The following is a 57,671-nucleotide window of genomic DNA, read 5'->3' on the forward strand; positions in this document are numbered from 1 at the left end:
GAATATCATTCATTCGGTTAAGCTGTTGTCTTATCTTTAAAAGTGACTGATTTATTTTACCGGAGATTCCGTATTTCGAAGAGTTTTTAAAAGCCAAAGTCACAAAATCCAAACCTTGCTGCAGATACACTTTGATCTGTTTGTAATGCTCATCTTTTGATGTTAAGGTGAAATCTGGATCCTGCTTATAATTTTCATTCAGAATATCGAGTTCATTTTGAAGCGCTAAAAATGGGTTGTCGAAATTCCGGTATTCGGGCGCCATATTTACAACTTCAACATCCATCGCATTTCCGATGACGCGCCAGGCTAAAATATTCATGGAAAAAAGAAGTTCCAGTTTAACGTCGGGATGCGTGATGAAAGTATCAATTTTCAGCAAATGAAAAAATTCCGTAAGCTGATCTTCAGGGATATTTTTAAAATAATTAAGATCTCTGATCGGTCTCACAGATGCAGTATCTACTAAAAACCAGATCGTGTTTTCATTTTCAACGGCCGGTAAAATTTTATTCAGTAATCTTTTTTTAAATTCTGCGAAAAAAGCATTTTCCGATAAAATATTGGCTTCTGTTAATGACAGATTGAAGGGTTTACCTGCAAAAATATTGTGAATGTAATATCCAAAATTCTTTGTAATGACCTCGTTTTCGCGTAAAAATTTAAGAATATGCTCAAAATCAGTTTCCCTCACGTTCCGAATCAGTTCGGAAAGTGGTTCCAGCGATTTCGTTTCATTTCTGAAACTGAAATACTGAGAAAGTACTGCGTCGAAATCGACCTTCTTTCGAGTCCTAATTGCCATCATTGCGACAAAGGTAATTTATTTGAGTGTCACATTATTCATTTGACGTAAAATCCAGTTGTGCTTTTTATTCAGATAAGCGGTGGGATTTTTAGGATCATATTTTTGCGGATTTGGTAAGATCGTTGCAATCCACGCGGCCTCACTTTTTGTTAAATTTTTCGAAGTTTTACTGAAATAATATTCAGAAGCTGCTTCCACTCCGAAAACGCCGCGACCCATCTCGATGGAGTTTAAATAGCGTTCTAAAATAACGTCTTTCCCCCAAACTAACTCGATAATAAAAGTGTAAAAGGCCTCCAATCCTTTCCGAATATAACTTCTGCCCTGCCACAGGAAAATATTTTTAGCGGTTTGCTGAGAAATGGTGCTTCCACCGCGTAGTTTTTTGCCCTTTTCATTGCTTTTCATGGCTTTTTGAATTGCTTTGTAATCGAATCCATTATGCTCATAAAAGCTCTGATCTTCAGAGGCGATCACCGCTTTTTTCACATAAGTGCCCATTTCATCGTAGGAAATATAATCTCTCTTTAGTTTTCCATATTCCATTAAACCACCGATCTGAGTAATTGTTACGGGTGGATTAAAGAATTTTCCCCACACAATAAAAAGGATGTTTGCAAGGATAATGATATAGATAAGTTTTTTAATTTTCTTCCACATATTTAAAGACTAAAAGGTATTGACAGCAGTTTGGTGCAAAAATAGAAATATATTTTACTTTAATTCTTTCATGAATGTTAAATTATAGTCAGATAACAATTCGGGGTGAAAAATCTTAATGTAATCTTTCAGCACTAAATCAGCACGCACGACTCCACTCTCAAAGTAATCATTGGATTTGCCCTTCTCTTTTCCGGTGACCGTATATAATTTGCCACTGTTATACACATTCATTTTAGTATAATTAGGATTAATCTGCAGGAGTTCCTTTTTGGTTTGATGGTTCCCGATATTGATCCAGTATTCGGCTTTTCCTGCTTTCGAAAACACTTCTTCGAAACTCATTGGAACCGCTTTTGTTTCCGTATTATCTGCATTAATATAACTTCCGTTCGCGTCGGAAATAAACTGAGCAAGATTTGTTTTTCCACCGGGTAAAAACCACTGATTTCCATACATTTCATTGGCCAGAACGACTGGTTTTTTTTTGGATGTTGCCGCAAGAGTTTTTAGCACATTATAATTCTTTCCAATTTCGGTAAATCGGGCTTCTGCTTTTTTTTCAACATTGAAAAGTTTACCAAAGACCAATAAATATTTCGATTTTTCTAAAGGATTTTGTTCTAAATATTCATCCAGAAAAATAATTTCGATACCATTTTTCTTCAGTAGATCATACGTATTATCGAAGCTCGCAATATAATTGGTGAAGATGACATCGGGTTTTAAAGCGATGATCTTCTCGACATCATATTTCTGCTCGTTACCAATATTCTGAATTTTCCCCTCTTTAATTAAATGATCAATCTTTTCTGAGTAAACATATTCCGGACTGGAGATTCCGGTGATATTTTCTTCCAAACCTAATTCTGTAAGATAACCAACCAGGCTTGCGTTAAGCAATATGACCTTTTTAAAAGGAAGTTTTGAGGTTGGGAAATTATAATTAAATTTTCCTGATTTTAGTTTTAAAAAATCGGTATCGGTTTTAAACTGAACATTTTGAGAGATTTTTTGCCAGTCGTTTGTGACAGGTGTGGTTTCTTTTTTACAGGAAAAAAACAGTAAAAACGTAAATAATGCGAAAAAAGTAGGTTTCATTTTTTGAAAGGAATAAAAAAGTGTTATATTTGCAGACCGAAAAACGGCTTCGTGGCGCAACTGAATAGCGCACCTGATTACGGCTCAGGAGGTTACTGGTTTGAATCCAGTCGAGGTCACTAAAACCCTGTTTTTACAGGGTTTTTTATTTTTCTAAGAGTAAAGAAACCCACTCTTCCCGCTGTAATTTCTTTTTCAAAGTCAGTTTCTGTTCCGTACAAACTTCCAGAATATCATCTACATCAAAAAAGCACAGGCCCGATAACAAAAGTTGTCCGCCAGTATTTAGCACCGAAACATAAGTCGGAATATCCGAAATCAAAATATTTCTGTTGATGTTGGCTAGAATAATATCGAAGTTTTCGGTTCCTAAATTCACAGCAGTTCCCTGAGAAATTTCTAATTCTACATTGTTTCTAGCAGCATTTTCGATAGAATTTTCTACAGACCATTCGTCGATATCAATCGCAACAGTTTTTCCGGCACCTTGCTGTTTTGCAAAAATTGCCAGGACCGAAGTTCCGCAACCCATATCTAAAACTGTTTTATTTGCAAAATCCATGTCGAGCATTTGCTGAATCATCAAATACGTTGTCGCGTGATGTCCGGTACCAAAAGACATTTTCGGCTGAATAATAATTTCGTGTGGTAAATTTTGATTCTCGTGAAATTCTGCACGAATAGAAACCTGATCTTCTATATTGATAGGAGAAAAGTTTTTTTCCCACTCCTCGTTCCAGTTGATATTAGGCATTTCCTGAAAAGTGTAAGAAATTTTAATCTCAGGATTTTGGAGCAGATGAAGGTTTTTTAATTCGTCTTCTTTGAAAAGATCCTGCTGAATATATCCGAGAATTCCATCGTGTTCTTCGGTAAAACTGTCGAAACCAATCTCGATGAGTTCTGCCATCAAAATATCATTCCAGGGCTGAAGAGGCTCTATTTTAAAATTAAATTCCAGATAATTTTGCATGCTTAATTTTTTGCAAAAATAGGGTTTTTGGTCGGAATTAGGTTTAACGACAAAGTCGCAAAAATTTTATTTAATCAATGTCTAAATATATTTTTAAACACATAAGTCACATTAGTTTTCTGGTAATTCTGATTGGTTAAGAGTGCACATTAGTTTAATGCATTTCTTACAGAGATTTTTACGCTGAAACTTTATTTATTATTCTGCTAGTTATATCTTTTAATTTGGACAGAAGAAACCCCAAATATTTTCACTTTTTTACCTACTTTTTTTAATAAACCAGTTTCTGCATTTCTTTTAAAAACAACTGCATCTCCGCTTACAGAATTGGTAGCGATAAGAAATTTCCCGGACTCATTCATTGCAAAAATCCTGGGATGTTTACCTAAAGTGGATTGATAACCCACAGTTTTTAACGTTCCATCGTTTTGAATTTTAAAAATCGCCAGATTATTTTCCTGGCCACGATTTGCAGCATACAAAAATCTGCCATCCGGAGAAAGGTGAATATCTGAACTTTCAAAATTATCTTTAAATTGGTCTGGATGGGTATTTATTCTTTGAATACTTTCCAATGTTCCATTTTGGTAGCGGTAAACACTGATTGCTCCCGCTAATTCTTCCGTACAATAGGCAAATTTACCATTCGGATGGAAAGTTAAATGTCTGGGTCCACTTCCTAAAATTGTTTGCGTAAATGGAAGTTCTGCCAATTCTAAAGGCTGGCTTTTATCATTATCAAATTTGAAGATTCTGATCTTATCTGCTCCCAAATCTGGTGCAAACAGATAATCAAACTCGGGTGAAAATACCGTTGAATGAATATGCGATCTGTCTTGCCTGTTTTTATTAATACTTCCTTCCTCAAAATGAAAGTTTTGAACAGCTGGCTGTATGAAACCATTGGCAGAAAGAGGATAAACTGAAATACTTCCTTCGGTATAATTTCCGTTCACGAGCCATTTGCCGTTTTGGTGAACGGTCAAATAAACTGGATTTTCGCCGCCACTTTTTTGACTGTTAATGAATTTTAAAGTTTTTTCTTCCGGTTTAAACTCGAAACTGCTTACGCTGCCGGCATTTACCGTTTTACTTTCTGTGCAGGCAAAAACATATTTTCCGTTGGGGGAAATCGTAAGAAAAGAAGGATTAAGGATATTTTTTACCGCAGTAATTCTGAAGAGTTTTCCTTTGATGGTATCTAACTCGTAAACATAAATCCCATCCTGCGTTTTATCTCTGTTAAAGGAGCCAAAAAAGACAAAGGTGTTTTGAGAAAATAAATTTAAAAAAGTGAAGAGGAGAATGAATAAGACGATTTGTTTTTTCAAGATAATAGTTTTAAAATTTTTTTCTGATCAATTATTTTCGTTTTGAAAGCTAATCGCGCCCCGGATTGAACGGCATGTTTGAGCTCTTTTTTTTGCGATGGGAAAATGCGGTGGCGAAAAAAAGCGAGTAGTGAAAGCCGGAATTGTGCGCCCTCAAATTTGACCTTCTTAGTTTGACCTTATTTTTTATGAAAATGAGAAGGAAAAGCTTCTTCAGGTTTCTGTCGGAAAATATTGAGCAGAATCCAGGATTTAAGGAATCCGTAACCGTAAGAAAACATTTGAATGTACGTGGCGATGATTGCCATTGCAGCAATGCTGATATTTCGGGTTTGATATAAGGCGTGAAAAAATACGACGAAGGTGTAAAGGCCATAAAAACCGAGTATGAGGCCTTTCTGGAAGAGAAAATATTCTAAAAATCCCAGAATATAACCGAGTAAAAAAAGGGAGGGAAATGCGAAAGAGATTTTGACAAATTTTGGGTGACGCTGATTCAGGATCGGACGTGCACACCCGAACTGATAGACTTGTTTGGAGAACTTGCCAAAATCTACGCGGCGTTTATGATAGACGCCAATATCGTCGAAAAAAGCCGTACTAAAGCCATTCTCCCAGAGTTTCATGGAGAGATCGGGATCTTCGCCGATTCGCATTTCGGAAAATCCACCTACTTTTTCGAATGCTACTTTTTTGACACCCATATTAAAACTTCGCGGTTGAAATTTAGTGACAGCTTTTTTACTGCCGCGAATTCCGCCCGTTGTAAAAACGGAAGTCATGGAATAGGAAATTGCTTTTTGAATAAGGTTGAAGCCTTTGTGGGCTTTATCGGCACCACCAAAAGCATCACAGGGAATTGTCGCAATATTTTTTTTGATGTTCTGAATATAGTCGGTTTCTACAATCACATCGGAATCCACAAAAACGAGCCAGTCGCTTTTTGCTCTTTTCGCGCCGTAATTTCTGGATAATCCGGGACCGGAATTGTCTTTTCGAAAGAGTTCGATCTTTAAACTTTCCTTAAACAATTCTGTGGTCGGACGTAAATTGATCAATGAACCATCATCAACAATAATCACCTCAAAATCTTTATCGGTTTGGTGCGACAAGGAATTGAGGAGTTCAAAAAGTTCATCTTTTCGGTTGTAAATTGCGATTATTACTGAAATTGTGTTCAAAACGCTGCTTTGGTGATTAGTTGATTTGCTAATTCGTTCCTAAAAATTAACTATCTCCTTCTCTTCCTTCTAATTTATGAATTTTCTTCGTGCCTTCATACATTTCAAACTGCATAAAACGGCATTCTAATTTTCCGTTGAAGAGTTTGATCTTTCTGGAAGGTCGCAAACCAATTCTTTTCATAGAATCCAGATCGGAGGAAATTAACCAGGCTAAAGTGTTTGGATAATTTTTCTTGAAGGTGTCGCCTATTTTCGCGTAAAACTCGTCATCGTTAATTACGATCCTTTCATCGTATGGCGGATTGAAAACCATTAACAAAGGAAACAGATCTTTTTTAGATTCAAAGAAATCCTGCTCTCTAACTTCGATGACGTCTTCCATTTCAGCAGCTTCAATATTAATTCTTGAGGCATGAAGCATATTTGAATCGATATCGTAACCCACTATTTTTCCGGTGAATTCTTTTACGCGGGCTAAACGGACTTCTTTGATCGTGTTAAACAATTCATCATCGTAATTCAGCCAGTTTTGAAAACCAAATTTCCTACGGAAAGTTTGTGCCGGCAAATCCATTGCGATCATAGCTGCTTCAATCAATAATGTTCCGGAACCACACATTGGATCCAGAAAGTTTCCTTTGCCATCCCAACCTGCAAGCTGCAACATTCCGGAAGCTAAAACTTCATTAATTGGCGCTTCTCCCTGTTCTTTTCGGTAACCTCTTTTAAATAAAGCATCACCCGAAGAATCAATGGAGATCGTTACCAATTCCCGATCGATATGAAGGTGGAATTTAATGTCAGGATTTGTAGTATCAACATTCGGTCTTTTACGAAATTTGAATTTGAAATAATCTGCAATCGCATCTTTCATTTTCAAAGAAATAAACTGGGAATGGTTAAATCTTTCAGAATAAATCGTGGTATCAATGGCAAAAGTTTGATCTACGGTCATGTATTCATCCCACGGAAAGGCGAAGAGTTTATCGTAAAAACGATTCTCGTCCCAAGCTTTAAAAGCAAGGAGCGGCACCAAAATTTTGAGTGCAGTTCGCGCAGAATAATTTATTTTATAAAGAAAACCAAGATCGCCTTCGCAATTTACCGCACGGTTTTTAACTTCGACATTTGCTCCACCAAGCTTTCTTATTTCTTCTGCTAAAATTTCTTCGAGGCCGAAAAAAGTTTTGATCTGTATTTTTAAATTTTCTGTATCCATAGTCTGGTATTGGCTTTCCGCATTCTGAGTTCAAAAAGCGATTTATAAGTTGTTCAATTATTTCGGCAAATTTAGTTATTTTTGCACAATGGCATGGTTCGAAACTTGGTTTGATACTCCTTATTATCACATTCTTTATAAAGACAGAGATTTTACAGAAGCCGAAAACTTCATCTCACTACTAATCAATAACTTAGAAATACCCAAACATTCAAAAATCATTGATCTTGCTTGCGGGAAAGGAAGACATTCGGTTTATCTGAATCAATTAGGCTACAAAGTTTTGGGCTTGGACCTCTCCAAAGAAAGCATTTTGCACAATAAACCGTTCGAAAATCCTGATCTGCAATTTAAAGTTCACGATATGCGGCAAGAGATTTTTCCGGAAATTTCTGCCGAAAAAGTGGATGCAGTTTTTAATCTATTTACGAGTTTCGGATATTTTGAAGACAAAAACGACGATCGAAAAGTATTTCAGTCAATTTCTAATATTTTAAAGGAAGACGGATATTTTGTACTCGATTTCTTAAATGAAAAATGGGTAAAAAAAACAATGGTCCCGGAATATATTTCTGTAAAAGGTGGAATTGATTTTCTAATTAATAAAAGAATTGAAAATAGAAATGTCATCAAAGATATCCGGTTTACAAGTAAAGGGGAGAATCATCACTACTTCGAGCAAGTAAAATTACACACACTGGAGGAAATCGGAAATTATGGGGAAGAATTTGGTTTTGAAAGAGTTAAGATCTTTGGTAATTACGGTTTAGAAGAGTTTGATCTGGAAACTTCATCACGTTGCATCACCATATTTAAAAAAAAGTAATATAAAAACTGAGAATTTATGATCGTTATCTTATTAATTCTAAGCGTTTTGATTGGGGTATTTCTGGGAAAATTTTTCGGAGAACGCGAGAAATTTGCCAAGAACCTGCTCGTTGTAAGTGCGGGTTTTTTAATCACCATCTGTTTGAACGAAGTTTTTCCGGAGGTGTATTCCGGGGAAGATCACAATATCGGATTGTGGGTCATTGGCGGCGTTTTGCTCCAAATGCTCCTGGAAAATCTAACGAAAGGTTTCGAACACGGCCACTTTCATCACCATACCGAAGATAAAAATATTTTACCACTGGCATTAATGGTGGGCCTTTTCGTTCACGCTTTTTTAGAGGGAATTCCTCTGGCAAATGAAACTATTATCTTAAGCCCTTATCTTACAGGCATCCTTGTTCATAATATTCCGATCTCCTTTATTTTGGGTGCTTTTTTAGTTAAGAATAAAAAATTCTCTCCTTCTGCAGTTTTAATTATTACAATTTTTGCCCTTGCCTCGCCATTCGGTTTGCTTTTAGGTAAATATTTCAATCCTGATCTGAAGGTTTATTTTCTGGCTTTAGTGGGTGGTATTTTCCTCCACATTTCTTCGGTCATTATTTTTGAAAGTAATAAGAACCATAACGTCGACTGGAAGAAAATTGGTTTGGTCACGCTGGGCGTTTTGCTTGCAATGACGGGTCACTTTTTTCATCACCACTAAAATCTTTTACATAAAAAAGCTCCGAATTTCTTCGGAGCTCTATCTTTTATTTCTGTTTTGAAAATTAAAATTTCCAGCCTAGAGTAATAAAGAAATTGTCTTTTTTATTCTTCACATCCGATACAACTGAAGCATCTGAATTGACGATGTACTGGTTTGAAAAATATCCTGTATTGTTCGCTAATGAGCCTTGTAAAAATGGGCTTTTATAGTCCGAAGTTATATTTTGATAAGCGGCATCAATATAAAATGATTTAAAATCATATCCGATTCCTGCGCCAATCGTATTGCTTTTCCCCGAAAATAAGTCACTAAAAGAATTATTTGAAGCTACTCCAGCATCAGAAAGGGAACTAATACTGGTCGAGTTAAAAGGACTGGATGCAAATCCGTAACCTCCTCGCAAACGCAGATCATTTAAACGATATTCTGCTCCGACTTTTACTTCTGAAAGATTGCTTGCATTATCAGAGAAGAATTGATTGATCTCCGTTTCAGCGCCGCCATAAACTTTATATTTCGCTTTTGTCAATCCTAAACTGTAATCAACATTGATTGCAAAGTTTTTACTTGCAACGTAGGCCGCACTTAATGTAGCCTTCATTGGTGAAGAAAGCTTCCGATCTTCGGTATAAGTACCATCTGTCGGATTGTCATACTCGTTGTACAATCTTGAGATATTCCACCAGGTTGGAGTTTCCAGAGCAGCTCCAACTCTAAATTGAGGACTGATTTTACCGATTACCCCAACAGAAGCGGAGAAACCACTTGATGACTCGGAAAATGGAGTGTACTGTTTGTTGTAGACATCGGTAATATTGGTATTATCTGTAAACGCAGCAGAATCATATTGATCCAAAATAGCATTATGAAAATTGAAACCTGCTCCAACATAAATTCTATTGTCGTAATTACCACCAACTCCAACGGAAGTTTTTGAAAGATTTCCGTACCGGTTGTAAGCGTGACCTGCAAAAGCAAGTTCATCAATCAAAACATTTCCCGCATCGGTTATTTCGTAAACCAAATTATTATTTCCAGGCGTTTCGGAATAATCTTCCAAAGATTTATTAGAATAATTCACTCCAACGTTCACAAATTTCCAGGCGGAAGATGGATTCATTTGAAAAACTGCGATTCCACCGGTATTTCCCAGATCAGTATTATTGACTTTATAATCTATAGATGTTCCTGCATAAGAAGTGGTATTCCTATTATTTTCTATAAACAAAGTCCCGGAAACTTCGCTTGCGATACTCACTGCGAGACCAGCAGGATTTGAGTTAAGAACAGAGGCATCGCCTCCCAAAGCTCCCATCGAGCCGGCCATCGCGTTATATTTCGAGGATCCATTTAAGGAGGAGTTGGAATAAACTTCTGAAGTATTTCTAATCGTAGAAACGTCTTGAGCGTTAGCAAAATAGGCAACGGCTATACTTAAAACCGTTAAAGATTTTTTTATCATTTTTTAATATTCTTCTATAAATTTTTAATATTATCTTCTAAAACCTCCGCCACCGGAAGATCTCGTAGATCCTGAGCTTGATGAACCACTGTTGAATCCACCTCCGGAATTTCCAGATCTAAAGCCGCCGTCGTTAGAATTACTTCTGCTTGGTTGCTGATAATTCGGAACGTTTTGTCTTGGAGAATTATTCTGTTGTCTGGGAATATTTTGTCTCGGTTGAGAATTTGTTCTAAATCGTGGTTGTGCGTTATTATTTCCGGGTTGACTATATCTCGGGTTGGATTGGCCATTATTGTTCATTCTTGTATTCTCATTTCGGAATCCAGCGTTCGAACTATTAGTATTTCTTGAATTGATATTAGCGTTCTTATTAATACTTCTGAAAGATCCGTCGTTACCACTTCTTTTATTGGTAAAACCACCGTTATAACTGTTATTCCCATTATATCCATTGCCGGAACCATAGTAAGGATTGTAACCGCCATAATAGGGGTTGTAACCGTAATATGGATTATAACTGTAATACGGGTTATAATATCCATAAGGGCTGTAGTAGCCGTACCATGAGTTATATCCCCAAGGATCATAAATGCCGTATCCGAAAGGTGAGCCCCAACCGAAACTCATTCCAAAACCAAATCCAGAGTACATTCCGTAACCAGAGTACATTCCGTATGGAGAACCCCAGGAATCGTTGTAGTGAGTGTCTGTACCATTATAATTTCCCCAGTCAGAATTTTGATTATCGATCCAGTTCTCATTGCGGTTCTCGGAGTTTAAATATTGATTTTGAGTATCGCTGGCTTGGTAATCATAGTAATCTCCAACTCTATTTCCGCTGTTCATTACCATTCCTTCAGGTAAAGTATCTCTGCTTGGGTCGTAGTAAACTCCATCAGTTTCGCTGTATCCGCCCATTTGAGGAACACATGACATGAGGAGAAATCCACCCGCAACTGCTAAAACCGCTTTGGATTGCAGCAATTTGAGTATTTTTTTATAAGTAATTTTTTCCATGATAGGTGAAAAGTTTAAATTGATTTATATTTGCATTTTATACCAAAATTATACCAATTAATCAGTACAAATTTTGAGTAAAAATACGCTTTTTAGATTAGATTCAAAGAGCACCAATAAGTTAAATCAATAGATAAAAATAATACATCATCATGGCAAAATTGACCTCGAGAGCTGAAGATTACAGCAAATGGTATAATGAACTTGTAGTAAAAGCAGATCTGGCAGAAAATTCTGGAGTTCGTGGCTGTATGATCATCAAACCATATGGGTACGCCATCTGGGAAAAAATGCGGGACGAAATGGATCGAAAATTCAAGGAAACTGGGCACGAAAATGCTTACTTCCCCATCTTTATTCCTAAAAGTCTTTTTGAAGCTGAGGAAAAAAATGCCGAAGGTTTCGCAAAAGAATGTGCAGTTGTTACCCACTATCGCCTAAAAGCAGATCCCAATAATCCCGGAAAATTAATTGTAGATCCCGAGGCGAAACTGGAAGAAGAATTAATCGTACGTCCGACTTCTGAAGCTATTATCTGGAATACTTATAAAAATTGGGTTCAATCCTATCGCGATCTGCCCATTTTAATTAATCAGTGGGCAAACGTTGTTCGTTGGGAAATGAGAACGAGATTGTTTTTGCGTACTGCAGAATTCCTTTGGCAGGAAGGTCATACGGCTCATGCTACGAAAGAGGAAGCCGTTGAAGAAACAGAAAAAATGATCGATGTGTATGCAGATTTCGCTGAAAATTTTATGGCGATTCCTGTGATTCGTGGAACTAAAACAGCCTCAGAAAGATTTGCAGGTGCTGACGAGACCTATTGTATTGAAGCATTAATGCAGGACGGTAAAGCTTTGCAGGCAGGGACTTCTCACTTTTTAGGTCAAAACTTTGGGAAAGCATTCGATGTAAAATTCACGAATAAAGAAGGAAAGATTGAACATGCCTGGGGAACTTCCTGGGGAACATCCACAAGATTGATTGGTGGTTTAATTATGACGCATTCAGATGATCTGGGATTAGTTTTGCCACCAAGTTTAGCACCAATTCAGGTCGTAATTGTTCCCATTTTTAAAGGAGAAGAGCAACTGCAACTGGTAAGTGAAGTTGCGGTGGATATTCAAAACAAACTGAAAGCGAAAGGAATTTCAGTAAAATATGATAATAAAACTGAAAACAAACCAGGTTGGAAATTTGCAGAATACGAATTAAAAGGAGTTCCGATCAGAATTGCAATTGGCGCCAGAGATCTGGAAAACAAAACCGTTGAAATCGCGAGAAGGGATAATTTGACGAAAGAAACCCAACCTTTAGAAAACATCGAAGTTTACATCGAAAACCTTCTCGAAACCATTCAGGAAGACATTTATAAGAAAGCACTTAATTTCCGCGATGAACATATAACGAAAGTTGATTCATACGTAGAATTCAAAAAAGTTTTAGAGGATAAAGGCGGCTTTATATCTGCGCATTGGGACGGTACAGACGAAGAAGAAGAACAGATCAAAAATGAAACGAAAGCCACAATCCGATGCATACCTTTGGATAACACATTAGAAGACGGGATTTCGCTAATTTCCGGAAAACCTTCTAAACAAAGAGTAATTTTTGCAAAATCATATTAGTAAATTTTAAGCGATTTTTGTATTGATTAAACGTTAATTTTTATATAAAATAAAGCAATTACTAAGTTGTTGGATTAATATTTGCATATATAAGGCTACGTTAAACATTAAAATAAACTATTATGTCACTAAACATTATCGACCTGATTAAAGGGCAATTAGGACCTGCGTTGGTTTCTCAATCTGCGTCACAATTAGGAGAAAGCGAATCTGGAATTTCTAAAGCAATAAGTGGATTACTTCCTGCCGTTGTTGGTGGATTAGCGAATAACGCTGATAAACCTGGAGTTTTAGATGCAATTACTGGTGCTGCTTCAACCGGCGTTCTTGGTAATTTATTACAGGGTTCTTCAAACAACTCCACGATCTCAACAGTTTTGTCCTCAATATTTGGAGATAAGATGGCTGGATTGGTTAATGCAGTTTCAAGTTTTGCCGGGGTGAGTAATTCTACATCGAGCTCTTTATTGAGTATGGTTACGGGTGCAGCCTTAGGTTCGATAGGAAAATATGCTGCAGATAATAATCTTGGAGCAGACGGTGTTAAGAGTTTACTTCACGATCAAAAAGGTGTTGTTTCTGCATTATTGCCTGCTGGTCTTTCTTTAGCTTCTCTGGGTTTAGGCTCAATGAGCGCTGATCCCACAAGTGTACCTTTAGAAACCGTTCAAACCACTTCATTTGACGAACCGAAAGTAGAAGTTAACAGAGGTGGAAACACTCATGTAAATCCTGATAAAGTTGATGATAACGACGGTGGTGGATCTATCTGGAAATGGTTATTACCTTTATTATTATTAGCGCTTGCAGCCTGGTTCTTATGGAAACAGTGTAACAAACCGGCAGATGCCACAACGACCATGAATGATTCAACAGCAGTGATGACAGACTCTTCTGCAGTAGTAGTTCCTGCTGATTCGACGACGATGACTCCAACGGCTAAAACTGATGAAGATATCGATTTGAATGGGACAATGCTCAAAGGATATAAAGGTGGAATGGAAGATTCAATGATTACTTTCTTGAAATCTGGATCCTACAAAAGCGCTGATGATGCTGCATTAAAAGATAACTGGTATACTTTTGATCACGTTAATTTTAAAGTTGGTTCTGCGACAGAATTAGAAACTGGTTCGCAAGGGCAAATGGATAATTTATTAGCGATCATGAAAGCTTATCCAGATGCAAAAATCAAAATTGGTGGTTATACAGATAAAACCGGTAACGAAGCATCTAATGTAAAATTGTCTCAGGAAAGAGCAGACTATATTAAAAAATGGTTGACCGACAAAGGTGTTGGTGCTCAAGTTCTTGGTGCTGAAGGTTATGGAAGTAAATTTGCTACCATTGATGCTTCTGCTACTGACGCAGATAGAGCAATGGATAGAAAAATGGCAGTGAGATTTGCAAAATAGTCTACACAAGCTATAATATATAATCCCGGCAATTGTCGGGATTTTTTTTGTGAAAATAGTTCAGATTAGATTTATTTATTTACATTTGTTAGACTAACCTAACATTAATCATGAACAGAGCCTGGAGAAAAGAAAAACATCAAAATTCATTGTCGGAAGTTTTTTCCTCTATAAACATACCGAAAGACGCAGGATTTTGGAGAACTTTACTCGCATTTGCAGGCCCTGGTTTAATGGTAGCTGTTGGGTATATGGATCCCGGAAATTGGGCGACAGATATTGCCGGCGGTGCAAAATTCGGTTATACGTTGCTTTCTGTTATCCTCATCTCTAACATTTTCGCCATTGTTTTACAGCATTTATCCTTAAAATTAGGCGTTGTTGCAGAACGGGATTTGGCGCAAGCATGTAGAGATCACTTTAAGCCAACCACCAATTTCATTCTTTGGGTTTTATGCGAAATTGCGATTGCAGCTTGTGATCTCGCAGAAGTGATCGGCTCCGCCATTGCTTTAAATTTACTTTTCGGAATTCCACTCACCTGGGGGATTGTAATAACAGGGATCGATGTTTTTATTATTTTACTTCTCCAATCGCGGGGTTTTCGCTGGATCGAAGCTTTCGTGGCAGGGTTAATATTTGTGATTTTCGCCTGTTTCGGTTATGAAATTTTAGCCAGCAAACCCGATTTATTTCCAATGCTTAAAGGTTTAATTCCTACGAAGGAAATCGTTTTTAATCCAACCATGCTCTATATCGCAATCGGGATTTTAGGCGCAACAGTGATGCCTCATAACCTTTATCTGCACAGCAGTATTGTACAGACCAGAAATTACAAAAGAGACACAGAAGGTAAAAAGATGGCCATCAAATTTGCAACGATAGATTCCAGCGTGTCTTTATTTTTAGCGTTTTTTGTAAATGCCGCGATCTTAATTGTTGCCGCAGCCACTTTCCATCATACCGGTTATCAGGATGTCGCAGATATTTACGATGCTCACGAATTATTAGCGCCTCTTTTAGGAACAAGTTTAGCAAGTATCTTTTTTGCAGTAGCGCTTTTAGCCTCTGGACAAAATTCAACACTAACAGGCACATTAGCCGGTCAAATTGTGATGGAAGGTTTTTTGAACATCAAATTAAAACCTTGGTTACGTCGATTGATCACACGATTACTCGCGATAATTCCCGCCCTGATTGTTGCCATATTGTATGGGGAAAAAGGTACTACTGATCTCTTGGTTTTAAGTCAGGTCATTCTTTCGATGCAATTAAGTTTTGCAGTAATTCCATTGGTTATGTTTACCAATTCCAAAGCTAAAATGGGAGAATTTGTTAACAAAATGTGGTTAAAAATTATTGTCTGGTTTATTACAGTGATCATTTTAGTTTTAAATTTATATCTTCTTTATACCACATTTTTCCCCGTAGAATAAAACCTTATTTCGTGTTTAATACTTTTATAGTAGCGATCCATCATCGCATTTAAGAAAGCTTGGAATCGATAAATTCAGATCTATTCTGCTATTTAATTTTTGATTGATGAAATTTCTTTCAGAATTGCAGTTCTCTACTAAATTTTTTGCTCGCCATAAAATTTCAGAAATCTACAGATCTTCATCAAATTTTCAGGGTTCATTTCATGGTATTACTGCCGAATTGTCCTAAAAGAGTCTTTGGCAAAATCTTTGCGAATTGATGATTATTAAAAATATAATATTATGTCAGAAAATCAAGATATACAGGATGATATGCTAAATTCGTCAGAAGAAATGAACGAAAACATGCAGAATGAAGCAGTCGATAATGTGACACCAACACCAAGCAACGAAGAACTTTTGGCAGAGGAGAAAGATCGTTACATCCGTCTTTTTGCTGAATTTGAAAATTATAAAAAAAGAACCACCAAAGAAAAAATGGAGTTCTTCCAATATGCAAATCAAGATATGATGATCAGTATGTTGGGTGTTTTAGATGATTTCGAAAGAGCTTTGAAAGAGATCGCTAAAAATGGCAACGAAGCAGATTTACAAGGGGTAGAATTAATTTATCAAAAATTCAAAAATAAATTGACAGAAAAAGGATTGAAACCAATGGAAGTAAATGCCGGCGATGATTTCAACGTAGATTTTCACGAAGCAATTACTCAAATTCCTTCCCCTTCACCGGAGTTGAAAGGAAAAATCGTAGATGTTATAGAGTCAGGATATTTATTGCAGGACAAAGTGATCCGATTTGCAAAAGTGGTTACCGGAAACTAAAAAATTATTAGCAATGAGTAATAAATAATGAGCAATTTTAAGGTCCGTTGCTTATTACTCATTTCTTATTACTCAAAGAATTAAGATGTCAAAAAAAGATTATTACGAAGTTTTAGAAATATCTAAATCTGCCTCAGCAGAGGAAATAAAGAAGGCTTACCGAAAAATGGCCATTAAATTTCACCCGGATAAAAATCCTGGAGATAATGCAGCAGAAGAAAAATTTAAAGAAGCTGCGGAAGCTTACGAAGTTTTGAGCGACGGCAATAAAAAAGCCCGTTATGATCAATACGGTCATGCAGGAATGAGTGGCGCTGCAGGCGGTTATGGTGGCGGCGGTTTCGGCGGTGGCGGAATGAACATGGATGATATTTTCAGCCAGTTTGGAGATATTTTTGGCGGTCATTTTGGCGGCGGCGGTGGCGGCGGTGCACAAAGACAGCAGGTTCGTGGCACCAATCTTCGCGTAAGAATGAAACTGAATCTCGAAGAGATGGTTAATGGTACTCAAAAAACCATTAAGGTTAAGAAAATGAAACTCGCGCCCGGAGCGACTTCAAAAACATGTTCAACATGTCATGGTAGCGGTGTTCAGGTAAAAGTAATGAATACCATGTTCGGACAAATGCAGACACAGGCGCATTGTTCAACTTGCCAGGGAATTGGTAAAGTAGCCGATAAAATTCCCGCAGGTGCAAATGCACAGGGTTTGATTAAAGAAGACGAAGAAGTAACGATTAATATTCCCGAAGGAGCACGAGAAGGAATTCAGCTGAATGTTCGTGGGAAAGGAAATGACGCACCATTTGGTGGAACCCCCGGAGATTTACTTGTGGTTGTTGAAGAAGAAGTTGACGCAACAATTAAGCGTGAGGGCGACAATCTTCATCAGGAATTGTATGTCTCTTTTGCAGAAGCAGCTTTAGGAACTCAAAAAGAAATCCCGACTGTTGGTGGAAAAGTAAAAATCAAAGTGGAAGCAGGAACGCAGTCAGGTAAGATCCTGCGACTTTCCGGTAAAGGTTTGCCAAGCATCGATAATTACGGGAAAGGCGATATGTTTGTACATATTAATGTTTGGACGCCGCAAAATCTTTCTCCAAGTCAAAAAGAGTTTTTCGAAAATCAAATTAAAAATGGCGAAATGATGGCCGAACCTTCCGGAAAGGAAAAAACCTTTTTCGATAAAGTTCGCGACTTATTCAACTAATATTTATAAGAGACTTTTTTAAGGTCTCTTTTTTATTTAATGCATAGTGATTTTTTATATTTCGAAAACTTTTGGCACTAAGTTGTCAACACTTTATTTATGAGAAAATTTATTTTAAATCAGCATTTTTGGGGAACTATCGCTTTAGGGATGATCTTTAGTTCCTGTTCTACAAAATATAAAGCTGTGGAAGAGAACGGAGCCAGAAAATTATACAATGTAAAATATGGCGATCATACGCAGCAAAGAATGGATGTTTTTCTTCCTGCAAATTACACTTCCAAAAGTCCAATTGTCATGATCGTTCACGGTGGCGGCTGGAAATTTGGTCATAAGGAACACATGAAGATGATTCAGAATTTCCTCTTCAAAAATAATATTCCGAGCATCAATATCAATTACAGGCTGCTTACGAAAGAAGTTCGCTATCAACAACAGGTTCAGGATATTTCAAAAGCCGTTCTCAAAAGCAACGAACTCGCCCAAAGTTGGGGTTTAAATCCCAGCAATTACGTTTTACTGGGCGAAAGTGCAGGCGGACATTTGGCGCTTCTCTATGGCTATGATAATCCGCAGGAAATTAAGAAAATCATCTCTATGAGTGGTCCAACCGATTTCTATTCGGAAAAATATCAGGCGAGCAAATATTATAAAAGAAGCAAAGGCGTCTTTCAAAAAGTGGTAGGCGACAAATTCGAAAATAATTTAGAAGCTTTTAAGATTGCAAGTCCGATCACCCACGTATCAAATATTCCTACACTTATTTTTCAGGGCGACCGGGACTTTCTGGTGAATAAAAATCAGGGACTGGCTTTAGATTCTGTATTAACTTCAAAAAAAATTCCTCATAAATTGGTGTTTATGAAGAATTCCGGACATGTTCCGAGATATGTAAAACGCAAGCGCGATTCTATTATTTTTCCGAATATTTTATCTTTTATACAAGAGAAAATTAACTAGTTCTTTCCGGTTTCTTTTTACCGAAGAAAAACTTAAGTACAATTGGTAATGTGGTAATTAAAACAATCACAAGAATAATCATTTCTAAATGCTTTTTCAAGTCGATATCAAATTGCTGAATAAAAAGTTTATCTAAATAATGACCGGCAAAAATCAGGATGAATGACCAAAGAAATGCACCGATCACATTGTCGATGAAAAATCTTTTCTTATCCATCTTCACAATACCTGCAACGATAGGGGTAAAAGTTCTTACGATCGGTAAAAATCTCGCCATAATAACGGCCAGCGCACCATGATCTTCGAAGAAATCGTGCGCCTGAAATAAATATTTTTTCTTGAATAAAAAAGAATCTTCTCTTTTGTAAAGCGCAGGACCAGCTTTCAAACCAAACCAGTATCCAACTTCATTACCAATAATGGCCGCTACTGCAACTGCTGTTGCCAACATGGTCGTATCAAACAAGTCGCTGCCGGAAGAACCGAAAGTTTCTTTCATAATATCTACGGCATAAATCCCCGATACGAAGAGCAAACTGTCACCCGGAAGAAAAAAGCCGACGAATAAACCGGTCTCCGCAAAAATGATGAATAAGATGAGCCAGAAACCGCCCATTTGTATGTAAAATTCTGGATTCAATAAATCCTTCCAACTTTCAAAATGTCCCATATTCGCAAAGATAATAAAAGAGAAGTGTCACAAAGATTAATAAATTGTTAAAGTTTGCCAAACTTACAGAGCAAAGTCATCGTCGGTTACCGCGGTTCCGTCACCCATCAAAAATGCTTTTAAAAACGGAGTTATATCGCCATTCATCACGCCATCAACATCCGAAGTTTCATGTCCGGAACGCACATCTTTTACAAGTTTGTAAGGATGCATTACGTAATTTCTAATTTGACTTCCCCACTCGATCTTCATTTTTCCGGCCTCGATCTCGTTCCGGGCTTTCATTCGTTCCGCGAGTTCCATTTCATACAAACGGGATTTCAGCAATTGCATTGCCTTTTCTTTATTTTGAAGTTGCGACCGGGACTCAGAATTTTCAATGATAATTCCAGATGGTGCGTGACGGAGACGAACTGCCGTTTCTACCTTATTTACATTTTGTCCGCCTGCGCCACTGGAACGCATTGTTTCAAAGGAAATATCTGCAGGATTGATGTTAATTTCAATCGTATCATCAACCAGTGGATACACGTAAACCGACACAAAACTTGTATGTCTTTTCGCATTCGAATCAAAGGGAGAAATTCTCACTAAACGATGAACCCCATTTTCTCCACGCAAATAACCGAAAGCAAATTCGCCATCGATTTCTAAAGTCACGGTTTTTACACCGGCAACTTCACCTTCCTGATAATTTAATTCTCGAAGTTTATATCCTTGTTTTTCTGCCCACATGGTGTACATTCTCATGAGCATGGAAGCCCAGTCGCAGGATTCTGTCCCACCCGCTCCCGCAGTGATTTGTAATACCGCAGAAAGTTCGTCGCCTTCGTTAGACAACATGTTTTTAAATTCCAGATCATCCATTTTTTCTAAGAGAATGGGAAATGAAGTTTCCAGTTCTTTCTCGGAATCCGGATCTTCTTTTGCAAAATCCAGAAGTACCTGAATGTCCTCGAACCTCGCAAAAATCTCTTCATAATCGTTCACCCATTTTTTCCTGGAACGCATTTGTTTCATGAAAATTTCGGCTTCTTTTGGATGATCCCAAAACTCGGGGGACAAAGTTTTTTCTTCGTCATTGCTAATCTCTATTTTCTTTTTTTCGATCTGCAAAAATTTATACAGATCCTGAATACGGGATTGTGCCTCTTTAATTTGGTCGCTGTTAATCATACTCCGCAAAAATACGGAAATTTTTCCTCAACATAAATTGATTATTAAAGTTGATTACATTTATTTTAGTGAATAAAAAAGAGCAGAAACACTAACATAAAAGTTACTTTTGCAGCATGCGGATCCGTTTTTATATTCTCCTTTTCTTTCTTTTCATTTTACAATTTAATGCCCAGACTGCGGGGAAATATTACCCGGTTTCACGAGTCGTCGATGGTGATACGTTTGTGATTATAGCCGAAAACAATATCAAAGTAAAAATTCGTTTCATTGGGATTGATGCGCCGGAAAGTCGAAACGTCGGGAAAAGAAAGCAAGTACAGATTTTCGGTCGCGAAGCAAAAGTCTTTCTGGAAAAATATCTTTCTCAAAAAAAAGTCCGTTTAGAATTTGATGTCCAGAAGCTCGACCGATACGGCAGAACTTTAGCCTACATTTATTTGGAAGACGGCACTTTTGTAAATAATTATCTGGTTCGCAAAGGATTCGCCAGAGTTTCTACTTTTCCACCCAATGTGAAGTTCGTAGCAGTTTTTCAGAAATCTGAAGAGAAAGCCCGAACTAAGAAATCAGGTCTGTGGAAACTGAATTATTGATCATTCCAAAGTTTCTAAATTTTGAAGTAGAGGATTAATAGTTAGCAATCTTCAAACAAAAAATCCGGGAATGTACATTCCCGGATCTTAAATTATTTATTTATTTACAAAAATCTAATTTTCGTAGATCTGTTTGTAATATTCGTCTGCCATTCTATCGCTGTTAAATTTCACTTTAACATCATCCATCGCAGTTTGCTGAATTTTTCTCCATTGATCTGGATTGTCGTAATACGTTGGAAGGATCTCATTTTCCAAAACGTTATAAAGATTTTCGAGATCGAAATTATCCTGATCGTAAACGCTTGTATTATTATAATCCGCTTGTGGCGTTACAAAACCGTTAATTCCGTTCTTCGCAAATTCCGGGATCCAGCCATCATCTGTAGAAAGATTTACGGATCCACACATTGAAGCGGTCATTCCAGAGGTACCGGAAGCTTCTCTCGGCACTCTCGGATTATTTAACCACAGATCAGAACCCTGCTTCAAAGACTTACTTAAAGCCAGCTCATAACCGGTAAGAACCGCCATGTTTTTGTAATATTTACTTTCTTCAACCAAAGTATTGAAAGTGGAGATCGCCGAATAATCCATTGGATAAGGTTTTCCTGCCCAAATAATTTGTACCGGATATTTCGGATTGTTTAATAATCTTTCGAACCGCTGTTTATCATGAAGCAAAAGATCGGCTCTTTTGTATCCTGCAAACCTTCGTGCCCAAACGATCGTGAAGATATTCGGATCGAAAAGATTTCCGGTTTGGTCTGCGACAATTTTAAAGGTTCTTTTTTTCAAATGTTTTTTTCGGAAATCAAAAAGCATATTATCACTTTCATCTTTCGCGTCGTACAGAGGTTTGTCTGCCCAATATTTAAATTCCTGCGCATTCGTGATGGCTTTGATCTCGCAGATTTTTGGATATTTACTCCACATTTTTCGGGAAACCTCGCCGTGAAGCTGAGAAACTCCGTTCGCCACCCGGGCCATTCTTAATGCACAAAGGGAATGATTAAAACGGTTATCTTCAACGCCTTCGATCGTCTTTACTTCTTCAATGGATAAACCGGAGAAATAAGACATATCGTGGCACATGAAAATATCGTGTTTCTCGTTGCCGGCTTCTTCCGGTGTATGCGTTGTGAAAACTAATTTCTCTTTCACTTTTTCCAGATCACCGCCAAACTTTTTCAGCAAGTAAAAAGCTGCAGGTAAACCGTGAGCTTCATTTAGATGATAAACATCGCGTTCTATATTTAACTCATCTAATAATTTCGCGCCGCCTTTCCCAAGCAAAACATATTGCGCGATCTTTGTAGATTCATTCGCATCATATAAACGGTGCGTTATTGTTTTTGAAATGTGATCATTTTCCGGAACGTCGGTGGAAAGAAAAAACATGGGTGCAGTGTGAAAAATCTCCGGATCCAGATAATAAACTTTTACCCAAACCGGTGCAGAATGAATTTCTATTTGAAATTTAATCCCGGTATCTTGTAGAAAACTGTACATTTTTACCGTCCAGGTCGGTTGCAAAGTCTGATCGTGATTTCTGGCTTGGTCGTAATAACCAAATTTCCATAAAATCCCGATTCCTACCAGATCCTGCTTCAAATTATAAGCACTTCTCATATGCGAACCTGCCAAAAAGCCCAGTCCGCCGGAATAAATTTTTAAAGCTTGATCAATGGCAAACTCCATCGAAAAATATGCTACTTTTTTACTGTATTCCTGGTTGATGCTGAAAGGCATCTTGAAGTTTTTAAAATCCATTTATCTCTTATTTTTAATAAGGTGCAAATGTATTCATTTAAAGTTTTAACTGAATTTTTTACATCAATTATTTTCAATGCAGGCAAACCACATTCTAATTGATGTCGGGAAAAGTGCTGCAAAAAAACGCTGAAATTTTTCAGGTCTTAAATAAAACAAGAAGTGTCTTTGAAATAATCTGAAAGCAATTTAATCTTGCCACACTCCGTAAAAGCGATCACAGTGCAGATATTATTCGTATAAAATCCTTTTCCTTTCATATTTCCAAGGGAAACTGTTTCATAAAAAAACCGTCCCTTTCCTAAATTGAAAATTTCTGATTCTTTCCATTCGATACTCTCATATTTTCGAAAAATAGCTCGGAATAAAGCCAATATTCTACTATCGCCCTGAATTTCCTTAGCGGGCGGAATCCAAATTTTACTCTCTTCGTTGAACCATTTTTTCAGGTTTTCTACGTTCATAGAATTTAAATCCTGCATAAATGATGTTACTTTACAATCCATGCGCATATATACGAAAAATTGCTAACTTTAGATTTATTTTCTAACAGAATGAAAGATTTATTTATTAAACGTTTCCTTTTCTATAAGGATTTAGGGGATCGCACTTTTAACCAGATCACCGATGAGCAAGCACTTTGGCAACATAATTCTGAAAGTAATTCGATTGCAGCGATTGTCAAACATATTTCTGGAAACATGATTTCGCGCTGGACTAATTTCCTAACGGAAGATGGAGAAAAAGACTGGCGAAACCGCGATTCAGAATTTCAAAACGACCTAAATTCAAAAGCAGAAATGCTGGAAGTTTGGGAAAAAGGCTGGACCGTTTTATTTGAAGCTTTAAATCAAATTTCTGAGGACAACATCAACAACATTATTTTAATTCGGGGCGAAAAACATTTAGTTCTCGATGCTGTTTTACGACAACTGGCGCATTATCCTTATCACATTGGGCAAATCGTTTATATCGCCAAAATGCTTCAAAATGAGGAATGGAAAACACTTTCTATCGCCCGAAACAAATCTTTTGAGTACACGACAGACCTTTTAAAAAAGCAAAAGCCGGATGAAATTCAGCAAAATTCATCTCCGGTTTGCTATGCGAAAAGCGATGAAGTTCGTGATGATTATAAGATCTAATACTTTCCACAGAATCCATTTCGCTCTATTCTGTTTAAAATTTTGAATTCCTTATCTTTGCAATCTCAAATTTTTTAAAGAATTGAATTCTCTTCAAACAAAAACCGCCGCTTTCCATACGCTTGGCTGCAAATTAAATTTCGCAGAAACTTCTACCATTGCTAGACAACTCACCGATGCAGGTTACGAAAAAGTAAATTTTGATCAGCCCGCAAATGTTTATGTCATTAATACTTGTTCGGTGACAGAAAATGCGGATCGCGAATGTAAACTCCATGTGAAGCGTGCAATGAAAGCCAATCCGGAAGGTTTGGTTGTTATTTTAGGTTGTTATGCGCAGTTGAAGCCGGAAGAAATTTCTACCATTACAGGTGTAGATCTGGTTTTGGGTGCGAAAGAGAAATTCAATATTCTGAGTTACTTAGATGATCTGCAGAAAAGCGAAGATCACGGAATCATTCATTCCTGTGAGATCGATGAAGCTGATTTTTTCATCGGAAGTTATTCGATCGGTGACCGAACCAGAGCATTTCTTAAAGTTCAGGATGGTTGCGATTATAAATGTACCTACTGCACAATTCCTTTGGCGCGTGGAATCTCCCGTTCAGATACCATAGAAAGTGTGGTGCAGAATGCTAAAGAAATTGCTGCAAAAGGTATTAAAGAAATTGTTTTAACCGGTGTAAACATTGGTGATTACGGAAAAGGTGAATTCGGAAATAAAAAACACGAGCATACTTTTCTGGATTTAATTTCTGAACTGGATCAAGTTGAAGGTATCGAAAGAATTAGAATTTCCTCCATAGAACCCAATCTTCTAAAAGACGAAAGCATCGATCTGGTTTCAAAAAGCAAACGATTTGTGCCGCATTTTCATATTCCTTTGCAAAGTGGTAGCGACGATCTTTTGAAGAAAATGAAACGTCGGTATATGACGAATTTGTATCAAAACAGAGTTAAAAAAATTCGCGAAGTAATGCCTGATTCCTGTATTGGAGTTGATGTAATTGTTGGATTTCCGGGCGAAACGGAGGAGAAATTTTTAGAGACTTACAATTTCTTAAATGAACTTCCTATCAGTTATCTGCACGTCTTTACTTATTCTGAAAGAGAAAATACCGAAGCTGCAGAAATGGATGGAGTTATTCCCATTCCGGAAAGAAAACGCCGTAATAAAATGTTAAGAATTCTTTCAGAAAAAAAGAAGATGGCATTCTATCAAACTCAAGTTGGCAAAACGCTTCCCGTACTTTGGGAGCATGAAAATAAAAATGGAATGATGTTCGGCTTCACCGAAAATTATGTGCGCGTTCAGAAACCATTCGACATCAATTCGGTCAACAAGATCGAACATTTAAAACTCAACAAAATTGAAGACGACGGAAGCGTTTCTGTCAGTCAACAATTTGAGGCTTTTCTCGCAAAAGTTTAAGATTTATTTTACCGGCTGAGTTTCTCCAACATTCATACTCTGAAACAATTCCGGGAAAAACATGGTCAGCACAAAATAGAAAATAACTAACAGTGCAATGACTATAATTGAACCGATAACAAGTGGTCCTGGTGTATTTTTTTTTGAAGGTTCCATAGTTTAATTTTTTTAATATTGAGGTTTACCGAGCGATTTTTATGCCACTAAGATACCTTTTAATGGTGATAAACATCTTCATACTTTACACCTGCGTCAATTCTTACGGGTAAAAAATTTTCTTCGGGTACGATCGGACAGTTATAATCGTAGGCATTATATGCACAGAAAGGTTGATAAGACTGATTAAAATCGAGCAAAATTACATTTGATTTTGGAATTCTCAAATCCATGTATTTGCCGCCACCATAAGTTTCTTTGCTATTAGTTTCGTCACGAAAAGGTAGAAACAGATAATCTGCGAACCCTTCTTTCTTGCTCAGATTTAAGCTTTGATAGATCGCTAAAGTATAAGTTTTCCCGTCCAGAACAAAGGTCGCTTTGCCATATTGAATATAAGGTTGCGTTCGTCCGGAAGAAGTTGGTAGATCAAATGGAACCGCATTTTCTGTCCGCTCAAATTTTGCCTCAACTCTATATTTCAAATTAATGGGAAAGAATTGATGATTTTTGAAGTTGGCAAAATTATCATCACGCAACGGCGTTTCTTTCGGATTCTTATATTCTTTATTCAAATTTTTTTGAAATTTTTTGATGGTAGAAATTTGCTTTCTTTCTGTTTGAGAAAATCCTAAAAAAGAGATCAAAAGAAAAAGTAGAGTGAATTTTTTCATAAGTGGAAAATGATAAGGTGTGAAAAAGTTCTATTAAGTCAGTTTTACCCGATAAACGTCAGAACCATTTCTTTTAATATTTTTGACGTGAAAACCTCCTTCTTCCGGGATTATTTCCTGAAGATCAAAAGTTTTACAGTCTTTCGGCAATCCGGTGAAAACGAGCGTAAACCAAAAATCTTTAAAAGGCGGGACTTCTGTCCAGTACGGAAAAATAGAAATATTCTCGTGGTGGATCAATCCACTTCTATGCCCTAAACTGTCATCGATCAGATAAGTCGAATTCCAGATCCTGATTAAACTTCCCTCTGAAAAAGTTGCCGGAAAACAACAATGAACGATGACCTGCTTTTCCTCCTCAATTTTTGTTTGAAGCGATTCAAGGATTTCCTGTACGATTTCAGGTTTGATGATTGTTGCCATTTTATTTATAAGTAATCAGCAATTGGTAATGAGCAATATAAATAGGTCGTTCTAAATTTAATGTACATTATTAATATTCCAGTTCTAATTTTTCTTTCGTGTAGTCTCGCATTTTTTCTGCGAGTTCTACATTCTCGGATAATTTCTGACCATAAGACGGAATCATTTCCAGAAGTTTATCCATCCATTCGTTTTCTAACTTTTCGGGGAAACACTTTTCAATAACCTGCATCATGGCGTAAACCGCGGTAGAAGCTCCCGGCGAGGCACCCAAAATTGCGGCGACTGTTCCATTTGCATTCACAACCACTTCAGTACCGAATTCTAATTTTCCGCCCATTTTATCATCTTTTTTGATGACTTGAACGCGCTGTCCGGCAATCTTTAATTCCCAGTCTTCTTCGTTGGCATCTTTTACAAACTCCCTTAAGTGTTGAATTCTTTGCGCTTTTGTCATCGCAACCTGTCTAACCAAATATTGCGTTAAAGGCAAATTATGCCACCACGCTCCAAACAGAGAACGAATATTTTTAAAGTTGATACTTTCCGGAAGATCAAGATAACTGCCCTCTTTTAAAAATTTGGTAGAGAAACCTGCGAAGGGTCCAAATAACAAAGCTTTTTTACCATCGATAATTCGAAGATCTAAATGCGGAACACTCATTGGTGGCGCATCTACCGTTGCCTGCGTGTAAACTTTTGCATGATGTTGCGCAATTAATTCTGGATTATGCGTAACAAGCCATTCCCCGGAAACCGGAAAACCACCATAACCAGCACTTTCCGGAATATCGGAACTGTCTAAAAGTGGAAGCGCATAACCACCAGCGCCGATAAACACAAAATCTGCAACCACTTCCTGTGTATGTTGATGCAAACGGTCTTTTATTTCGATCGCCCATTTCCCGTCTTTTCGAAGGTCTAAATCTTTGGCTTCGTGGTAAAGGAAAATTTCAACGCCGGAATCTTCCGCTAAAAACCGGCCTAATTTCCTCGTTAGACTTCCAAAATTAACATCGGTTCCCAGATCCATTTTGGTCGCGGCGAGAACTTCATTATCCTTTCTTTTGCTCATGATCAGGGGAATCCATTCCCGCAGTTTGTCGTGATCCATTGTAAATTCCATTCCTTTAAAAAGATTGGATTTTATCATTTTATCATGGCGTTTTCGTAAAAATTCGGCATCATTTTTCCCAAAAACCAAACTCATGTGCGGACAGGAATTAATGAATTCTTTTGGCTCGTCGATATAATTTTTCTTAATCAAAAAAGACCAAAACTGTTTAGAAATCTCGAACTGCTCAGCGATCGCTTCAGCTTTTGTGATTTCTATAGTTCCATCTTCTTTTTCTGGGGTGTAATTGAGTTCGCAAAACGCAGAATGTCCCGTTCCGGCATTGTTCCAGGCAGCTGAACTTTCGCGCGCAAATCTGCCAAGGCGTTCGAAAATGGCGATCTTTAAATGAGGATCAAATTCGTGAAGCAAGGTTGCAAGCGTTGTGCTCATAATTCCGCCGCCAATTAAAACGACATCATATTTCGGCTTTGGAGTTCTTTTGGTCAAAAATTCTGGCATATTGTATTGTTTTGAAGGACTAATTTCGGAAAATTTTAGTTTGCAAAATCATTTTTTTTTGAAAATTATATCCTGATGATGTAGAAATAAAAAAGAGATGATTTTTCATCATAACTTCTTCTTTCCTCATTTTTAAAAACTTAGTTTGTTATTGGCGAAATCTCTGCGCAAGGGCGAAGTGCATTGTTGGTCTCGTCTTGGGACGAGATTAAAAAGCGCGACTGCACGCAGACCAACCTGCATGATCGAGCGGCGGGCGAAACCGACAAAGGAGGTTTTGCCCAAAGCGAAAGAGTGCAGGATGCGCCCAAATAAAATTAATTCAACTTCGTGGTGAGTTTCTGAAATTGCTTTTCGGCATTTTTCTCTTCATATAAAATTCCGTAAATCGTGTCGATGATCGGCGTATCCATCTTTTTATCCTGAGAGGTTTTGTAGATCGAATCGGCGGCGTAGTACCCTTCTGCAATCATATTCATAGACTGAATGGCAGATTTTACGGTGTACCCTTTTCCTATTAAATTCCCCAGATTTCTGTTCCGCGAAAACAAGGAATAAGCGGTAACGAGTAAATCGCCGAGGTAAGCACTTTCGTTCACATCTCTTGGTGTTTCATGAATCTCCTCAAGAAAAACTTCCATTTCGCGGATCGCGTTCGTCACAAAAACTGCCGTAAAGTTATCGCCGTAACCCAAACCGCTTGCGATCCCGGCTCCGATGGCGTAAATATTTTTTAGAATGGCGCTGTATTCATTTCCCATAACGTCGCAGCTGCAATTCACTTTTATAAAATGAGAGGAAAAAAGATCGTGTAAAACTCTCTGATTTTCAGCCACAGAAGCGATCGTTAGGTAGGAAAGGCGTTCCATAGCGACTTCTTCTGCATGACAAGGTCCGGCAATCACCGCCTGGTTTTTGAAATCGATCTTGAATTCGTTGTGCAAATAATTAGCGACTACATCATTCACTTTCGGTACAATTCCTTTGATGGCCGAAACAAAAAGTTTGCCCGAATAATCGCAGGTCATTTTATCTAAACTATCGGATAGATAGATGGAAGGCGTTGCTAAAACGATAATGTCACATTCTGAAACGAGTTCGTTGATATCGGTGGTTAATTTCAGTTTCTTAATATCGAACTGAACGGCGGTAAGATAGGTTGGATTGTGGTGACGAAGCTCTATGGCGCCTTTAACAAACTCATTGCGAACGCACCAGTTTACGACTTTGCAGTTTTCTGTCAACATCTTTACAATGGCGGTTGCAAAACTTCCGCTTCCTAAAACACCAACGGTTGGACGGCTTTTATGATCTTTCTTATCCATTTTTTTCAGTTAAAAGCCAAATATACGAAAGTAGGCAATCGAAAAAAAAAGATTCTTTAACGAAAAACTTTTATTGGTGATTTTTATGATAACGTTAACAACTTTAGCCACAACTTTTAACAAGATAATCCCGTTTAAGTTTCCATAAAGTCATAACGGTCAACTGAATTAGATAATTTTATTTATTTTTGCAGACTGAAAATTTTAAAACAGTATTTCAAAATAAAAGAATGAAGAATTTTTTAAGCAATAAAAAAAATACAAACGTGCTTTTAGGAGCATTACTACTCCTGGTTTTCGGTCAGGCATTATATATCGGAAAACTTTTCATAGAGAAAGATAGTAAGGAATATGAAGTGAACATTGTTCAGATCAATACCCAAAAAGACAGCATTGATTATTCTGAAATGCGCAACGATCTGGTTTTGGTGGATAATACGGTTCGGGAACTGAACTCGTTTCTGGCGTCTAAAAATATTACGGACGGAAAAATTTCGATGCTTGCCAAAGACAGCCTTTCCGACGCGGTTTATCTCGCAAAACAAAGTAATCGTTACAGCCAGTATTTGGTTGATCTTCAAAATAAATTACAGCAGGTTCCACTAGGGATTCCGACGGATGGCTATATTTCTTCAAACTTTGGAAAACGCGTAAATCCAATTCCATTTAGAAATGTTTTGTTGGCATCGATAGGAAATTCGAAACCTGCAGTTAAAGCTGTTCCGCAGTATGTGGAGGAAAAGGACAGTCTAGGAAATGTGATAAAGAAAACTTTGATTAGTCCGACGGACAATAAGATCGCGGAGAAAAATAATCCGCCAGCAGAAGCTGATCAAATTCAGTTTCATAAAGGTTTAGACATTGCCGTGGCTTACGGAACCGATGTTCGTGGCGCGGCGAAAGGAACGGTAATTTTTGCGGGTGTAAAAGGCGGTTATGGGAATTGTGTCATTATTTCTCACGGAAATGGTTTAGCCACGCTTTACGGACATCTTTCTCAAATTTTAGTGAAAGCAAATGATGTCGTGAATGTGAATCAGGTGATCGCAAAATCAGGAAATTCGGGGCGTTCTACGGGACCTCATCTCCATTATGAAGTTCATAAAAACAATACGCCGGTTAATCCGAAATTGTTTATGAATATTTAAAGGAATAGATTTTAAAATACTGACGCTTCTGGATTTTTTCGGGAGCGTTTTTTTTGCATAAAGAATTACGATCTTTTAAATCAATTTGTACTAATTTAAACTTTTTTAAACACAAATTTCACAAATGGAATTTCACAAATAGCACGGTTGTTTAGTGTCATTTGTGAGAACATTTGTGGCATTTGTGTTAGAAAAGTATCGGTTAATTTTCATTCTTGAGATTTAAACTTATGAAATCCTTTTTAAGATTTGGAAAGAATTTCTTTTCCCTTAATTTCATCCATTTGTTTAGAAAAATTTACTCAAATTTGCAGCACGTCCAGAAAATGAAGATTGAATTATGAAATTATGTATCGCTGAAAAGCCAAGTGTTGCCCGAGATATTGCCAAAGTTTTAGGTGCAAACATGCCTAAGCAAGGTTATTTCGAAGGAAATGGTTATTGGGTGACTTGGACGTTCGGACATTTTTGTACGCTGAAAGAACCGCATGATTATGAACCGCATTTGAAATCCTGGGCACTATTTAATCTTCCCATTATTCCCGAACCTTTTGGAATTAAATTAATTTCTAATCCGGGCGTCGAAAAGCAGTTTAAAACAATTGAAAAACTGGTTGCAGACTGCGAGGAAGTTATCAATTGTGGTGATGCAGGACAAGAAGGAGAACTCATTCAACGCTGGGTTTTGCAAAAAGCGAAATGTAAAAAACCGACAAAAAGACTTTGGATCTCTTCCCTAACTGAAGAAGCCATTAAAGAAGGTTTCTCGAATTTAAAACCTGCCGAAGATTATCAGAATCTTTATCTCGCCGGAAATGCACGCGCAATTGGGGACTGGCTTTTAGGAATAAATGCCACGCGTTTATTCACAAAAAAATTTGGTGGAAATAAAACGGTCCTTTCTATCGGGCGCGTTCAAACGCCAACTTTAGCCATGATCGTCCAGCGACAAAAAGAAATCGATGCTTTCGATACCGAAGATTATTGGGAACTGAAAACGAAGTACCGCGATGTTCTCTTCACTGCCGCCATAGACCGTTTAAAAACAAAAGAAAAAGCCGAAAAAGGTCTGGAATATTTAAAGCAAAACCTTTTTGAAATTATCTCTTTCGAAATTAAAGCAGGAAAAGAAAAGAACCCTCGACTTTTCGATTTGACGGCGTTACAGGTTGAAGCGAATAAAAAATATGGTTATTCTGCGGAAAACACTTTGAAATATATCCAAAGTTTATACGAGAAAAAACACACGACTTATCCGCGTGTTGATACGACTTACCTTTCCGAAAGTTTGCATCCAAAAATTGCTGGAATTCTTCAAAGTATGAATTTTTATAGGGAATTGACCGCTCCGCTTTTGGCTCAAGCGATTCCGAAATCGAAAACCGTTTTTGATGATTCGAAGGTCACCGATCACCACGCGATTATTCCGACGGAAATTCCGCCTTCTTCGAATTTGAGCAGAGAAGAAAAATTAATTTATGATCTGATCGCGAAACGGTTTATCGCCGTTTTTTATCCGGAATGTAAAATTTCCAATACTTTGGTGGAAGGTCAGGTTGGAACGATTCCATTCAAAACTTCAGGACGACAAATTCTGGAATTAGGATGGCGTGAAGTTTATGTTAAAGATAAAAAAGAAGAGCCCGAAAAAAGGGATAAAGACGAGGAACAGACGATTCCCGAATTTAAAGCCGGCGAAAAAGGGCCGCACAAACCTATAATTCATCAGGGAAAAACCAGTCCGCCAAAAGCTTATACTGAAGCAACTTTGCTTCGAGCCATGGAAACTGCGGGAAAACAAGTTGATGATGAAGAACTGCGGGAGATGATGAAAAACAATGGTATTGGAAGACCTTCAACGCGTGCAAACATTATCGAAACTCTTTTCAAAAGAAATTATATCGAGCGGAAGAAAAAAAATATCCTGGCGACTTCAACCGGCGTTCAATTGATCGATACGATTCAGGATGAATTACTGAAAAGTCCGGAGTTAACGGGAGAATGGGAATTCAAATTGAGAAAAATTGAGCGTGGAGAATATGATGCCACTCAATTTAAAGAAGAGCTCATCACGATGGTGACGAATTTAACAAGAAACGTGATAAACGAAAAAGCGAAAGTTATTTCCGTCACAGAAGAAATTCAACCTAAAGAAAAAAAGGAATCAACACCAAGAAAAACAGTTGCGATTATTTGGGAAGCTGAACAATGTCCGAAATGTAAAGAAAGCAAACTAATGAAAGGAAAAACTGCGATTGGTTGTTCTAATTTTAAAGGTTGTGGATTTAAAATTCCTTTTCAACTGTTTGAAAAAAAATTGACCGAGAAACAGATTCAGGATTTGATCATCAAAGGAAAATCTTCTAAACTTAAAGGCTTCACCGAACATCAGGACAGTTTAACTGAAGGCGTTTTGCGATTGACTCATGATTTCAGTGTAGAATTGAAAGCTGATTAGAAGTTTCACGCAAAGACGCAAAGTTTTTACGCAAAGACCGCAGATGATTTTTAATTAGATACATCGGACAACAAGATGTACTTCGGAAATTCGATTTTGCAAAAACTTATTTGAACTTTGATTTTCGTTTTAAAATTAGAAAGCTATTGTGACTTTTGTGGGTTAAAAATCCAATTTAATCTAAATTCTTACCTTTGCACCTGAACAAGATTAACCTGAAATTTAGTCTTTAAAATAGATATTTAATAAAAGGATTTAGAAATCCTTCTTAACATTAACCTCATGACAATAGACAAAAATCACGTTGTAGCTTTACAATACACGCTTCACGCAATCGAAGACAATGGTGAAAAAACGTTCATCGAAAAAACAGATGCTGAAAATCCTTTCACTTTTTTATATGGTGTTGGAATGATGTTGCCAAAATTTGAAGAACATCTTCAGGGGATGGTTGCAGGAGATAAAAAATCTTTTACCATCGTTCCGGAAGAAGGATACGGCGACAAAGATGATGACGCAAAAACAGAATTGCCGATCGCAATGTTCGAAGAATCAGGTGTTCCGCCAGTTGGAGCGATTTTACCTTTGCAGGATCCTGAAGGAAATCACCTGAACGCAATCGTTTTAGAAGTAACTCCAGAAGCGGTTATCGCAGATCTTAATCATCCAATGGCAGGAAAAACTTTACATTTCGACCTGGAAGTAGAATCAACCCGGCCAGCAACGGAAGAAGAATTAGATCATGGTCACGCTCATGGCGTTCATGGTCACGAAGAGCATTAAAAAAAAATTTTCTCTTACAAATAGAAGGCTACGATTTATTCGTAGCTTTTTTTAATTGAAGCTGTTAAACTTTTAGTTCTACAGAAAAAGAATGTTAGTAAATTTGACAAAAACAACCATGAAAGAGCATGAAGCCAATTACTGTCCTGACATCCTTGGAGAAGGTTTTGAGCAATTGATCCTATCTTTCCCAGACGATTATGAAGGTAAAGTCATTGCAACCTTAATCCGTAAAAAATCTGCGCAACTATCTTCAAAAGCTATCTTATACATCCACGGTTTCAACGATTATTTCTTTCAGGACCAAATGGCAAAGCGATTTAATGAGGAAGGCTATAATTTCTACGCGCTGGATCTGCGAAAGTACGGCCGATCTTTATTGAGTCACCAAAAACTAAATAATGTTCGATCGCTATTAGAATATGACGAGGAAATAAACGAAGCTTTGCAGATCATGAAGTCTGAAAATAACAAAGAAGTTATTCTAATGGGACATTCTACCGGTGGGTTGATCGTGACCAATTATGGAGGAAATCATTTAAAAAGCGGTTTATTTCAGGGCATCATTTGCAATAGCCCGTTTTATGAATTTAATATGAATGCTTTTGAGAGAAAAATAGGCATTCCGCTAATTTCGTTTTTAAGTATATATTTTCCGAACAAAACCATTTCGCCCGGTCTTTCAGAATTGTATGGTTATAGTCTCCACAAAGATAAATATGGTGAATGGGACTATTTGCTGGCGTGGAAACCGCACGAAATTCCAGATGTGAATTTAAGTTTTATTGGTGCCATACATCATGCCCATAAAAAAACTCAGAACAATCTGTATTTAGATGTACCAGTTCTTGTATTGCACAGCAGTAAATCGATTTATGAAAAAAAATGGTCGCCCAGATTTATGGAGGCAGATTGCGTTTTGAATGTGGATAATATTGAACATTATACGCGTACAATTAAAGGCAACGTCACCTCCTGCGAAATAGAAAATGGCATGCACGATTTAGTTTTATCCAAAAAACCAGTGCGAAATGAGGTTTATAAAAAAATGTTTGAGTGGTTAGATAATTCTTTTTAAAGGTCAACCAAAACAAATTGATGACGGTTTTTTCAGAAGATAATTTAAGGAACAAAAAATATTTATCTGAATATAAAATATCTATACCTTTGATTATTAAAAAACTACATCATGAAAACTAAATTATTATTTGCCGCACTGCTGGTTTATACCTCGGCATTATGGGCTCAAACAAAAGGAGATGCTTCCCCGGAAAACAAAAAATTCTATTTCCCGGCTGCATCATTTACAAACACCAAAGATTTCGAGAAAAACCTTGATAATCTGGTGGTAAAAATAGCACCATTAGAAATTAATGAAAAAACGCAGAAATTTTCCGAATATGCAGATGCTATTTATCTCCTACAGAAAAATTATAAAGGTTTAGCAGCGTATTCAAAAAACGAAAACTTTCCTAAAACAAGCATTCCGCTGAAGAATTATGCAGAAGCGATGATTGCAGATCCAACGCAAGGAACGCAGTTCAAAAAGACATTTACCGATAACTTTACGAAAGACTTCAATAAACTTCACGAATCAAATAAAACCGCAATTGCCAATATCTATTTTGATCAAAAGATGTTAATCGAATATATGAAAATGGCGAATGATTACAAAGAGCAACTTTCTAAAAGTACAAGCGATAGTATTTCTTACAAAGACGCAAAAAAATTGCTCAGCTTTCAAGGCCTGGATCTCGTAAGCAACACGATTTTACCTTTAGGAAAAAATGTGGTGAAAGGTTACGTTCTGGAATATTTTCAACCGTTTATTACGGGAAACATGTTTATGTCTGTTGTGAAACCTACCGATGTAAATGATTTACCCGATATTTCTAAGGATTACAAACTTATTTTTGAACTCACCGATTTCAGCGGTAAAAATGATAAGGAAACTGCCTTCAAAAATGAAAATATGCCGCTGGTTGAAGCGGGCAGAATTCTCAATCTACATATCGCTTCCGGAATTCTCCCTGAAAAATTGAAGATGGTTTTTGTGGTTCACGGTTCTGCGACTGATATTTTACTGAAAGATGATCTGTACAAAGCGAAATATAAGATCGACAATCCTAATCTCAACCTGATCAAACAGATGCAAACCAAAGGGGCGAAGTTTGTCGTTTGCGGACAGATCATGAGTTGGGACGGCTTAAAATTATCCGATCTTATGGAGAATGTAAAAGAAGCTTTCTCTGCAAAAACGGCACTTTCAAATTATCAAACTCAGGGTTATGTTCTTTTCAAATTTGAGGAGAATAACTAATCATTTCTTTTTCGGAAATTGAGAATCGGTTGGTAAGGTCCATATTTGTGCTGTTGTTCTGAGAAGGAATCAGCAAAAGGTCCAAAAGCGTAATCAACCGGTTTTGTTTTTAAATTTGGCCAGTCTTCACTGAAAAATTTTTCGGGTCGGGATTTTGAAATAATATACGCAGCAACATCCCAAGCTTCCTCCTCGCTGAGAACTGGCTTTTCATGACTTGCAATATCGTAAGGCATATTGTCATAAATAAATCCGGAGAGTTTTTGAATTCTATTTAATCCTGCAAAAGTGTTATAAGAATTTTTACCCCAAAGTGGTGGATAAATAAAATAGGATTGGGATTTGTCTTTGGCGATTTCACCTTCGCCATTTATTCCGTGACATTGTACACAGTTTTTTTCGTACGTCGGTTTTCCCTTTTCCGGATCTGCGGCTCTCGTTAAAAGTTGCAGTTTTTTTATCCCAGATTCTTTTGGAATGGTATTTTTCGGAATGTGTTTTCCAACAGAATTAATGTAATCGATCATCGCCTGAAGTTCAAGACCATTTGTTGAGAGCGTATCGCCATTTAAACTTCTTTGAAAACAGTCGTTAATTCTTTTTGAAAGCGATTCTACTTCCCCACTTCTTTGTCTGAATTTTGGATAATTCGCGAAAACCGCTTTATAATTATTTCCGTAATCCCGGGTTCCTGCATCCAAATGACAATTGGTGCAGTTCATCCCATTTGAGGTTTGAGAAAGACTTCCATTAGGACCAAAATATTTTGAAGTATTGAGAATAAGATCTTTTCCGTAAGCGATATTTTTCTGGTAAATCTCATCTTTATTTTTTTCCACAGAAATCACTTCTATTTTCTTGGAACAGGAAATTAGAGTGAAAATCACAAGAAAAAAATAAGTTTTCATCAGTTTCTAACTAATGTAAAATTACATATTTTTCTTTATCGTACTGAAAAATAGACAGGTAGAAATAAATTCCTTCAGTCTAACTTAAACGAATCCAATTGTAAAATCGAGTCATAGTCGAAAGTGGAAAGCAATAAAAAAATTCGCTATTGTGTTTTACTAAGTTTTAAACCTTCTTTGGTAGAGCAAAGCTACAAAATCATCCAGAAAATACTTCCCTCGTTAACTGTGCTTTCTACGCCGATTTCGCCACCCTGTTTTTCAATAAAATTTTTGCTGATGGCCAAACCTAAACCTGTTCCGTTTTGAAAATCTTCAGGCACTTGAAAATAACGGTCGAACACTTTGGAATGGTATTTCGAATCAATTCCTTTCCCAAAATCCTGTACTGAAAATTTGATTTTTTCTGAGATTTTTTCGGTTGAGATAATTATTTTTTGTCCAATCTCAGAATGTTTGATGGCGTTTGTCAGAAAATTATTAAGGACCCAAATCGTCTTATCAAAATCTGCATTAATGGTCGCATTATCATCTGTTCTGAAATCGGTTTCGATTTGGATTTCTTTATTTTCAGCAACGATCAAGTTATTTGAAACCGCTGTTTTTACCAGGTCTGAAACTTTACAGTCTTTAATATTTAAGCGGATATTTCCACTTTCTGCCTGAGATAAATTCAATAATTCCCCGGTTATATTCAGTAATCTGTCCCCATCTTCTTCAATGCTTTTCAAGAGTTCTTTCTGTTGCGTATTCAGATTTCCGAATTTTTCATTTTTGAGCAACTGAGTTCCCATTTTCATGGAGGAAATTGGCGTTTTCAATTCATGAGAAACCGTCGCGATGAAATTAGTTTTCGCAAAATCAAGCTCTTTATGCGCTGTTACATTTCTTAATAAAATCACTTTTCCAGCTTCTTTTTTCTCTGTTTCTCCGGTTGGAATAAAGTTGATGGGAATAATTTCCTGTTCAAAATAACTTTCTTTATTATCGGCAAAAATTTTAATGGGGAAATCGGTCTTATCATCTGAAGCCGCATTACGAAGCAATTCCCGCAGCAAATCATTATTAACCGCAACATCGGAAGCAGATTTTTTAAAAATATCTTCCCGAACCAAACCCGAAACTTTTAAAGCTTCTTCATTTATAAAATTGATGAAATTATTTTCATCCAAACCAATTACAGGGTCATGCATATTCGCGATCAATGTTTCAACGCGTTTTTTATCCAGCAACTGTTTCGATAAGTTGCTGCTTTGGTATTCCTCCAGTTTTTCTGCCATTGAATTGAAGGAATTTGCCAAGTCTTCAAACTCTTCGCTGCCTTCAAAATGAACGCGTTCATGGTAATTTTTATTCGCAATTTGCTTGATACTTTCCGTTAGTTCCCTGATCGGACGTGCAATATTTCCAGGCAAATTAAAAAGCAAGGTAAATGCAATTAAAAAACAAACACTTCCCAAAGAAATCACCCAGGTTGTCGCGGTCTGCGAGGTTGCAATCGCGGTATCACTTTTCTGAACGATAGCGCTCATGTTCAAACGCATAATTTCCACCAGATCATTTCTGATGAGTTTTTCGGTCTCAGAATTCGGTGTTTGCTGAAAAGTTTGAAAATGAGTATTTAAACTTTCGTAGGAATCATTTTCCCCGATTTCTGTGATATTTTTACCTTCAAGGCTCAAATTATTTTTGAAAATCTCAATCTGCGAAGAGTCTGAATCTACTTTATCCAAAGCCAACATCATGTTTTTGGAATATTCCAGAGAGTTGTAATTGGCAATCAGAATTTTTTCTGTGTCCGATTTTTGTTTGTAAATATTGATGGCACTAACGACGGAAAGCAAGACGATCAATAGAAATAAAAGTCCGACACCGAGCGTGAGTTTGGTTTTAATTTTCATTTGAAAATAATTAAGCGAAGTGATTTTTTAAAGACATTTTGGATACAAATTTAAGACAGAATAATGATATCCACTTTTTCATTCATCATCTTGTTGACAAAGTTATGAAACCAATTGAGTCGAAAAACCTGCTGAAAAAAATTATGGTGCGGTTTTCCGATGCAAACGGTGGTAATTTTGTTTTCTTGAACATATTCCAGGATCGTATCTGAAATATATCTCCCGTTTTTCTTCACGACTTGAGCACCCATTTCCTGCGCAAAATTTAAATTATGAATGAGATATCTCTGTTTATCCAACGCAATTTTATCTGCGTTTTCCTTTGGCAACTGAACATACAAAACCGTCCATCTGCTGTTATAATAGCTCGCCAATCTCGCAGTTTTTCGGATCACCGCTTTTGCCGTTTTCTCGTTGCTGCTGATGCAGGCTAAAAATTTTTCGGGACGGGAATTAACCGATTTTGTAACTTCCGTTTCTACTTTTTTCTCTACGTGTGTTGCAACTTCTTTCAAAGCCAATTCCCGCAATTGCAATATATGATCGCTTTTGAAAAAGTTATTCAGTGAAGTTTGAATTTTATCTGCGGGATAAATTTTTCCTTCCTTCAAGCGTGAAATTAATTCATCTGCAGTTAAATCAATGTTGACGACCTCATCTGCAAGCGCCAGAATTTTATCGGGAACTCTTTCTGTGACTTCAATTCCAATAATATTTTTTACGCTTTCATTCAAACCTTCTATATGTTGAATATTAACGGCGCTGATAACATTGATTCCGGCTTCCAAAATTTCCAGCACATCCTGCCATCTTTTTTTGTTGGCACTTCCTTCAACATTCGTGTGTGCCAATTCATCAACCAGCACAATTTCCGGATGGTCGTTGATGATCGCCTGAACATCCATTTCCTCCAAATATTTTCCTTTGTAGAAAATAGATTTCCGTGGAATGACGGGAATTCCTTCTACCAAAGCAATTGTTTCTGCCCGAAGATGCGGCTCAATGTAGCCAATTTTAATATCAATTCCATGTTTCAGCAAAGAGTGCGCTTCCTGTAACATTCTGTAGGTTTTTCCCACACCGGCGCTCATTCCGATATAAATCTTGAATTTTCCGCGTTTGGATTTTTGAATGAGGTCGAGGAAATGTTCTGCTGAAGACATTTTTTTACATTTAAGTTTTTAATACTTGAAGGAAGATTTTTTAACCACAAAGTCACAAAAGTGGACTGTTTTAAAAGTTGAAGTCAAAGTTCACAAAATTGAAAATCTGTCGATTTTCGTTGGTGCGGTTTGTTCTATACTTTCTATTTTCTAACAAATTAAATCTTTGTGACTATGTGGTTAAAAATTTCAGTTTCAAAACCAGGCTGAAAGACTTGTGGTGACAAAGAAATTCGTACTTTCGGGCATATTATCTTTCATAAAGATAGCATCTTTCGAAGAAAAACCTCTCGCTTCAGTTCGCCATAAAATATTTTTATGAATTTCATGATCCACGTTCAGTGAATATCCAAAAGTTTGAAAACCATTTGGCGTTGTAGTTCCGATGATTACGCCTTTTTCGTCGTTGTAATATTCTACCCTACCCCCAATTTTTGTTCGGTCAGTGATCGAATATCTTAATAATAAATTGGGAGAATACCATAAATTATATTTCTCACTTCCTTTTGCATTCTGTTCGGCACCTGCATCAAAACCAGCAATTCCGGACCATTTTTCTCCGAGATTAAAATTCGCATATAAATCATGAAAATAGCGCATCTTTTTCTCCGCCGTTGGTTTATCATTTCCGATAAACGAACTGCTGTTTAAACTGAAATTATCGGAGAATTTATATGTGATCTGATGTCCAAAAGCTAAAGTTTGATTTCCTTCCGGACGCGCAATTCTTTGCCATCCGTTTAAAACCAATCCACTCAGAAAAAATTTGCCATTATCGGAAGTATAAGAAATCTTCGCACCCGTTTCGAAATAAGGCGAATTTTCCGCTGCAATACTTCTTGTTAAGGTCAAATTATCTTTTCCGATCGCACTTTCCCATCCAATATGAGAAGGCATAATTCCGGCATCGATCCAAATATTTTTCTTTTTAGAAATCTTGAATCCAATATTTGCTTCATTGACATGTTTCAATAAATCCTGTTCTGCCGACATGTTATCCTGCGGGTAAGTTCCTGCCATCAAAGCTAAATTGGCGCGCATATTTTCTGTAGAATAATTCGCTTTTACTAATCCCAAATTCAAATTAAACTCATTGTGCAGGTTGTAGGTATAAAGAAAAGGTTGGCGAATGTGATTATCGGGCTGATTGAAATCGTAGGAGTAAAAAATTTCGGCGTATCCGGAAAAAGTAACTTTTTGAACTGCAGTTTCTGTTTGTTCCTGTGCATTAAAAATTCCAAAAGCCAATATTGAAGCTGATATAATTAATTTTTTCATTGTTGAAAAAGGGTATGAAATTGTATTGTTTTTTTAAAAGAGTTTCATTTTGAAACTTAAGATTTTGTCTAAAAATCTTTAACCACAAAAGATAGAAAAGGCCGATTTTGTTTGCTGTCAAAAGTTTGCATATCGATGGGAATCTTAACAATTATAAAATGTTGCTTGCTTCTGCAGATCACTTTCCATCTGGACTTTTTCTACTTTTGCGGTTTGAAGATCTTATTTCTAGAAAGTGATTATTTAAGCTGATCCAGCGAGGCGTTTAACTTCAGCACATTTACTTTTTGAGGTGCGAAGAAAACGATGTTCTCATCTGCCGAATTTTGAGTGATCAATTCTTCCACTTTGTCGGTCGATAAATTTCTGGCTTTGGCTACTCTATCGATTTGAAATTCTGCAGCCTGAACGGAAATATTCGGATCCAGACCACTTCCGCTTGCGGTTATTAAATCAACCGGAATTTTAACTTCCGTCATGGTTGGGTTTTGAATTAACAAGGTGTCGATTCTTTTTTGAACGTCTGCTAAATACTCCGGATTGTTCGGGCCTTTGTTGCTTCCACCACTTCCTGCAGCATTATAATCCACGGCAGAAGGTCGGCCATGAAAATATTGGGGAAGCGTAAATTGCTGTCCAATATTCGCATACTGTCTTTTGCCATTCACATTAATTTGTTCTGCTAAACCTTTATCCGGCGTGATTTTTCCAATTCCAAAAACGAACAAGGTGTAAACTCCGATGACTGCGACCATTCCTAAAGTAAGTACTAAAGCGGGTCTGATATATTTTTTCATTTTTTAAGATTAAAATTTTATTTACTGACTGTTTTTTTATTTTTAAAAACTTATTATGCTGAGGGCGATTCTTGCAGCCCGACTTGAATGAAGCTCTTTTTGTGACGAGGAACGAGGAGCAAAAAAGCGGGAGTGGAAGGCGGAATTGTCTGCCCAAATAAAACCCGCCATTTTACTATAACTACATAAATAAAGTCACCAAAAGATCGATCAATTTGATTCCGATAAATGGAACGATAATTCCGCCAAGTCCATAAATTAAAAGGTTTCTTCGCAACAATGCACTTGCACCGATTGGTTTATATTCAACCCCTTTTAAAGCCAATGGAATGAGGAATGGAATAATGATCGCATTGAAGATCACTGCTGATAAAATCGCGCTTTGTGGACTGTGCAAATTCATAATATTTAGAAATTGCAGAGCCGGAATAAACGTGATGAACAGGGCTGGAATAATAGCAAAATATTTGGCGACATCATTTGCAATAGAAAATGTGGTCAATGTTCCGCGCGTCATTAAAAGCTGTTTACCAATTTCTACGATCTCGATCAGTTTGGTTGGATCATTATCTAAATCTACCATATTACCGGCTTCTTTCGCTGCCTGAGTTCCGCTATTCATCGCGACACCAACATCTGCTTGAGCCAAAGCCGGTGCGTCATTTGTTCCATCACCCATCATGGCGACCAATTTTCCGCTTTCCTGTTCGCGTTTGATGTAATTCATTTTATCTTCCGGTTTGGCTTCGGCGATGAAATCATCAACACCCGCTTTTTCGGCAATAAACTTGGCGGTTAAAGGATTATCTCCTGTTACCATTACGGTTTTCACGCCCATTTTACGCAACCTTTGGAAACGTTCGTTCATTCCGGTTTTTATGATATCCTGTAATTCGATAACGCCCATCACCAAACCATTTTTCAAAACAACCAACGGAGTTCCGCCATTATTGGAGATCATTTCCACCGATTCCTTTGTTTCGTTTGGAAAAGTATTTCCAGCTTTTTCCGTCATTTGTTTGATGGAATCGAACGCCCCTTTTCTAATTTGCGTTCCGTTAAAATCCACTCCGGAGCTTCTTGTTTCAGCAGAGAATTCTATAAAAGTTGGATTTTCGATGATTAGATTTTCTTCAGGTAAATTAGCGAGTTCCAAAATCGATTTTCCTTCCGGTGTTTCATCTGCCATTGAACTTAAAGCCGCAGCTTTAATAAATTCTTCCATTGATATTCCGGTAGCTGGATAAAATTCTGTGGCTTTTCTGTTTCCTATCGTAATTGTTCCTGTTTTATCTAAAAGCAAAACATCAATATCACCTGCAGTTTCTACGGCTTTTCCGGATTTTGTAATTACGTTTGCGCGCAACGCTCGATCCATTCCTGCAATTCCGATGGCTGAAAGTAAACCTCCAATTGTGGTTGGAATTAAACAAACGAAAAGGGAAATAAAAGCCGCTATTGTAATTGGTGTTTGAGAATAATCTGCGAACGGTTTCAAGGTCACGGTTACGATGATGAAGACCAAAGTAAATCCAGCCAATAAGATCGTCAACGCAATTTCGTTGGGCGTTTTCTGGCGACTTGCGCCTTCAACCAAAGCAATCATTTTATCCAGAAAACTTTCGCCAGGTTTCGTGTTTACTTTTACTTTAATCCGATCCGAAAGAACTTTTGTTCCACCTGTTACTGAAGATTTATCGCCACCTGCTTCACGAATAACCGGTGCACTTTCTCCTGTGATGGCGCTTTCATCAATGGTCGCTAAACCTTCAATAATTTCTCCATCCATTGGGATTTGATCTCCTGCAACGCATAGAAAAACATCTCCGAGTTGCATTTGTGCTGACATTTTTTGAACGGTTTTTACCTCGAAGCCACGTTTATTATCTACAATCAATTTCGCCGGCGTTTCTTCCCGTGTTTTTCTCAACGTATCTGCCTGAGCTTTTCCACGGGCTTCTGCTATAGCTTCGGCAAAATTTGCAAATAAAACGGTGAGGAAAAGGGTAATAAAAATGGTGAAATTATAACCGAAACTTCCCTGACTTTTTTCTCCCATTAAAGTCCAGATGGAAACTACGAACATCACAACTGTTCCAACTTCCACCAAAAACATAATTGGGTTTTTGATCATCACCCGTGGATCCAGTTTTATTAAAGACTGTTTCAGCGCTTCATTGACTAAATCTTTTTGAAAAAGACTTTGTGTATTTTTTGTATTCATTTTCTAATTATCAAAAATTATTTGGTGATCGAAGTCAAATATTCTGCGATCGGTCCTAATGTTAAAGCCGGGAAGAAAGCCAGTGCAGCAATCAATAAAATCACGCCCAAAGTCATTAAACCAAAAGTCGGCGTATCTGTTTTTAAAGTTCCGGCACTTTCCGGAATGTATTTTTTCTGAGCCAACAATCCTGCAATTGCAACAGGTCCTATGATCGGTAAAAATCTGGAGAGAATTAAAACAATTCCTGTCGCGATATTCCACCATTGCGTGTTATCGCCCAAACCTTCGAAACCGGAACCGTTATTTGCTGAAGCGGAAGTGAATTCATACAACATTTCGCTAAACCCGTGAAAGGAGCGATTATTTAAAGTTGCCGTTCCAAATTGCGGTTGATAAGCCGTTAAAGCTGTTCCTGCGAGAATTAAAAGCGGATGTAAAAGTGCGATCATCATGGCGATCTTCATTTCTTTCGCTTCGATCTTCTTTCCTAAAAATTCCGGCGTTCTTCCTACCATTAAACCACTTATAAACACGGCGAGAATAATGAAGACCAGGTAATTTAAAATTCCGACTCCAACTCCACCGTAAAAACAGTTGATCATCATCGCCAAAAGCATATTCATTCCGGAAAGTGGCATATAACTGTCGTGCATGGAATTCACAGAACCTGTGGAAATTACGGTCGTTGCAACACTCCAGTAAGCCGAAGCGGAACTTCCAAAACGTATTTCTTTGCCTTCCATATTTCCCAGAGAAATATTGGCTCCCATTTCCTGTAATGCGGGATTTCCGGCATTTTCAAAGGCGACATTCATGGCCATTAAGGATAAAAATCCGATGGACATAACGGCAAAAATAGTCCAGCTTAATTTTCTTCTTTTAATAAAATATCCAAAAGCAAAAACGAGGGCGAAAGGAATCAACATTTGCGAAACCATTTCCGTAAAATTGGAAACATAACTTGAATTTTCTAAGGGGTGCGCCGAATTGGTTCCGAAAAACCCGCCTCCGTTTGTCCCTAAATGTTTAATGGGTACAAAAGCTGCCACCGGACCGGTAGAAACATCGATGGTTTTACCTTCCATTGTGGTAATTTTATCTTTCCCGTTAAAAGTCATCGGACTTCCGCTGATCAATAAAATCGTTCCTATAATAAGACAAATCGGAATTAAAATTCTGGTAATCGATTTTGTAAAGAAGACGAAAAAGTTTCCTAAATTCTCCGTCGTTTTTTCTTTGAATGCAACGAAAACATGCGCAACTGCGGCCATTCCGGTTGCTGCAGAAACAAATTGTAAAAACAATAAATACAACTGTCCGAAATAACTTAATCCACTTTCTCCCGAATAATGCTGTAAATTACAGTTGACGATAAAGGAAATCGTGGTGTTAAAAGCTAAGTCGACCGTCATTCCTGGATTGTTATCCGGATTTAGAGGCAACCAGTTTTGATTCATTAAAATAAACATCCCCATTAAAAACCAAACAAAATTGATCGAGATTAAAGCCATCATATTTTGTTTCCAATTCCAACCCGTTAATGGATTGATGCCGGAAATGCGAAAGAATAATTTTTCAATTGGATCAAAGATAAAATCCAAAAATGTTTTTTCGTGTCCATAAACTTTAGCAATGTATTTCCCGAGTGGGATTGCCAAAAGCAAGGTGACTACGAATAGGAGAACAAGTCCCAGTAATTCTATATTCATTTTAGTTTAAAATTTTTCGGGTTTGATGAGCACGTAGCAGATGTAGCCAAATGCTGCGAGTGAAAGGATGAATAAGGTCCACATAGGTTTAAATTTTGTCAAAAAAGTTAATAGATTTGGCGAGGAGGAAGAAGATTCCAATTCCGAGCGCCAGTAAAATGAGGGTCAACATTGTTATAAATATTTAAGGATTAAAGATTCTGTAAGTGATTCCGATAAAAATAATGAGACCAAAGAAAGCGGCGAGTAAATACCAGGATCTTAGTTTTCTGTAATATTTTAATCTCCAATTGATCATTGCTTTATATTTTTATATGCCAGAAGATTTACAAATGGCAGTCCGCATCTTATAAAAAGCGCTACATTGACTTACTGCAAAGGGTTTTTACTTATTTTGAAAATGTAGGAACAGCAAAAAAGCCTATCATTTTGATAGGCTTGGTTCTCAAATTGAGAAGTTATTGGTATTGAAAGAGGTTGGAAATACTACAAATATTTTACGCAAAGACGCGAAGGTTTATACTTTCACTCTGTAACACTGTGAATAATTAAGGGCGCAAAGGCGTTTCACTTAGCGAGGGCGAAAAGGTTTTAATTAATACTTTTCAGCTTTAAAAAAGGATTTGGAATATTATAAACCAATTTTGTCATGCTCAGGAAAGAAGCATCTCTTAAAATACGGGACGAGATTCTTCACTGCACTTTGTTTTGTTCAGAATGACAGCTGATAATTTCAGAAAAAAAAGTTTAATTCAGAAAAATTTATTTCATCTGATATTCCTCGAGTTTGCGGTATAAAGTGGCAATTCCGATGTCGAGAAGTCGGGCTGCTTCCGCTTTATTTCCTTTCGTATAATTCAGAACTTTTAAGATATGATCTTTTTCGACAGAAGACATTGCAAACAAATTTCCACTTTCTGAAGTGGGCAAATTTTCGGCAGAAAGTTGATTGTTTTCCATTAAAATTAAACTTCTTTCCAGCGTATTTTTTAATTCACGGATATTTCCTTTCCAGGGATTATTTTCTAATTTTTTGTAGAAATCTTCTGAAACGATTATATTTTTGAGGTTCATCTTCTTTGAAAATTGAGCGATGTAAAAATTCGTCAGTTCCCGAATATCATCTTTTCTTTCTCTTAAAGGCGGAAGGTGAATTTCAAAAACATTTAAACGAAAATAAAGATCTTCCCGAAAATTTCCAATTCGGCTTTCTTCTTTTAAATCACGGTTCGTGGCTGCAATCAAACGGAAATTTGAATTAGAAATTTTGGTATCGCCCATTTTGATGAATTCGCCGCTTTCTAAAACACGCAACATTTTTGACTGCAGTTCCAAAGGCATTTCACCGATCTCATCTAAAAACAAGGTTCCGTTCTGGGCTTCCTCAATCAAACCTTTTTTATCAGAAGCTGCGCCTGTAAAAGCGCCTTTTTTATGTCCGAACAGTTCACTTTCTAAAACATCTTTTCCAAAAGCTGAACAGTTGATCGCCATGAAATTACCTTTTTTCCGGGAACTTTCGTGATGAATCGCGTTGGCAAAAACTTCTTTTCCTGTTCCGGTTTCGCCTGTTAAAAGTACGGCAGTATCCGTATTTGAAACTTTTTCTGCAAGCATTTTCGAATAGAGAAAACTTTGAGATTTCCCGATGATATTTAAAAAATCAGTTTTGAAGTTTGCTTTTTCCTGTGAAATATTTTTGACATTATCTTTTACTTTTTCCAAAGCTTTAGCAACGAGCGGTATAATTTTTTCGTTGTCGTCGCCTTTCACAATATAATCGTAAGCGCCGTTTCGCATGGCTTGAACGCCATCCGGAATATTTCCGTACGCCGTCATTAAAATAATTTCAATGTGTGGATACTTGGTTTTAATTTCCCGAACCATATCAACGCCGAAAGCATCCGGAAGTCGAACATCACATAAAACCAAGTCGATTTGGTGAGCACTCAACATATTCATTCCGGAACGTGCGGTTGAAGCTTGAAAAACTTCGTAGCCTTCATTGGAAATGATCATTCCCAGAAGTTTCAGAAGTTTCAGTTCGTCGTCGATGATCAGAATTTTTGCGCTCAAGATGAATGTACTTTTAATGTTGGTGTAAAAGTAGGAAAAGATTTGTGACCTTATTAATAGTTCCAAATCGGAAATTCAAAACTAAAAACCTCCAATCTAAATTCAATCAAACTTTATCGTCGATCAATAGCCAGAAAAATACAAAACAAATTCGAAATTATTTCAAAAAAAATAAAAACCATATCCAACAAATTCGCGTATTTTTAAGCATGCGCAAAATCATTTATCTCAGCTTCGGCTTTTTATCTTTCATCGGTTGCCAATCCGTAAAACACAAGAATGTTGTTTATGGTCAATCTGCAGAAAAAAAAGATCTCACCCTTAATATTTTCGTTCCGAATCATTCAGAAAATAAAAAACTTCCTGTTCTTTTCTTTGTTCACGGCGGAAACTGGAATAGTGGCAGCAAAGAAACTTACGGATTTATAGGCAGAAATTTTGCAAAGAAAGACGTGGTTACGGTTATTCCCGAATATACTTTGGGTCCAAATGCGAATATTGATGAAATGACGACTGAAATTTCTAATGCTGTAAAATGGGTTCAGAAAAATATTGAAACTTACCACGGCGATGCAAGTCAGCTTTTTGTGACGGGACATTCTGCGGGCGGACAACTGGTCGCTTCTGCGATTTTAAATCCAAAATTTGGAATTGCTGAACATTCGATTTCCGGAATTATTTTAAATGATGCAGCCGGAATTGATATGAAAGATTATCTGGAAAAATATCCACCAACTGCCGAAGATGATTATTTGAAAACCTGGAGCAGTGATCCGAAAAAATGGTACGAAGCTTCGCCCATTTATTTTCTGAATAAAAATTCGCCACCTTTTCTCATTTATGTGGGAACGAAAACTTATCCTTCCATTAAAGTTGCCAATGAGCATTTTTTGAAAAAACTGAATGAGTTTCAACCCGCCGTAAAACCGATCATCATTAATAAAAGTCATATTCCGATGGTGCTGCAATATTTCTGGCCCTGGAGCGATCGTTTTACAGAAATCACTAATTTCATTCAACAAGAAAGGAAACCGTAAATTTGACTTTCATTCCAATCTAAATAACAACAAATGAAAGATACCGCCCTTAGCATTACCCAAGGTTTGCATGATTCTGTGAACCATTATTGGAACGCCTTTGTGCTGTCTTTGCCGCGCATTTTTTTGGCCATTCTTATTCTGGTTATCGCATATTTTATTGCTGCTACGATTTCGAGATTTATCAAAAGAAAATTTATTAATGCAGATCATGATCCCTTATTTGTGAATTTTCTGAGCAAAACTTCCAAGGTTGTTTTAATTATTGTCGGAATCATATTTGCGATGCAAGCTGCCGGCTTAAGTGGTATCGCACAAGGTTTACTGGCGGGTGCAGGACTTTCCGCTTTCATATTTGGATTCGCCTTTAAAGATATTGCTGAAAATTTTCTTGGAGGTTTAATTTTAGCCTTTAACAGACCTTTCAGTTTAGATGACACGATTATGATCCGGGATTTTACGGGTCATGTAAAAGCTCTAAATTTCCGCACAACTCACATTAAAACTTTTGATGAAAAAGATGTTTTCTTGCCTAATTCGATTGTGGTGAAGGAACCTGTTATCAATTTTACGCGCGACGGCAAAATTCGTCTGGATTTTATGGTCGGAATTGCTTACGAAGATGATATTACAAAGGCGATCGCCACGATTTATAAAACGATCGAACCTATTGCGACTTATCAGGAAAATATAAAACCCTTTACTGTTGTTGAAGAACTGGCGACGAGTACGGTGAATCTGCGCATTTATTTTTGGGCCGAAACCCTGGATTATAAGAAAAATGTTCTCGAAATTAAAAGTGAAATCATTACGAAAGTAAAAGAAGTTTTAATGGCTGAAGGATTCTCTCTGCCATCCGATATTCAGGAAATTAAATGGTACGATCCGAAAAAACCGTTTCCAATTGATATTTTAAACACGAAAGACGATTACCCTTTTATTCAAAAAAAATAAAAAAATGAGCTTAAACAAATGGATCCGCGTTTACTATAAGAAAATGGTCCAAAGCATTGCTTTCTATCCTGCACTTATTGCAGTGGGCTTTTTAGGATTGTCGTGGGGAATGTTGATGTTTGATTTTTCGGAGTACGGTAAGCAAATTAAATCCGGTTTGAGCTGGTTGAGTTTGAAGGATGCGAGCACGGCCCGAACCATTATTTCTACCGTCGCGGGAGCTATTATTTCGCTGACGGTTTTTAGTTTTTCTATGGTGATGATCGTACTGAATCAGGCTGCTTCCCAAATGAGCAACCGTGTGCTGAACAGTATGATCGAAAATCGATTTCAGCAGGTGATTCTGGGAATTTATATCGGAACTATTGTTTACGCCTTGTTTTTATTGAGTACGATCAGAGATATTTCCAGCGGAGTTTACGTTCCGGCATTCAGTATTTATTTGCTGATCTTATTAACGGTTATTGATATTTTTCTTTTTATTTATTTTCTGGATTATGTCACCCAAACCGTAAAATACGAAACGGTGATCGATCGCGTGCGTTTGCAAACCTTTAAAACAATGGAAGCCGATTTTAAAGAAGTTCAGGATCATGAACCCGATTGGTTCGGTTTGCCTTTTACCACAATCTATGCGCAGAAATCTGACTATTTTCAAGGGTTCAACCACAAAAGACTGTTGAGGCTTACGGAAGAAAATCAGGTTCGAATCCGTTTTATTTATGCTCCAAGTCAGTTTATTTTAAAAGGAATGCCCTGTATAACTATATATTCAGAAGGAAAAATTGACGAAGATCTACTGAAACAGATCTCAGACTGTGCAGACTTTTATACCGGTCAACCGATTGATTTAAATGCGGATTATGGTTTCCGACAATTATCGGAAGTGGCAATTAAAGCCTTAAGTCCCGGTATTAATGATCCTGGTACGGCCGTTTTAGCTTTGCACGCGCTGGCTGCTCTTTTTTGCCATCGATTATATCTGCATTTACCTCAGCTGATCAGTAATTCTGAAGAGCGGGAAACAATTTATCTGCCTTCCTCTGATTTTCGGGAATTGTTTGAACGTTGCTTCAATCCTATCTGGAATTATGGAAAAGACGATGAGGCGATCCAGCAAAACTTTTTGGATATTTTGAATCAACTTAAAATTCAGGATGACCGAAAACAGTTTATCAGTTTGTTTGAGGAGTGGATCTTAAAAATAAACAGACATCAAACTTTCTTAAAAGTAAATTAAAGCATTACCCTCTTAGATTTTGAAAGTTTAGTTTACCGAATTTACATCATCAACAGTATCAAAAAAAATGTTCCAAAGCGAAAACTCACTTTGGAACATTTTAATTAATGAATAGAACCGAAGTCTATTTTATTTTTGAAGTTTAGCCAATAACATTTCAGCTACTTTTTCGGAGGAAGCTGGGTTTTGACCTGTGATCAAAAAACCATCTTCGATCGCGTATTCTTCGAAATCTCCTTTTTTGCTGTAGATTCCGCCATTTTCTTTCAACATATCTTCAACTAGGAAAGGAACTACATCTGTTAATTTTACCAATTCTTCTTCGGTATTAGTGAATCCGGTTACTTTTTTACCTTTCACTAATGGTTCGCCATCGGTGTTTTTCACATGTTTCAAAGCAGCAGGAGCATGACAAACGAAAGAAACAGGTTTGTTGGAATTGTAGAAACTTTCGATCAATTTTGCGGAAGTTTCGCTTTCTGCTAAATCCCATAACGGTCCGTGACCGCCTGGATAAAAGACCGCGTCGTAATCCTCAGATGAAACTTCAGAAAGTTGGTGCGTTTTGCTTAATTTTTCCTGTAAAACTGCATCAGCTTTGAATCTTTTCGTTGATTCCGTTTGATTTTCAGGCTTGTCACTTGTAGGATCAACCGGTGGTTGTCCGCCTTTAGGAGAAGCCAAAGTTACTTCAACTCCTTTATCAACTAAGTAGTAATAAGGACTTGCAAATTCTTCGATCCAGAATCCGGTTTTTTCGCCGGTATTCCCTAATTGATCGTGTGATGTTAAGACAAATAATATTTTCATAATATATTTTTTTAAATGTTTGATTTTAATTTTTAATAACTCATTTCGATGATTTTCTGAGCGTCAGAAGGTTTTAGAGATTTATGTTCTCCCAATCCTTCCCAACCTCTCTCGGTGAAACGTTTTGCAACGGTACTTCCGGTTTCTGAATAGTCTTTGGTGTAGTCGGATAATTTAATATCAATTTTTAAAGATTTGAAAAACTCATCGGTTTTGTCAATTCCAGCGTGCGCTTTTTCTTCTAAAGTTCCTTCTGTAATGTTCCAAACTCTCTCAGCATATTGCGCTAATTTTTCTTTCTTCGTTTCGAAATTATATCGGTAATGATTTCCGGCTAAAATGGCCAAAGTTCTCGCGTGATCAATTCCATAAAGTGCGGTCAATTCGTGTCCCATGGAGTGAACTGCCCAATCGCCGGGAACTCCTTGCTGGATTAATCCGTTCAAAGCCATGGTACAACTCCACATAAAATTGGAGGCTGCTTCATAATCTGTCGGATCTTTCATAATTGCTGGAGCCGTTTCCACCAAAGTCTGCATAATACTTTCTGCGAAACGATCCTGTAATTTAGCACCGACTGGATACGTCATATATTGTTCCATCACGTGGGTGAAAGCATCTGCAATTCCGTTTGCCAATTGACGTTGTGGAATCGATTTGATCACTTCCGGATCAAGGACAGAAAATTGTGGGAACATTCCCGGTCCACCAAAAGCTAGTTTTTCTTTCGTTTCTGCTCTTGTAATCACCGAACCAGAATTCATTTCTGAACCTGTTGCAGGAAGCGTTAGAACTGTTGCGAAAGGCATTGCTTCTGTCACGGGTTTTTTGTTCGTCAATAAATCCCACGGAGTTTCCCCTTCGTAAAAAGCTGCGGCGGATAAAAACTTCGTTCCATCAATTACAGAACCGCCACCAACTGCTAAAAGATAAGTGATGTTTTCATCTTTAATAACTTTCAATGCTTCCAATAAAACGCTGTATTCCGGGTTTGCAGGAATTCCACCGAATTCTACAACTTCATAACCTGAAAGTGCTTTTTTTACCTGATCATAAACTCCATTTTTCATAATACTTCCGCCACCGTAAAGCATGAGTATTTTTGAATTTGCCGGAATTTCTGTTGAAAGATTTTCGATCTGACCTTTACCAAACAAGATTTTTGTTGGATTTCTGTATTTAAAATTGTTCATATTATTTATTTTATTGTTTATATTTTTACGATCATTTTCCCTTTATTTTTGCCTTCAAAAAGGTCGATAAAAGCTTGTGGAATATTTTCAAAACCTTCCACGATGGTTTCGGAATAAGTCAGTTTTCCTTCGGATAACCATTGCGATAAATATTTCATTCCTTCCGGAAACTTCTCTGCATAATTTCCTACGATGAAACCTTGCATTAAGGCACTTTTACGAATTAAAAAATGTTCAACTCTTGGACCTTGCGGAACAGAAGTATCGTTGTAGGCGGAAATGGCGCCACAAACAATAATTCGTCCCAGTCTGTTAATATTCGCATGAACACCATCGGAAATTTCTCCACCAACATTGTCATAATAGACGTCGACACCATTCGGACAAACTTCTGCAATCGCCTTGGTCATTTCTTCGGTCGTGTTATAATTGATGCCTTCATCGAAACCAAATTTTGATTTCAGCATTTCTACTTTTTCATCCGTTCCGGCGATTCCGATAACGCGACATCCTAATATTTTTCCGATCTGACCAACGATACTTCCGACTGCTCCGGCTGCTCCGGAAACAACAAGAGTTTCTCCTTTTTGCGGTTTTCCAATTTCTGTCAGACCGAAATAAGCAGTTAATCCGGTCATTCCCAAAACGCCTAAATAATTTGAAAGTGGCGCAATTTTATCATCTATTTTTAAAAGATTTTCTCCTTTTGAAGTTTGAAATTCCTTCCAAGCCAACATTCCAGAAATAAAATAACCTTTTTTGAATTTTTCATTTTGCGATTCTGTCACTTCTGCTACAACGCCGGAACTCATTACTTTTTGAAGTTCAAAAGGCGGAACGTAAGATTTTGCGTCACTCATTCTTCCTCTTAAATAAGGATCTACAGAAACGAATTTTGTTTTTAAAAGAACTTCACCTTCTTTCACGACAGGCATTTCTTCCTCCACTAATTTAAAATCTGACAATTGAGGTTTCCCAACTGGACGACTGTTTAATATGATTGTTTTATTCATTGTGTTGAATTTTTTAATTTGAAAAGAATTGATATTTGAAAAAAAATTACATTTTAATCGCATCCCAAGATGCTTTAAAAGTCTCCGCTTTTGACTCTTCACTTAAAGTATAAATTTCCCTTTCCTGCATTCCCAATAAAAAAGAAAACGGATAAACGGTAAAAGCGTATAAAATATAATCGGAAAGTGGTTTTATAATTCCTTCTTCTTTTCCTCGTTCCCAAAGATTTAATAAAGGCTGTAAATTTTTTAAACCTTCTATCCGAATCTCTTCCTCAATCATTGGACTGTTGTCACACTGCGATAAAAAGTTGGCTTCTTTGATTTGATTCAATTTATAATTCGCGATATTAAACCAGATGAGTTCGAACCCTTTTTTCACCGATAAATCCTCAGTGTAACCTTGGAAAGCGCAATTACTAAAATCACCTTTCACTTCCAGATATAGTTTGTTAACGAGATCCTGTTTATTTTCAAAATAGAGATAGATTGTAGCTGGAGCAACACCTGCGAGTTGCGCAATTTTCGACATCGGTGCATTATGAAAACCGTGATTATTCACCAAAGTCAAGGTAGCGTTCAAAAGTGCACTTCTTTTGTCTGTTATTTTTTCTTTCTTCATCATATTAAATTCTTGCAAGCGAAGTAAATTTGTAGGATTTCCAGGAGAGCCAGATCAAGATGAATTGAAAGACCAGTCTAATATAAGCAACAGTATGACTTCCAATAACGGGCTGATCTTTTAAAGCGTCAGAAATATGAAGGGGCAGAAAAATCACCATCAGAACGAAAATTCCGAACAAGCCGTACTTCGTATATTTTTGATTTAAGAATAAAGTAACGATACCTAAAAGCAACTCCACGATTCCAGACACATAAACGATTGCAAGGGGAAATGTTAAGCTGGAAGGAACGATTGGAAGATAAAATTCAGGATTCCAAAAATGAAAAAAGCCTGAAACCATCATTAAAACTGCCAAAAGGATACTTACGATCACCCAAAATATTACTCTCATCTTATTTACTTCTTTTGATGGTACAAAGATACTACAAAAAAAGAATGAACGTTCATTTGTTTTGTCTATCGAGGTATTTTGAAATCTTTTTGTTGAGAAATTCATGTTAGTGAAATTTAAATTAAAGACTTTTAATTTTTTGAAACAATCCTTTCAATTCCTCTTAAACTTCTTATTTTAGCGCATCTAAAAATGCCGTATGAATTCCATTGATTATATTAAAAAATCCCTTCAATTATATGACAACAGTATCAAATCGACGCTGAAATTATTGTCTGAAGATTGCACCATTCCCTTTATTTCACGGTATCGAAAAGATATGACGGGAAATCTGGATGAAGTTCAAATTGAAGGAATTTTCAAACTCAACAAACAGTTCGAGGAGATCATCAAACGGAAAGAAAGCATTTTAAAATCCATTGAAGAACAGAATTCTTTGAGTTCAGATTTGAAGCAGAGAATTGACGAAAGTTTTGATCTTCAGGAATTGGAAGATCTGTATTTGCCTTTCAAGAAAAAGCGAAAAACAAAAGCCGACGCGGCAAAAGAAAAAGGGTTAGAACCTTTTGCAAGAATGATTATGAGCCAGAACGCCAATAATCTTGATTCATTAACTTCTAAATATTTGAATGACCAAGTTTCCACAGAAGAGGAAGCGTTGCAAGGTGCGAGAGATATTATGGCGGAATGGATCAATGAAAATATGTACGTTCGGAAAAATCTGCGTCGCTTGTTTCAGCGAAAAGCCATTATCACTTCTAAAGTTGTAAAAGCTAAAAAAGAGGAAGAAGCTGCCCAGAAATTTTCGCAATATTTTGAGTGGGAAGAAAGTTTGAACAGAATTCCCTCGCACCGACTATTGGCGATGTTGCGCGCAGAAACGGAAGGATTTGTAAAAACCAATATTGGAATTGACAAAGAAGAAGCGCTGGAATTTATAGAAAATGCCATTATAAAATCGAATAATGAATGTGCAGATCAGATTGCTTTGGCCATCAAAGATTCTTACAAAAGATTGTTGGAACCAGCAATTTCCAATGAAGCTTTGCAGGAAGCGAAAGAAAAAGCCGACCAAAAAGCCATCGAAATATTTTCTGATAATTTGCGCCAACTTCTGCTCGATTCGCCTTTGGGAGAAAAACGGATTCTGGCCATCGATCCCGGATTTAAAAGCGGTTGTAAGGTCGTTTGTCTGGATGAAAAAGGAGATTTATTGCACAACGAAACGATTTATCCACATGCGCCGCAAAATGAAACGGGAATGGCGATGAAGAAAATTAGGTCGCTTGTAAATTCCTTTAATATTGAAGCGATATCAATTGGGAACGGAACGGCGAGTCGGGAAACTGAATTCTTTATTAAGAAAATTGCGTTTGACAAGCCGCCACAAGTTTTTGTGGTTTCAGAAGCTGGAGCTTCTGTTTATTCCGCAAGTAAAATTGCAAGAGATGAATTCCCAAATTATGATGTGACGGTTCGTGGCGCGATTTCCATTGGTAGAAGACTTTCTGATCCGTTGGCTGAACTCGTAAAAATTGATGCAAAATCAATCGGTGTCGGACAATATCAACACGATGTAGATCAAACCCAATTGAAAAATGAACTCGATTCTACGGTGATGAAATGTGTAAATTCGGTCGGAATTAATTTGAATACTGCGAGTAAATCTTTGTTAAGTTATGTTTCCGGAATTGGAGAAAAGATGGCAGAAAACATTGTGAATTATCGTGCAGAAAATGGCGCTTTCGAAGACCGGAAACAATTAAAGAAGGTTCCAAGATTAGGCGAAAAAGCTTATCAACAAGCCGCAGCTTTTATAAGAATTACGAATGGTAAAAACCCTTTGGATAATTCTGCCGTTCATCCGGAAGCGTATTCGATAGTAGAGAAAATGGCGAAAGATTTAGGAATTAAAACGAACG

At 37.1% G+C, this 57,671-nt stretch carries 52 protein-coding genes and 1 tRNA gene (2 of these 53 cut by a window edge); 21 read left to right on the top strand and 32 right to left on the bottom strand.

The features are described from left to right. The 3 genes in view from ACZ9HT_RS05855 to ACZ9HT_RS05865 are tightly spaced (at most 54 nt apart) and all read right to left on the bottom strand, a layout consistent with a single transcriptional unit that may run on beyond the window. Positions 1-808, bottom strand: the start of a protein-coding gene (locus ACZ9HT_RS05855; RefSeq protein ID WP_476039526.1) for a recombinase. Its footprint begins 1,232 nt before the window's first position; 808 of the gene's 2,040 nt are visible here — the first part of the coding sequence; it begins with the start codon at positions 806-808; its stop codon lies beyond the left edge, outside the window. Between the two features lie 15 nt (positions 809-823). Then, complete coding sequence (gene mtgA, locus ACZ9HT_RS05860; RefSeq protein WP_476039527.1) at positions 824-1,468, bottom strand: monofunctional biosynthetic peptidoglycan transglycosylase; 645 nt, start codon at positions 1,466-1,468, stop codon at positions 824-826. Between the two features lie 54 nt (positions 1,469-1,522). Beyond that, positions 1,523-2,569 (bottom strand): ABC transporter substrate-binding protein, encoded by a 1,047-nt coding sequence (locus ACZ9HT_RS05865; RefSeq protein ID WP_476039528.1) that lies wholly within the window; start codon positions 2,567-2,569, stop codon positions 1,523-1,525. 45 nt (positions 2,570-2,614) lie between these two features. Here ACZ9HT_RS05865 and ACZ9HT_RS05870 point away from each other — a divergent pair. Then, a tRNA-Arg gene (locus tag ACZ9HT_RS05870) sits at positions 2,615-2,688 on the top strand. Positions 2,689-2,714: 26 nt separating this feature from the next. On the opposite strand, the gene prmA is transcribed toward ACZ9HT_RS05870, so the two are convergent. The 4 genes from prmA to ACZ9HT_RS05890 all read right to left on the bottom strand — a co-directional run bounded on the left by prmA (position 2,715) and on the right by ACZ9HT_RS05890 (position 7,276). Next, on the bottom strand, positions 2,715-3,542 hold the full coding sequence (prmA, locus tag ACZ9HT_RS05875; protein ID WP_476039529.1) for a 50S ribosomal protein L11 methyltransferase: 828 nt from the start codon (positions 3,540-3,542) through the stop codon (positions 2,715-2,717). A gap of 206 nt (positions 3,543-3,748) precedes the next feature. Then, positions 3,749-4,873 (bottom strand): lactonase family protein, encoded by a 1,125-nt coding sequence (locus ACZ9HT_RS05880; protein WP_476039530.1) that lies wholly within the window; start codon positions 4,871-4,873, stop codon positions 3,749-3,751. Between the two features lie 179 nt (positions 4,874-5,052). After that, positions 5,053-6,054 carry a glycosyltransferase family 2 protein gene (locus ACZ9HT_RS05885; protein ID WP_476039531.1) on the bottom strand — a complete coding sequence of 334 codons (1,002 nt, stop codon included), beginning with the start codon at positions 6,052-6,054 and terminating at the stop codon, positions 5,053-5,055. Between the two features lie 46 nt (positions 6,055-6,100). Further along, entirely contained in the window at positions 6,101-7,276 is a 1,176-nt protein-coding gene (locus ACZ9HT_RS05890) for a THUMP domain-containing class I SAM-dependent RNA methyltransferase (protein ID WP_476039532.1), read from the bottom strand. A gap of 88 nt (positions 7,277-7,364) precedes the next feature. Between ACZ9HT_RS05890 and ACZ9HT_RS05895 the strand changes: the two genes are divergently transcribed. Both ACZ9HT_RS05895 and ACZ9HT_RS05900 read left to right on the top strand, forming a co-directional pair. Next, positions 7,365-8,102, top strand: coding sequence for a class I SAM-dependent methyltransferase (locus tag ACZ9HT_RS05895; RefSeq protein WP_476039533.1), 738 nt, complete (start codon positions 7,365-7,367; stop codon positions 8,100-8,102). Between the two features lie 18 nt (positions 8,103-8,120). Continuing rightward, positions 8,121-8,813, top strand: coding sequence for a ZIP family metal transporter (locus ACZ9HT_RS05900; protein WP_476039534.1), 693 nt, complete (start codon positions 8,121-8,123; stop codon positions 8,811-8,813). 64 nt (positions 8,814-8,877) lie between these two features. Here the strand turns inward: ACZ9HT_RS05900 and ACZ9HT_RS05905 are convergent, their stop codons facing one another. Together ACZ9HT_RS05905 and ACZ9HT_RS05910 are read right to left on the bottom strand one after the other, a co-directional pair. Beyond that, complete coding sequence (locus tag ACZ9HT_RS05905) at positions 8,878-10,278, bottom strand: OmpP1/FadL family transporter (protein ID WP_476039535.1); 1,401 nt, start codon at positions 10,276-10,278, stop codon at positions 8,878-8,880. Positions 10,279-10,308: 30 nt separating this feature from the next. Continuing rightward, positions 10,309-11,298, bottom strand: a complete 990-nt coding sequence (locus tag ACZ9HT_RS05910) for a prolyl-tRNA synthetase (RefSeq protein ID WP_476039536.1) — start codon at positions 11,296-11,298, stop codon at positions 10,309-10,311. A 152-nt stretch (positions 11,299-11,450) separates the two neighbouring features. On the opposite strand from ACZ9HT_RS05910, the gene proS reads away from it, so the two are divergent. The 6 genes from proS to ACZ9HT_RS05940 all read left to right on the top strand — a co-directional run bounded on the left by proS (position 11,451) and on the right by ACZ9HT_RS05940 (position 18,772). Continuing rightward, a complete protein-coding gene (gene proS / locus ACZ9HT_RS05915) occupies positions 11,451-12,926 on the top strand; it encodes a proline--tRNA ligase (protein ID WP_476039537.1) in 1,476 nt (491 codons plus the stop codon). 122 nt (positions 12,927-13,048) lie between these two features. Continuing rightward, positions 13,049-14,341: an OmpA family protein gene (locus ACZ9HT_RS05920; protein ID WP_476039538.1), complete on the top strand. Its 1,293-nt coding sequence runs from the start codon at positions 13,049-13,051 to the stop codon at positions 14,339-14,341. A 110-nt stretch (positions 14,342-14,451) separates the two neighbouring features. After that, entirely contained in the window at positions 14,452-15,777 is a 1,326-nt protein-coding gene (locus tag ACZ9HT_RS05925; protein ID WP_476039539.1) for an Nramp family divalent metal transporter, read from the top strand. Positions 15,778-16,062: 285 nt separating this feature from the next. Beyond that, positions 16,063-16,602, top strand: coding sequence for a nucleotide exchange factor GrpE (locus tag ACZ9HT_RS05930; protein WP_476039540.1), 540 nt, complete (start codon positions 16,063-16,065; stop codon positions 16,600-16,602). A gap of 85 nt (positions 16,603-16,687) precedes the next feature. Next, the gene (dnaJ, locus tag ACZ9HT_RS05935; RefSeq protein WP_476039541.1) at positions 16,688-17,812 is read left to right on the top strand and encodes a molecular chaperone DnaJ; all 1,125 of its coding nucleotides are present in this window, start codon (positions 16,688-16,690) and stop codon (positions 17,810-17,812) included. A 99-nt stretch (positions 17,813-17,911) separates the two neighbouring features. Then, complete coding sequence (locus ACZ9HT_RS05940) at positions 17,912-18,772, top strand: alpha/beta fold hydrolase (protein ID WP_476039542.1); 861 nt, start codon at positions 17,912-17,914, stop codon at positions 18,770-18,772. Here ACZ9HT_RS05940 and ACZ9HT_RS05945 read toward each other — a convergent pair. Both ACZ9HT_RS05945 and prfB read right to left on the bottom strand, forming a co-directional pair. Beyond that, on the bottom strand, positions 18,765-19,442 hold the full coding sequence (locus ACZ9HT_RS05945; RefSeq protein ID WP_476039543.1) for a DedA family protein: 678 nt from the start codon (positions 19,440-19,442) through the stop codon (positions 18,765-18,767). The genes ACZ9HT_RS05940 and ACZ9HT_RS05945 overlap by 8 nt on opposite strands. A 63-nt stretch (positions 19,443-19,505) precedes the next feature. Further along, positions 19,506-20,618, bottom strand: a complete 1,113-nt coding sequence (gene prfB / locus ACZ9HT_RS05950; protein WP_476039544.1) for a peptide chain release factor 2 — start codon at positions 20,616-20,618, stop codon at positions 19,506-19,508. Between the two features lie 116 nt (positions 20,619-20,734). On the opposite strand from prfB, the gene ACZ9HT_RS05955 reads away from it, so the two are divergent. Next, positions 20,735-21,214: a thermonuclease family protein gene (locus ACZ9HT_RS05955; RefSeq protein WP_476039545.1), complete on the top strand. Its 480-nt coding sequence runs from the start codon at positions 20,735-20,737 to the stop codon at positions 21,212-21,214. Between the two features lie 114 nt (positions 21,215-21,328). On the opposite strand, the gene glgP is transcribed toward ACZ9HT_RS05955, so the two are convergent. Beyond that, entirely contained in the window at positions 21,329-22,987 is a 1,659-nt protein-coding gene (gene glgP, locus ACZ9HT_RS05960) for an alpha-glucan family phosphorylase (RefSeq protein ID WP_476039546.1), read from the bottom strand. A 146-nt stretch (positions 22,988-23,133) separates the two neighbouring features. Then, positions 23,134-23,493 carry a hypothetical protein gene (locus ACZ9HT_RS05965; RefSeq protein ID WP_476039547.1) on the bottom strand — a complete coding sequence of 120 codons (360 nt, stop codon included), beginning with the start codon at positions 23,491-23,493 and terminating at the stop codon, positions 23,134-23,136. Between the two features lie 48 nt (positions 23,494-23,541). Here ACZ9HT_RS05965 and ACZ9HT_RS05970 point away from each other — a divergent pair, with 48 nt between their 5' ends. Both ACZ9HT_RS05970 and mtaB read left to right on the top strand, forming a co-directional pair. Beyond that, positions 23,542-24,132, top strand: a complete 591-nt coding sequence (locus tag ACZ9HT_RS05970) for a DUF1572 family protein (RefSeq protein ID WP_476039548.1) — start codon at positions 23,542-23,544, stop codon at positions 24,130-24,132. 82 nt (positions 24,133-24,214) lie between these two features. Then, positions 24,215-25,564: a tRNA (N(6)-L-threonylcarbamoyladenosine(37)-C(2))-methylthiotransferase MtaB gene (gene mtaB / locus ACZ9HT_RS05975; protein WP_476039549.1), complete on the top strand. Its 1,350-nt coding sequence runs from the start codon at positions 24,215-24,217 to the stop codon at positions 25,562-25,564. A gap of 3 nt (positions 25,565-25,567) precedes the next feature. Here mtaB and ACZ9HT_RS05980 read toward each other — a convergent pair whose 3' ends face one another. The 5 genes from ACZ9HT_RS05980 to ACZ9HT_RS06000 all read right to left on the bottom strand — a co-directional run bounded on the left by ACZ9HT_RS05980 (position 25,568) and on the right by ACZ9HT_RS06000 (position 29,718). Beyond that, a complete protein-coding gene (locus ACZ9HT_RS05980; protein ID WP_476039550.1) occupies positions 25,568-25,720 on the bottom strand; it encodes a hypothetical protein in 153 nt (50 codons plus the stop codon). A 59-nt stretch (positions 25,721-25,779) separates the two neighbouring features. After that, the gene (locus ACZ9HT_RS05985; protein ID WP_476039551.1) at positions 25,780-26,394 is read right to left on the bottom strand and encodes a DUF1684 domain-containing protein; all 615 of its coding nucleotides are present in this window, start codon (positions 26,392-26,394) and stop codon (positions 25,780-25,782) included. A 33-nt stretch (positions 26,395-26,427) separates the two neighbouring features. Beyond that, a complete protein-coding gene (locus ACZ9HT_RS05990; protein ID WP_476039552.1) occupies positions 26,428-26,817 on the bottom strand; it encodes a hypothetical protein in 390 nt (129 codons plus the stop codon). Between the two features lie 70 nt (positions 26,818-26,887). Continuing rightward, positions 26,888-28,393, bottom strand: a complete 1,506-nt coding sequence (mqo, locus tag ACZ9HT_RS05995) for a malate dehydrogenase (quinone) (RefSeq protein WP_476039553.1) — start codon at positions 28,391-28,393, stop codon at positions 26,888-26,890. A 317-nt stretch (positions 28,394-28,710) separates the two neighbouring features. Then, complete coding sequence (locus tag ACZ9HT_RS06000; protein WP_476039554.1) at positions 28,711-29,718, bottom strand: NAD(P)H-dependent glycerol-3-phosphate dehydrogenase; 1,008 nt, start codon at positions 29,716-29,718, stop codon at positions 28,711-28,713. Positions 29,719-29,948: 230 nt separating this feature from the next. Between ACZ9HT_RS06000 and ACZ9HT_RS06005 the strand changes: the two genes are divergently transcribed. The 5 genes from ACZ9HT_RS06005 (at position 29,949) to ACZ9HT_RS06025 (ending at position 36,427) form a co-directional block, all read left to right on the top strand. Continuing rightward, the gene (locus ACZ9HT_RS06005; protein ID WP_476039555.1) at positions 29,949-30,866 is read left to right on the top strand and encodes a M23 family metallopeptidase; all 918 of its coding nucleotides are present in this window, start codon (positions 29,949-29,951) and stop codon (positions 30,864-30,866) included. Positions 30,867-31,206: 340 nt separating this feature from the next. Next, positions 31,207-33,324 carry a type IA DNA topoisomerase gene (locus tag ACZ9HT_RS06010; protein WP_476039556.1) on the top strand — a complete coding sequence of 706 codons (2,118 nt, stop codon included), beginning with the start codon at positions 31,207-31,209 and terminating at the stop codon, positions 33,322-33,324. A 282-nt stretch (positions 33,325-33,606) separates the two neighbouring features. Beyond that, positions 33,607-34,107 (top strand): FKBP-type peptidyl-prolyl cis-trans isomerase, encoded by a 501-nt coding sequence (locus tag ACZ9HT_RS06015; RefSeq protein ID WP_476039557.1) that lies wholly within the window; start codon positions 33,607-33,609, stop codon positions 34,105-34,107. Between the two features lie 91 nt (positions 34,108-34,198). Further along, positions 34,199-35,185 carry an alpha/beta hydrolase gene (locus tag ACZ9HT_RS06020; RefSeq protein WP_476039558.1) on the top strand — a complete coding sequence of 329 codons (987 nt, stop codon included), beginning with the start codon at positions 34,199-34,201 and terminating at the stop codon, positions 35,183-35,185. A 111-nt stretch (positions 35,186-35,296) separates the two neighbouring features. Beyond that, the gene (locus ACZ9HT_RS06025; RefSeq protein ID WP_476039559.1) at positions 35,297-36,427 is read left to right on the top strand and encodes a DsrE family protein; all 1,131 of its coding nucleotides are present in this window, start codon (positions 35,297-35,299) and stop codon (positions 36,425-36,427) included. On the opposite strand, the gene ACZ9HT_RS06030 is transcribed toward ACZ9HT_RS06025, so the two are convergent. The 9 genes from ACZ9HT_RS06030 to ACZ9HT_RS06070 all read right to left on the bottom strand — a co-directional run bounded on the left by ACZ9HT_RS06030 (position 36,424) and on the right by ACZ9HT_RS06070 (position 48,486). Continuing rightward, positions 36,424-37,335: a c-type cytochrome gene (locus ACZ9HT_RS06030; RefSeq protein ID WP_476039560.1), complete on the bottom strand. Its 912-nt coding sequence runs from the start codon at positions 37,333-37,335 to the stop codon at positions 36,424-36,426. The two genes, ACZ9HT_RS06025 and ACZ9HT_RS06030, sit on opposite strands and share 4 nt — an antisense overlap. A 191-nt stretch (positions 37,336-37,526) precedes the next feature. Continuing rightward, positions 37,527-39,236, bottom strand: a complete 1,710-nt coding sequence (locus tag ACZ9HT_RS06035) for an ATP-binding protein (protein WP_476039561.1) — start codon at positions 39,234-39,236, stop codon at positions 37,527-37,529. Between the two features lie 50 nt (positions 39,237-39,286). Then, positions 39,287-40,399: a sensor protein KdpD gene (locus ACZ9HT_RS06040; RefSeq protein WP_476039562.1), complete on the bottom strand. Its 1,113-nt coding sequence runs from the start codon at positions 40,397-40,399 to the stop codon at positions 39,287-39,289. 195 nt (positions 40,400-40,594) lie between these two features. Beyond that, positions 40,595-41,677, bottom strand: a complete 1,083-nt coding sequence (locus ACZ9HT_RS06045) for a porin (protein WP_476039563.1) — start codon at positions 41,675-41,677, stop codon at positions 40,595-40,597. Between the two features lie 239 nt (positions 41,678-41,916). Continuing rightward, positions 41,917-42,474 (bottom strand): K(+)-transporting ATPase subunit C, encoded by a 558-nt coding sequence (gene kdpC / locus ACZ9HT_RS06050; protein WP_476039564.1) that lies wholly within the window; start codon positions 42,472-42,474, stop codon positions 41,917-41,919. A gap of 181 nt (positions 42,475-42,655) precedes the next feature. Beyond that, positions 42,656-44,698, bottom strand: a complete 2,043-nt coding sequence (gene kdpB, locus ACZ9HT_RS06055) for a potassium-transporting ATPase subunit KdpB (protein ID WP_476039565.1) — start codon at positions 44,696-44,698, stop codon at positions 42,656-42,658. Between the two features lie 17 nt (positions 44,699-44,715). Next, a complete protein-coding gene (gene kdpA, locus ACZ9HT_RS06060) occupies positions 44,716-46,410 on the bottom strand; it encodes a potassium-transporting ATPase subunit KdpA (RefSeq protein WP_476039566.1) in 1,695 nt (564 codons plus the stop codon). Between the two features lie 6 nt (positions 46,411-46,416). Next, a complete protein-coding gene (locus tag ACZ9HT_RS06065; RefSeq protein ID WP_126340520.1) occupies positions 46,417-46,494 on the bottom strand; it encodes a potassium-transporting ATPase subunit F in 78 nt (25 codons plus the stop codon). Positions 46,495-47,172: 678 nt separating this feature from the next. Then, positions 47,173-48,486: a sigma-54-dependent transcriptional regulator gene (locus tag ACZ9HT_RS06070; protein WP_476039567.1), complete on the bottom strand. Its 1,314-nt coding sequence runs from the start codon at positions 48,484-48,486 to the stop codon at positions 47,173-47,175. A gap of 209 nt (positions 48,487-48,695) precedes the next feature. On the opposite strand from ACZ9HT_RS06070, the gene ACZ9HT_RS06075 reads away from it, so the two are divergent. Genes ACZ9HT_RS06075 through ACZ9HT_RS06085 form a run of 3 tightly spaced genes read left to right on the top strand, consistent with a single transcriptional unit; the run spans position 48,696 to position 51,717 of the window. Beyond that, positions 48,696-49,523, top strand: coding sequence for an alpha/beta hydrolase (locus ACZ9HT_RS06075; protein ID WP_476039568.1), 828 nt, complete (start codon positions 48,696-48,698; stop codon positions 49,521-49,523). 33 nt (positions 49,524-49,556) lie between these two features. Further along, on the top strand, positions 49,557-50,477 hold the full coding sequence (locus tag ACZ9HT_RS06080; RefSeq protein WP_476039569.1) for a mechanosensitive ion channel family protein: 921 nt from the start codon (positions 49,557-49,559) through the stop codon (positions 50,475-50,477). 4 nt (positions 50,478-50,481) lie between these two features. Continuing rightward, positions 50,482-51,717, top strand: coding sequence for a DUF2254 domain-containing protein (locus ACZ9HT_RS06085; RefSeq protein WP_476039570.1), 1,236 nt, complete (start codon positions 50,482-50,484; stop codon positions 51,715-51,717). 129 nt (positions 51,718-51,846) lie between these two features. Here ACZ9HT_RS06085 and ACZ9HT_RS06090 read toward each other — a convergent pair whose 3' ends face one another. The 5 genes from ACZ9HT_RS06090 to ACZ9HT_RS06110 are packed head-to-tail and all read right to left on the bottom strand — an operon-like array spanning position 51,847 to position 55,749. Then, complete coding sequence (locus ACZ9HT_RS06090; protein WP_476039571.1) at positions 51,847-52,527, bottom strand: type 1 glutamine amidotransferase domain-containing protein; 681 nt, start codon at positions 52,525-52,527, stop codon at positions 51,847-51,849. Between the two features lie 32 nt (positions 52,528-52,559). Then, positions 52,560-53,720 (bottom strand): iron-containing alcohol dehydrogenase, encoded by a 1,161-nt coding sequence (locus tag ACZ9HT_RS06095; RefSeq protein WP_476039572.1) that lies wholly within the window; start codon positions 53,718-53,720, stop codon positions 52,560-52,562. A gap of 17 nt (positions 53,721-53,737) precedes the next feature. Then, complete coding sequence (locus ACZ9HT_RS06100; RefSeq protein WP_476039573.1) at positions 53,738-54,733, bottom strand: NADP-dependent oxidoreductase; 996 nt, start codon at positions 54,731-54,733, stop codon at positions 53,738-53,740. A gap of 46 nt (positions 54,734-54,779) precedes the next feature. After that, positions 54,780-55,358, bottom strand: coding sequence for a TetR/AcrR family transcriptional regulator (locus tag ACZ9HT_RS06105; RefSeq protein ID WP_476039574.1), 579 nt, complete (start codon positions 55,356-55,358; stop codon positions 54,780-54,782). Position 55,359: 1 nt separating this feature from the next. Then, positions 55,360-55,749, bottom strand: coding sequence for a DoxX family protein (locus ACZ9HT_RS06110; RefSeq protein ID WP_476039575.1), 390 nt, complete (start codon positions 55,747-55,749; stop codon positions 55,360-55,362). 199 nt (positions 55,750-55,948) lie between these two features. Here ACZ9HT_RS06110 and ACZ9HT_RS06115 point away from each other — a divergent pair, with 199 nt between their 5' ends. Next, positions 55,949-57,671: the 5' portion of a Tex family protein gene (locus ACZ9HT_RS06115; protein ID WP_476039576.1), read on the top strand. The gene runs 401 nt beyond the window's last position; only the first 1,723 of its 2,124 coding nucleotides appear in the window; the start codon lies at positions 55,949-55,951; its stop codon lies beyond the right edge, outside the window.

This window comes from Chryseobacterium sp. UYP7, from assembly GCF_056279225.1.

What these genes read in the sequence shown, in the direction of transcription:
- dnaJ (WP_476039541.1), top strand. Translation starts at nt 16,688, where the DNA reads ATGTCAAAAAAAGATTATTACGAAGTTTTAGAAATATCTAAATCTGCC.
- kdpA (WP_476039566.1), bottom strand. Translation starts at nt 46,410, where the DNA reads ATGAATATAGAATTACTGGGACTTGTTCTCCTATTCGTAGTCACCTTG.
- kdpB (WP_476039565.1), bottom strand. Translation starts at nt 44,698, where the DNA reads ATGAATACAAAAAATACACAAAGTCTTTTTCAAAAAGATTTAGTCAAT.
- ACZ9HT_RS06040 (WP_476039562.1), bottom strand. Translation starts at nt 40,399, where the DNA reads ATGTCTTCAGCAGAACATTTCCTCGACCTCATTCAAAAATCCAAACGC.
- proS (WP_476039537.1), top strand. Translation starts at nt 11,451, where the DNA reads ATGGCAAAATTGACCTCGAGAGCTGAAGATTACAGCAAATGGTATAAT.
- ACZ9HT_RS05940 (WP_476039542.1), top strand. Translation starts at nt 17,912, where the DNA reads ATGAGAAAATTTATTTTAAATCAGCATTTTTGGGGAACTATCGCTTTA.
- prmA (WP_476039529.1), bottom strand. Translation starts at nt 3,542, where the DNA reads ATGCAAAATTATCTGGAATTTAATTTTAAAATAGAGCCTCTTCAGCCC.
- ACZ9HT_RS06095 (WP_476039572.1), bottom strand. Translation starts at nt 53,720, where the DNA reads ATGAACAATTTTAAATACAGAAATCCAACAAAAATCTTGTTTGGTAAA.
- ACZ9HT_RS05980 (WP_476039550.1), bottom strand. Translation starts at nt 25,720, where the DNA reads ATGGAACCTTCAAAAAAAAATACACCAGGACCACTTGTTATCGGTTCA.
- ACZ9HT_RS06105 (WP_476039574.1), bottom strand. Translation starts at nt 55,358, where the DNA reads ATGATGAAGAAAGAAAAAATAACAGACAAAAGAAGTGCACTTTTGAAC.
- ACZ9HT_RS06075 (WP_476039568.1), top strand. Translation starts at nt 48,696, where the DNA reads ATGCGCAAAATCATTTATCTCAGCTTCGGCTTTTTATCTTTCATCGGT.
- ACZ9HT_RS06045 (WP_476039563.1), bottom strand. Translation starts at nt 41,677, where the DNA reads ATGAAAAAATTAATTATATCAGCTTCAATATTGGCTTTTGGAATTTTT.
- ACZ9HT_RS06090 (WP_476039571.1), bottom strand. Translation starts at nt 52,527, where the DNA reads ATGAAAATATTATTTGTCTTAACATCACACGATCAATTAGGGAATACC.
- ACZ9HT_RS06065 (WP_126340520.1), bottom strand. Translation starts at nt 46,494, where the DNA reads ATGTGGACCTTATTCATCCTTTCACTCGCAGCATTTGGCTACATCTGC.
- ACZ9HT_RS05990 (WP_476039552.1), bottom strand. Translation starts at nt 26,817, where the DNA reads ATGGCAACAATCATCAAACCTGAAATCGTACAGGAAATCCTTGAATCG.
- ACZ9HT_RS06030 (WP_476039560.1), bottom strand. Translation starts at nt 37,335, where the DNA reads ATGAAAACTTATTTTTTTCTTGTGATTTTCACTCTAATTTCCTGTTCC.
- ACZ9HT_RS06025 (WP_476039559.1), top strand. Translation starts at nt 35,297, where the DNA reads ATGAAAACTAAATTATTATTTGCCGCACTGCTGGTTTATACCTCGGCA.
- ACZ9HT_RS06080 (WP_476039569.1), top strand. Translation starts at nt 49,557, where the DNA reads ATGAAAGATACCGCCCTTAGCATTACCCAAGGTTTGCATGATTCTGTG.
- mtgA (WP_476039527.1), bottom strand. Translation starts at nt 1,468, where the DNA reads ATGTGGAAGAAAATTAAAAAACTTATCTATATCATTATCCTTGCAAAC.
- ACZ9HT_RS06015 (WP_476039557.1), top strand. Translation starts at nt 33,607, where the DNA reads ATGACAATAGACAAAAATCACGTTGTAGCTTTACAATACACGCTTCAC.
- ACZ9HT_RS05970 (WP_476039548.1), top strand. Translation starts at nt 23,542, where the DNA reads ATGAAAGATTTATTTATTAAACGTTTCCTTTTCTATAAGGATTTAGGG.
- ACZ9HT_RS06020 (WP_476039558.1), top strand. Translation starts at nt 34,199, where the DNA reads ATGTTAGTAAATTTGACAAAAACAACCATGAAAGAGCATGAAGCCAAT.
- ACZ9HT_RS05895 (WP_476039533.1), top strand. Translation starts at nt 7,365, where the DNA reads ATGGCATGGTTCGAAACTTGGTTTGATACTCCTTATTATCACATTCTT.
- mqo (WP_476039553.1), bottom strand. Translation starts at nt 28,393, where the DNA reads ATGCCAGAATTTTTGACCAAAAGAACTCCAAAGCCGAAATATGATGTC.
- ACZ9HT_RS06010 (WP_476039556.1), top strand. Translation starts at nt 31,207, where the DNA reads ATGAAATTATGTATCGCTGAAAAGCCAAGTGTTGCCCGAGATATTGCC.
- ACZ9HT_RS05910 (WP_476039536.1), bottom strand. Translation starts at nt 11,298, where the DNA reads ATGGAAAAAATTACTTATAAAAAAATACTCAAATTGCTGCAATCCAAA.
- ACZ9HT_RS05905 (WP_476039535.1), bottom strand. Translation starts at nt 10,278, where the DNA reads ATGATAAAAAAATCTTTAACGGTTTTAAGTATAGCCGTTGCCTATTTT.
- ACZ9HT_RS06100 (WP_476039573.1), bottom strand. Translation starts at nt 54,733, where the DNA reads ATGAATAAAACAATCATATTAAACAGTCGTCCAGTTGGGAAACCTCAA.
- ACZ9HT_RS06005 (WP_476039555.1), top strand. Translation starts at nt 29,949, where the DNA reads ATGAAGAATTTTTTAAGCAATAAAAAAAATACAAACGTGCTTTTAGGA.
- ACZ9HT_RS06035 (WP_476039561.1), bottom strand. Translation starts at nt 39,236, where the DNA reads ATGAAAATTAAAACCAAACTCACGCTCGGTGTCGGACTTTTATTTCTA.
- ACZ9HT_RS05965 (WP_476039547.1), bottom strand. Translation starts at nt 23,493, where the DNA reads ATGGATTGTAAAGTAACATCATTTATGCAGGATTTAAATTCTATGAAC.
- ACZ9HT_RS06085 (WP_476039570.1), top strand. Translation starts at nt 50,482, where the DNA reads ATGAGCTTAAACAAATGGATCCGCGTTTACTATAAGAAAATGGTCCAA.
- ACZ9HT_RS05985 (WP_476039551.1), bottom strand. Translation starts at nt 26,394, where the DNA reads ATGAAAAAATTCACTCTACTTTTTCTTTTGATCTCTTTTTTAGGATTT.
- ACZ9HT_RS05865 (WP_476039528.1), bottom strand. Translation starts at nt 2,569, where the DNA reads ATGAAACCTACTTTTTTCGCATTATTTACGTTTTTACTGTTTTTTTCC.
- ACZ9HT_RS05925 (WP_476039539.1), top strand. Translation starts at nt 14,452, where the DNA reads ATGAACAGAGCCTGGAGAAAAGAAAAACATCAAAATTCATTGTCGGAA.
- ACZ9HT_RS05900 (WP_476039534.1), top strand. Translation starts at nt 8,121, where the DNA reads ATGATCGTTATCTTATTAATTCTAAGCGTTTTGATTGGGGTATTTCTG.
- ACZ9HT_RS06110 (WP_476039575.1), bottom strand. Translation starts at nt 55,749, where the DNA reads ATGAGAGTAATATTTTGGGTGATCGTAAGTATCCTTTTGGCAGTTTTA.
- kdpC (WP_476039564.1), bottom strand. Translation starts at nt 42,474, where the DNA reads ATGAAAAAATATATCAGACCCGCTTTAGTACTTACTTTAGGAATGGTC.
- ACZ9HT_RS05945 (WP_476039543.1), bottom strand. Translation starts at nt 19,442, where the DNA reads ATGGGACATTTTGAAAGTTGGAAGGATTTATTGAATCCAGAATTTTAC.
- ACZ9HT_RS05920 (WP_476039538.1), top strand. Translation starts at nt 13,049, where the DNA reads ATGTCACTAAACATTATCGACCTGATTAAAGGGCAATTAGGACCTGCG.
- ACZ9HT_RS06000 (WP_476039554.1), bottom strand. Translation starts at nt 29,718, where the DNA reads ATGGATAAGAAAGATCATAAAAGCCGTCCAACCGTTGGTGTTTTAGGA.
- glgP (WP_476039546.1), bottom strand. Translation starts at nt 22,987, where the DNA reads ATGGATTTTAAAAACTTCAAGATGCCTTTCAGCATCAACCAGGAATAC.
- ACZ9HT_RS05890 (WP_476039532.1), bottom strand. Translation starts at nt 7,276, where the DNA reads ATGGATACAGAAAATTTAAAAATACAGATCAAAACTTTTTTCGGCCTC.
- prfB (WP_476039544.1), bottom strand. Translation starts at nt 20,618, where the DNA reads ATGATTAACAGCGACCAAATTAAAGAGGCACAATCCCGTATTCAGGAT.
- ACZ9HT_RS05930 (WP_476039540.1), top strand. Translation starts at nt 16,063, where the DNA reads ATGTCAGAAAATCAAGATATACAGGATGATATGCTAAATTCGTCAGAA.
- ACZ9HT_RS05955 (WP_476039545.1), top strand. Translation starts at nt 20,735, where the DNA reads ATGCGGATCCGTTTTTATATTCTCCTTTTCTTTCTTTTCATTTTACAA.